General features: G+C 72.5%; 57 protein-coding genes (2 of these 57 running past the window's edge). 14 read left to right on the top strand and 43 right to left on the bottom strand.

Going from position 1 to position 56,038, the window contains the following annotated elements; genetic code table 11:
* Positions 1-852, bottom strand: partial view of a dimethylargininase gene (ddaH, locus tag IMZ35_RS14960; RefSeq protein WP_199441684.1) — the 5' portion only. The gene continues 39 nt to the left of window position 1, outside the view; the window shows 852 of its 891 coding nt (coding positions 1-852); it begins with the start codon at positions 850-852; its stop codon lies beyond the left edge, outside the window.
* A 66-nt stretch (positions 853-918) separates the two neighbouring features.
* Here ddaH and IMZ35_RS14955 point away from each other — a divergent pair, with 66 nt between their 5' ends.
* From IMZ35_RS14955 to IMZ35_RS14940, 4 genes are all read left to right on the top strand, one after another.
* Positions 919-1,368, top strand: a complete 450-nt coding sequence (locus tag IMZ35_RS14955) for an Lrp/AsnC family transcriptional regulator (RefSeq protein WP_229372010.1) — start codon at positions 919-921, stop codon at positions 1,366-1,368.
* A 10-nt stretch (positions 1,369-1,378) separates the two neighbouring features.
* Positions 1,379-2,140 carry an enoyl-CoA hydratase gene (locus IMZ35_RS14950; RefSeq protein ID WP_199441682.1) on the top strand — a complete coding sequence of 254 codons (762 nt, stop codon included), beginning with the start codon at positions 1,379-1,381 and terminating at the stop codon, positions 2,138-2,140.
* A gap of 244 nt (positions 2,141-2,384) precedes the next feature.
* A complete protein-coding gene (locus IMZ35_RS14945) occupies positions 2,385-4,259 on the top strand; it encodes a 2-oxoacid:acceptor oxidoreductase subunit alpha (protein ID WP_199441681.1) in 1,875 nt (624 codons plus the stop codon).
* Positions 4,256-5,314 (top strand): 2-oxoacid:ferredoxin oxidoreductase subunit beta, encoded by a 1,059-nt coding sequence (locus IMZ35_RS14940; protein ID WP_199441680.1) that lies wholly within the window; start codon positions 4,256-4,258, stop codon positions 5,312-5,314. Before IMZ35_RS14945 ends, IMZ35_RS14940 begins: the two co-directional genes overlap by 4 nt.
* Here IMZ35_RS14940 and IMZ35_RS14935 read toward each other — a convergent pair.
* The 25 genes from IMZ35_RS14935 to IMZ35_RS14815 all read right to left on the bottom strand — a co-directional run bounded on the left by IMZ35_RS14935 (position 5,209) and on the right by IMZ35_RS14815 (position 32,305).
* Positions 5,209-7,476, bottom strand: a complete 2,268-nt coding sequence (locus tag IMZ35_RS14935; protein WP_199441679.1) for a hypothetical protein — start codon at positions 7,474-7,476, stop codon at positions 5,209-5,211. The genes IMZ35_RS14940 and IMZ35_RS14935 overlap by 106 nt on opposite strands.
* 292 nt (positions 7,477-7,768) lie before the next feature.
* A complete protein-coding gene (locus IMZ35_RS14930; RefSeq protein ID WP_199441678.1) occupies positions 7,769-8,776 on the bottom strand; it encodes a polyprenyl synthetase family protein in 1,008 nt (335 codons plus the stop codon).
* A gap of 20 nt (positions 8,777-8,796) precedes the next feature.
* A complete protein-coding gene (gene nuoN, locus IMZ35_RS14925) occupies positions 8,797-10,359 on the bottom strand; it encodes an NADH-quinone oxidoreductase subunit NuoN (RefSeq protein ID WP_199441900.1) in 1,563 nt (520 codons plus the stop codon).
* A gap of 7 nt (positions 10,360-10,366) precedes the next feature.
* Positions 10,367-11,944 carry an NADH-quinone oxidoreductase subunit M gene (locus IMZ35_RS14920; RefSeq protein ID WP_199441677.1) on the bottom strand — a complete coding sequence of 526 codons (1,578 nt, stop codon included), beginning with the start codon at positions 11,942-11,944 and terminating at the stop codon, positions 10,367-10,369.
* Positions 11,941-13,896 carry an NADH-quinone oxidoreductase subunit L gene (gene nuoL / locus IMZ35_RS14915; protein ID WP_307868152.1) on the bottom strand — a complete coding sequence of 652 codons (1,956 nt, stop codon included), beginning with the start codon at positions 13,894-13,896 and terminating at the stop codon, positions 11,941-11,943. Before nuoL ends, IMZ35_RS14920 begins: the two co-directional genes overlap by 4 nt.
* Positions 13,897-13,907: 11 nt before the next feature.
* On the bottom strand, positions 13,908-14,207 hold the full coding sequence (gene nuoK / locus IMZ35_RS14910; protein ID WP_199441676.1) for an NADH-quinone oxidoreductase subunit NuoK: 300 nt from the start codon (positions 14,205-14,207) through the stop codon (positions 13,908-13,910).
* The gene (locus IMZ35_RS14905; protein ID WP_199441675.1) at positions 14,204-15,091 is read right to left on the bottom strand and encodes an NADH-quinone oxidoreductase subunit J; all 888 of its coding nucleotides are present in this window, start codon (positions 15,089-15,091) and stop codon (positions 14,204-14,206) included. The genes nuoK and IMZ35_RS14905 overlap by 4 nt, the downstream gene beginning before the upstream one ends.
* Positions 15,088-15,654 carry an NADH-quinone oxidoreductase subunit NuoI gene (gene nuoI, locus IMZ35_RS14900; RefSeq protein WP_199441674.1) on the bottom strand — a complete coding sequence of 189 codons (567 nt, stop codon included), beginning with the start codon at positions 15,652-15,654 and terminating at the stop codon, positions 15,088-15,090. The genes IMZ35_RS14905 and nuoI overlap by 4 nt, the downstream gene beginning before the upstream one ends.
* Positions 15,641-16,969, bottom strand: coding sequence for an NADH-quinone oxidoreductase subunit NuoH (gene nuoH, locus IMZ35_RS14895; protein ID WP_199441673.1), 1,329 nt, complete (start codon positions 16,967-16,969; stop codon positions 15,641-15,643). Before nuoH ends, nuoI begins: the two co-directional genes overlap by 14 nt.
* Positions 16,966-19,482, bottom strand: coding sequence for an NADH-quinone oxidoreductase subunit G (locus tag IMZ35_RS14890; RefSeq protein WP_199441672.1), 2,517 nt, complete (start codon positions 19,480-19,482; stop codon positions 16,966-16,968). The genes nuoH and IMZ35_RS14890 overlap by 4 nt, the downstream gene beginning before the upstream one ends.
* On the bottom strand, positions 19,479-20,783 hold the full coding sequence (gene nuoF, locus IMZ35_RS14885; RefSeq protein ID WP_199441671.1) for an NADH-quinone oxidoreductase subunit NuoF: 1,305 nt from the start codon (positions 20,781-20,783) through the stop codon (positions 19,479-19,481). Before nuoF ends, IMZ35_RS14890 begins: the two co-directional genes overlap by 4 nt.
* Positions 20,784-20,795: 12 nt before the next feature.
* A complete protein-coding gene (gene nuoE / locus IMZ35_RS14880; RefSeq protein WP_229372122.1) occupies positions 20,796-21,536 on the bottom strand; it encodes an NADH-quinone oxidoreductase subunit NuoE in 741 nt (246 codons plus the stop codon).
* 56 nt (positions 21,537-21,592) lie between these two features.
* Positions 21,593-23,086: an NADH-quinone oxidoreductase subunit D gene (locus tag IMZ35_RS14875; protein ID WP_229372009.1), complete on the bottom strand. Its 1,494-nt coding sequence runs from the start codon at positions 23,084-23,086 to the stop codon at positions 21,593-21,595.
* Positions 23,083-23,781 (bottom strand): NADH-quinone oxidoreductase subunit C, encoded by a 699-nt coding sequence (locus tag IMZ35_RS14870; RefSeq protein WP_199441896.1) that lies wholly within the window; start codon positions 23,779-23,781, stop codon positions 23,083-23,085. The genes IMZ35_RS14875 and IMZ35_RS14870 overlap by 4 nt, the downstream gene beginning before the upstream one ends.
* Positions 23,782-23,861: 80 nt before the next feature.
* Positions 23,862-24,413 carry a NuoB/complex I 20 kDa subunit family protein gene (locus IMZ35_RS14865; RefSeq protein ID WP_199441670.1) on the bottom strand — a complete coding sequence of 184 codons (552 nt, stop codon included), beginning with the start codon at positions 24,411-24,413 and terminating at the stop codon, positions 23,862-23,864.
* Positions 24,414-24,446: 33 nt separating this feature from the next.
* Positions 24,447-24,812, bottom strand: a complete 366-nt coding sequence (locus tag IMZ35_RS14860) for an NADH-quinone oxidoreductase subunit A (RefSeq protein ID WP_199441669.1) — start codon at positions 24,810-24,812, stop codon at positions 24,447-24,449.
* A 355-nt stretch (positions 24,813-25,167) separates the two neighbouring features.
* Positions 25,168-26,463 (bottom strand): geranylgeranyl reductase family protein, encoded by a 1,296-nt coding sequence (locus tag IMZ35_RS14855; protein ID WP_199441668.1) that lies wholly within the window; start codon positions 26,461-26,463, stop codon positions 25,168-25,170.
* A 204-nt stretch (positions 26,464-26,667) separates the two neighbouring features.
* Positions 26,668-27,357, bottom strand: coding sequence for a demethylmenaquinone methyltransferase (locus tag IMZ35_RS14850; RefSeq protein WP_199441667.1), 690 nt, complete (start codon positions 27,355-27,357; stop codon positions 26,668-26,670).
* 27 nt (positions 27,358-27,384) lie between these two features.
* Positions 27,385-28,041 (bottom strand): hypothetical protein, encoded by a 657-nt coding sequence (locus IMZ35_RS14845; RefSeq protein WP_199441666.1) that lies wholly within the window; start codon positions 28,039-28,041, stop codon positions 27,385-27,387.
* An 18-nt stretch (positions 28,042-28,059) separates the two neighbouring features.
* Positions 28,060-29,142 carry a 1,2-phenylacetyl-CoA epoxidase subunit PaaE gene (paaE, locus tag IMZ35_RS14840; protein WP_199441665.1) on the bottom strand — a complete coding sequence of 361 codons (1,083 nt, stop codon included), beginning with the start codon at positions 29,140-29,142 and terminating at the stop codon, positions 28,060-28,062.
* Positions 29,143-29,649: a 1,2-phenylacetyl-CoA epoxidase subunit PaaD gene (gene paaD / locus IMZ35_RS14835; RefSeq protein ID WP_199441664.1), complete on the bottom strand. Its 507-nt coding sequence runs from the start codon at positions 29,647-29,649 to the stop codon at positions 29,143-29,145.
* A complete protein-coding gene (paaC, locus tag IMZ35_RS14830; RefSeq protein ID WP_199441663.1) occupies positions 29,643-30,554 on the bottom strand; it encodes a 1,2-phenylacetyl-CoA epoxidase subunit PaaC in 912 nt (303 codons plus the stop codon). The genes paaD and paaC overlap by 7 nt, the downstream gene beginning before the upstream one ends.
* Positions 30,551-30,835, bottom strand: a complete 285-nt coding sequence (paaB, locus tag IMZ35_RS14825) for a 1,2-phenylacetyl-CoA epoxidase subunit PaaB (protein WP_199441662.1) — start codon at positions 30,833-30,835, stop codon at positions 30,551-30,553. Before paaB ends, paaC begins: the two co-directional genes overlap by 4 nt.
* Entirely contained in the window at positions 30,832-31,779 is a 948-nt protein-coding gene (gene paaA / locus IMZ35_RS14820; protein WP_199441661.1) for a 1,2-phenylacetyl-CoA epoxidase subunit PaaA, read from the bottom strand. Before paaA ends, paaB begins: the two co-directional genes overlap by 4 nt.
* Before the next feature lie 67 nt (positions 31,780-31,846).
* Positions 31,847-32,305, bottom strand: coding sequence for a DUF3592 domain-containing protein (locus IMZ35_RS14815; protein ID WP_307868150.1), 459 nt, complete (start codon positions 32,303-32,305; stop codon positions 31,847-31,849).
* A gap of 62 nt (positions 32,306-32,367) precedes the next feature.
* On the opposite strand from IMZ35_RS14815, the gene IMZ35_RS14810 reads away from it, so the two are divergent.
* Positions 32,368-33,600 carry an isochorismate synthase gene (locus IMZ35_RS14810; protein WP_199441660.1) on the top strand — a complete coding sequence of 411 codons (1,233 nt, stop codon included), beginning with the start codon at positions 32,368-32,370 and terminating at the stop codon, positions 33,598-33,600.
* Positions 33,601-33,812: 212 nt separating this feature from the next.
* On the opposite strand, the gene IMZ35_RS14805 is transcribed toward IMZ35_RS14810, so the two are convergent.
* Positions 33,813-35,315: a M1 family metallopeptidase gene (locus IMZ35_RS14805; RefSeq protein WP_199441659.1), complete on the bottom strand. Its 1,503-nt coding sequence runs from the start codon at positions 35,313-35,315 to the stop codon at positions 33,813-33,815.
* 171 nt (positions 35,316-35,486) lie between these two features.
* Positions 35,487-37,133 (bottom strand): 2-succinyl-5-enolpyruvyl-6-hydroxy-3-cyclohexene-1-carboxylic-acid synthase, encoded by a 1,647-nt coding sequence (gene menD / locus IMZ35_RS14800; protein ID WP_199441658.1) that lies wholly within the window; start codon positions 37,131-37,133, stop codon positions 35,487-35,489.
* Between the two features lie 19 nt (positions 37,134-37,152).
* Between menD and IMZ35_RS14795 the strand changes: the two genes are divergently transcribed.
* The 3 genes from IMZ35_RS14795 to IMZ35_RS14785 are packed head-to-tail and all read left to right on the top strand — an operon-like array spanning position 37,153 to position 40,130.
* Positions 37,153-38,064 carry a 1,4-dihydroxy-2-naphthoyl-CoA synthase gene (locus tag IMZ35_RS14795; RefSeq protein WP_199441657.1) on the top strand — a complete coding sequence of 304 codons (912 nt, stop codon included), beginning with the start codon at positions 37,153-37,155 and terminating at the stop codon, positions 38,062-38,064.
* Positions 38,064-39,209 (top strand): o-succinylbenzoate--CoA ligase, encoded by a 1,146-nt coding sequence (gene menE, locus IMZ35_RS14790; protein ID WP_199441656.1) that lies wholly within the window; start codon positions 38,064-38,066, stop codon positions 39,207-39,209. Before IMZ35_RS14795 ends, menE begins: the two co-directional genes overlap by 1 nt.
* Before the next feature lie 48 nt (positions 39,210-39,257).
* Positions 39,258-40,130, top strand: coding sequence for a 1,4-dihydroxy-2-naphthoate polyprenyltransferase (locus IMZ35_RS14785; RefSeq protein WP_199441655.1), 873 nt, complete (start codon positions 39,258-39,260; stop codon positions 40,128-40,130).
* Positions 40,131-40,133: 3 nt separating this feature from the next.
* On the opposite strand, the gene IMZ35_RS14780 is transcribed toward IMZ35_RS14785, so the two are convergent.
* Together IMZ35_RS14780 and cds1 are read right to left on the bottom strand one after the other, a co-directional pair.
* A complete protein-coding gene (locus tag IMZ35_RS14780; RefSeq protein WP_199441654.1) occupies positions 40,134-40,541 on the bottom strand; it encodes a hypothetical protein in 408 nt (135 codons plus the stop codon).
* 118 nt (positions 40,542-40,659) lie between these two features.
* Positions 40,660-41,766: an L-cysteine desulfhydrase Cds1 gene (cds1, locus tag IMZ35_RS14775; RefSeq protein WP_307868148.1), complete on the bottom strand. Its 1,107-nt coding sequence runs from the start codon at positions 41,764-41,766 to the stop codon at positions 40,660-40,662.
* A 33-nt stretch (positions 41,767-41,799) separates the two neighbouring features.
* On the opposite strand from cds1, the gene IMZ35_RS14770 reads away from it, so the two are divergent.
* Positions 41,800-42,795, top strand: coding sequence for an ADP-ribosylglycohydrolase family protein (locus IMZ35_RS14770; RefSeq protein ID WP_199441653.1), 996 nt, complete (start codon positions 41,800-41,802; stop codon positions 42,793-42,795).
* A 6-nt stretch (positions 42,796-42,801) separates the two neighbouring features.
* Here IMZ35_RS14770 and IMZ35_RS14765 read toward each other — a convergent pair whose 3' ends face one another.
* A complete protein-coding gene (locus tag IMZ35_RS14765) occupies positions 42,802-43,077 on the bottom strand; it encodes a DUF4229 domain-containing protein (protein WP_307868147.1) in 276 nt (91 codons plus the stop codon).
* Between the two features lie 11 nt (positions 43,078-43,088).
* On the bottom strand, positions 43,089-43,556 hold the full coding sequence (locus IMZ35_RS14760; protein ID WP_199441652.1) for an Lrp/AsnC family transcriptional regulator: 468 nt from the start codon (positions 43,554-43,556) through the stop codon (positions 43,089-43,091).
* Positions 43,557-43,700: 144 nt separating this feature from the next.
* Here IMZ35_RS14760 and IMZ35_RS14755 point away from each other — a divergent pair, with 144 nt between their 5' ends.
* Both IMZ35_RS14755 and IMZ35_RS14750 read left to right on the top strand, forming a co-directional pair.
* A complete protein-coding gene (locus tag IMZ35_RS14755) occupies positions 43,701-43,931 on the top strand; it encodes a BldC family transcriptional regulator (RefSeq protein WP_199441651.1) in 231 nt (76 codons plus the stop codon).
* Between the two features lie 58 nt (positions 43,932-43,989).
* Positions 43,990-44,172, top strand: coding sequence for a hypothetical protein (locus IMZ35_RS14750; RefSeq protein WP_199441650.1), 183 nt, complete (start codon positions 43,990-43,992; stop codon positions 44,170-44,172).
* A gap of 54 nt (positions 44,173-44,226) precedes the next feature.
* Here the strand turns inward: IMZ35_RS14750 and IMZ35_RS14745 are convergent, their stop codons facing one another.
* Positions 44,227-45,369: an epoxide hydrolase family protein gene (locus IMZ35_RS14745; protein WP_307868145.1), complete on the bottom strand. Its 1,143-nt coding sequence runs from the start codon at positions 45,367-45,369 to the stop codon at positions 44,227-44,229.
* 95 nt (positions 45,370-45,464) lie between these two features.
* Here IMZ35_RS14745 and IMZ35_RS14740 point away from each other — a divergent pair, with 95 nt between their 5' ends.
* On the top strand, positions 45,465-46,130 hold the full coding sequence (locus IMZ35_RS14740; RefSeq protein ID WP_199441649.1) for a TetR/AcrR family transcriptional regulator: 666 nt from the start codon (positions 45,465-45,467) through the stop codon (positions 46,128-46,130).
* The gene (locus tag IMZ35_RS14735; RefSeq protein ID WP_199441648.1) at positions 46,114-46,509 is read left to right on the top strand and encodes a TIGR03618 family F420-dependent PPOX class oxidoreductase; all 396 of its coding nucleotides are present in this window, start codon (positions 46,114-46,116) and stop codon (positions 46,507-46,509) included. Before IMZ35_RS14740 ends, IMZ35_RS14735 begins: the two co-directional genes overlap by 17 nt.
* Before the next feature lie 46 nt (positions 46,510-46,555).
* Here IMZ35_RS14735 and IMZ35_RS14730 read toward each other — a convergent pair whose 3' ends face one another.
* From IMZ35_RS14730 to IMZ35_RS14715, 4 genes are all read right to left on the bottom strand, one after another.
* Positions 46,556-48,040 carry a MinD/ParA family ATP-binding protein gene (locus IMZ35_RS14730; RefSeq protein WP_199441647.1) on the bottom strand — a complete coding sequence of 495 codons (1,485 nt, stop codon included), beginning with the start codon at positions 48,038-48,040 and terminating at the stop codon, positions 46,556-46,558.
* A gap of 156 nt (positions 48,041-48,196) precedes the next feature.
* Positions 48,197-49,180 carry a c-type cytochrome biogenesis protein CcsB gene (ccsB, locus tag IMZ35_RS14725; RefSeq protein WP_199441646.1) on the bottom strand — a complete coding sequence of 328 codons (984 nt, stop codon included), beginning with the start codon at positions 49,178-49,180 and terminating at the stop codon, positions 48,197-48,199.
* Positions 49,180-50,724 carry a cytochrome c biogenesis protein ResB gene (gene resB, locus IMZ35_RS14720; protein WP_199441645.1) on the bottom strand — a complete coding sequence of 515 codons (1,545 nt, stop codon included), beginning with the start codon at positions 50,722-50,724 and terminating at the stop codon, positions 49,180-49,182. The genes ccsB and resB overlap by 1 nt, the downstream gene beginning before the upstream one ends.
* Positions 50,724-51,503 (bottom strand): cytochrome c biogenesis CcdA family protein, encoded by a 780-nt coding sequence (locus tag IMZ35_RS14715; protein ID WP_199441644.1) that lies wholly within the window; start codon positions 51,501-51,503, stop codon positions 50,724-50,726. The genes resB and IMZ35_RS14715 overlap by 1 nt, the downstream gene beginning before the upstream one ends.
* Positions 51,504-51,633: 130 nt before the next feature.
* On the opposite strand from IMZ35_RS14715, the gene IMZ35_RS14710 reads away from it, so the two are divergent.
* Positions 51,634-52,596, top strand: a complete 963-nt coding sequence (locus IMZ35_RS14710) for a M64 family metallopeptidase (RefSeq protein ID WP_199441643.1) — start codon at positions 51,634-51,636, stop codon at positions 52,594-52,596.
* Between the two features lie 45 nt (positions 52,597-52,641).
* Here the strand turns inward: IMZ35_RS14710 and IMZ35_RS14705 are convergent, their stop codons facing one another.
* The 6 genes in view from IMZ35_RS14705 to IMZ35_RS14680 are tightly spaced (at most 49 nt apart) and all read right to left on the bottom strand, a layout consistent with a single transcriptional unit that may run on beyond the window.
* Positions 52,642-53,220, bottom strand: coding sequence for a TlpA family protein disulfide reductase (locus IMZ35_RS14705; RefSeq protein ID WP_199441642.1), 579 nt, complete (start codon positions 53,218-53,220; stop codon positions 52,642-52,644).
* A complete protein-coding gene (locus IMZ35_RS14700; RefSeq protein ID WP_199441892.1) occupies positions 53,217-53,825 on the bottom strand; it encodes a histidine phosphatase family protein in 609 nt (202 codons plus the stop codon). The genes IMZ35_RS14705 and IMZ35_RS14700 overlap by 4 nt, the downstream gene beginning before the upstream one ends.
* 17 nt (positions 53,826-53,842) lie before the next feature.
* Entirely contained in the window at positions 53,843-55,168 is a 1,326-nt protein-coding gene (gene hemL / locus IMZ35_RS14695; RefSeq protein WP_199441641.1) for a glutamate-1-semialdehyde 2,1-aminomutase, read from the bottom strand.
* A gap of 49 nt (positions 55,169-55,217) precedes the next feature.
* Positions 55,218-55,559, bottom strand: coding sequence for a hypothetical protein (locus IMZ35_RS14690; RefSeq protein ID WP_199441640.1), 342 nt, complete (start codon positions 55,557-55,559; stop codon positions 55,218-55,220).
* 13 nt (positions 55,560-55,572) lie between these two features.
* Entirely contained in the window at positions 55,573-56,013 is a 441-nt protein-coding gene (gene mce1N, locus IMZ35_RS14685; RefSeq protein WP_199441639.1) for a transport-regulating membrane protein Mce1N, read from the bottom strand.
* On the bottom strand, positions 56,010-56,038 hold the 3' portion of the coding sequence (locus IMZ35_RS14680) for a hypothetical protein (RefSeq protein ID WP_199441638.1). Its footprint extends 526 nt past the window's final position; the window shows 29 of its 555 coding nt (coding positions 527-555); the start codon falls outside the window, past its right edge; its stop codon occupies positions 56,010-56,012. Before IMZ35_RS14680 ends, mce1N begins: the two co-directional genes overlap by 4 nt.

The raw sequence follows: 56,038 nt of genomic DNA, 5'->3' as shown, positions 1-56,038 counted from the left end.
GCCGGACTTGCGCAGTTCCGAGACGTCCACGAACACCGGTTCGAACCCGCGCAGCGCCACCTGCTCGGCCAGGTGGGTCGCCTCGACCGGGAGCACCACGTGGCGGCCGTCGGAGACGGCGTTCAGGCCCAGGCACGCGGCGTCGTCGGCGTTCGCGACGACCGCGTCGGGGAACAACCGGCGCAGCACCTGCCGCGAACCGGAGGAGAAGGCGTCCGGGTAGTAGGCGATCAGCGGCCTCTCCGAGCGGTCGTCGAGCACGACCAGCGCCACGTCCAGGTGGTAGTAGCGCGGATCGACGAGCTGGAGCGACACCACCGGCACGCCCAGCACCTCCTGCGCCTCGGCGTGCGCGGCCGGGTCCGTGCGGAACCCCGTCCCGGCCAGCATGACGGTGCCGGTCCACGCGAAGTCGCCCTCGGCCTCGTTGGTGCGCTCGGGCATCACCACGGCGCCGTAGCCGTTGTCGACGAACCAGCGGCGGAAGTGCTCGGCCTCGGCGGCGCGCTGAGGAGCGCGGAAGCGCGAGCCCAGGACGCGGCCGTCCACGACGGTGCCGGAGTTGGCGGCGAACACCATGTCGGGCAGGCCGGGCTGCGGGGTGATGGTCTCCACGTGGTGCCCCAGCCGCAGGTAGGTGTCGCGCAGGGCGTTCCACTGCTCGACCGCCAGCTCGGTGCTGATCGGCGCGCCGGGGTCCATCCACGGGTTGATCGCGTACTCGACCGCGAAGTACCGCGGCGGGCACATCAGGTACCGGCGCGCGGTCGGCACGCGCACCGGCGCGGCGGACGCCGCCACGTCGAGAACGACGGGTTCGTTGGCGGAGCCGAGGAGGGAGACCGAATTCATGGATCGAAATCTAGAGTGCGCCCCGACCCTCGAACAACGACGCACCATTGCGCGTTTTGGTGCAGAATGTTGCGTGTGGACTCCATCGACCATCGAATCATTTCGTGCCTGATGGCCAACGCCCGATCGAGCTACGCGGAGATCGGCGACGAGGTCGGCCTGTCGGCCCCCGCGGTGAAGCGCCGGGTCGACAAGCTGCTGGACACGGGCGTGCTGCGCGGCTTCACGGCGGTGGTCGACCCCGAGCAGCTCGGCTGGGGCACGGAGGCGTTCGTCGAGGTGCACTGCCGCGGCAACGTGGCCCCCGGCGAGATCCAGTCGCGGCTGGAACCGCTGCCCGAGGTCATGGCCGCCTACACGGTGTCCGGCGCGGCCGACGCCATCGTGCACCTGCGCGCGGCGAGCATCCACCACCTGGAGACGGCCCTGGAACGGCTGCGCGCCGTGGACATCATCGACCGGACCGTGTCCACGGTCGTGCTCTCCCGCCTTCTGGACCGGCCTCCGGCTCCGTAGAGTGCCCGGCATGGCCGAGGTGCTGCTGGACCGCTCCGACCGCGTCGCCGTGATCACCGTGGACGACCCGGACCGCCGCAACGCGCTCACCCTCGACCTGTCCGACCAGCTCGCCGCCGCCGTGCGGGAGTGCGAGCGCGACGAGGCGGTGCACGCCGTCGTGGTCACCGGCACACCGCCCGCGTTCTGCGCCGGGGCCGACCTCACCCAGCTCGGCGAGGCGCGCGCCGAGGGCCTGCGACACGTCTACCGGGGGTTCCTGGCGGTCGCGGACTGCGCGCTGCCCACGATCGCCGCGGTCGGCGGGGCCGCCGTCGGGGCCGGTCTGAACCTGGCGCTGGCGTGCGACGTGCGGATCGTCGGGCCGCGAGCGCGGTTCGACGCGCGGTTCCTCCAGCTCGGCATCCACCCCGGCGGCGGCATGACGTGGATGCTGCAACGGCTCGCCGGACCCCAGACGGCGACCGCGATGACGCTGTTCGGCCAGGTGCTCGACGCCGAGGCCGCCGTGCGCACCGGGCTGGCGTGGCAGGCCGTCGACGGCGACCACGACGCGCTGCTCGCCGCGGCGCGCGACCTCGCCCGCGCCGCCGCGGACGCCCCGCGCGACCTCGTGCGGACCATCCGGGCCACCCTGCGCGCGACCGGCGCGATGGACGACCACGGCACCGCCGTGGACGCCGAGCTGGGACCGCAGGTGGCGTCCGTCGGGAGCCCGGAGTTCGCGGCGAAGCTGGCCGCGCTGAAGACGCGGATCAGCGGCTCCCGCTGATCCGCGCGGCGGCAGCGCTGTCCGCTGATCGGGTGGCGTCCGCTGTGAGCTGCACCGCGTTGGGCCGCCCGTGGCGAGGAGCGCTGCATACCGTCGAGGTGCGGGGCCCGCCGCAGCCGCGGCGTTGCAGAACTGTGAACGGCACAACAGCGCCCCGGCCGGAGACGGCTAGGCTCGACGGGGTGCACGTGTTGGTCCGGCCTGTCAGCTCTGAGAGAGGGATCGGCGAAGCAGATGAGCACCGATGAGCACCGACGTGGGTAGCGGCACCGAGGTCCGCAAGCTGGACCGGGTGGTCATCCGGTTCGCCGGCGACTCCGGCGACGGTATGCAGCTGACCGGTGACCGGTTCACCTCGGAGGCCGCCGCGTTCGGGAACGACCTGGCGACGCAGCCCAACTTCCCCGCCGAGATCCGGGCGCCCCAGGGCACCCTGCCCGGCGTCTCCTCCTTCCAGCTCCACTTCGCCGACTACGACATCCTGACGCCGGGCGACCGGCCGGACGTCCTCGTCGCGATGAACCCCGCCGCGCTCAAGGCCAACATCGGGGACCTGCCGCAGGGCGGCATCCTCATCGTCAACACCGACGAGTTCTCCAAGCGCAACCTCACGAAGGTCGGCTACGCCGGCAACCCGCTGGAGGACGACTCGCTGGCGGCGTTCCAGGTCCACCGGGTCGCGATGGCCACGCTGACCATCGGCGCGCTGGAGGCCACCGGGCTGGGCAAGAAGGACGCCGAGCGCGCGAAGAACATGTTCGCGCTGGGTCTGCTCTCGTGGATGTACCACCGGCCCGTCGAGGGCACGGAGCGGTTCCTGCGCGAGAAGTTCGCCCGCAAGCCCGAGATCGCCGAGGCCAACGTGCTCGCCTTCCGCGCGGGCTGGAACTACGGCGAGACCACCGAGTCGTTCGCCGTCACCTACGAGGTCGCGCCCGCGAAGCTCGCCGTCGGCACCTACCGGCAGATCACCGGCAACACCGCGCTCGCGTACGGCATCGTCGCCGCGGGCCAGCGCTCCGGCCTGCCGGTCGTGCTCGGCACCTACCCGATCACGCCGGCCTCCGACGTCCTGCACGAGCTGTCGAAGCACAAGAACTTCGACGTCACGACGCTCCAGGCCGAGGACGAGATCGCGGGCATCGGTGCCGCGCTCGGCGCCTCCTACGGCGGCGCGCTGGGCGTCACGTCGACGTCCGGCCCCGGTGTGGCGCTCAAGTCCGAGACCATCGGCCTGGCCGTGATGACGGAGCTGCCGCTGGTCGTGATCGACGTGCAGCGCGGCGGCCCGTCCACCGGCCTGCCCACGAAGACCGAGCAGGCCGACCTGCTCCAGGCGATGTTCGGCCGCAACGGCGAGTCCCCGGTGCCGATCGTCGCCCCGCAGTCCCCCTCGGACTGCTTCGCCGCCGCGCTCGACGCCGTGCGGATCGCGCTGACCTACCGGACGCCGGTGCTGCTGCTGTCCGACGGGGCCATCGCCAACGGCTCCGAGCCGTGGCTGATCCCGGACGTGGAGGACCTGCCCGACCTGTCCGTCACCTTCGCCACCGAGCCCAACGCCACCGACGGCTCCGGCGAGTTCTGGCCGTACCTGCGCGACCAGGAGACGCTGGCCCGCCCGTGGGCCGTGCCCGGCACGCCCGGTCTCCAGCACCGCATCGGCGGCCTGGAGAAGGCCGAGGACACCGGCAACATCTCCTACGACCCGGTCAACCACGACCGCATGGTGCGGCTGCGGCAGGCGAAGGTCGAGGGCGTCGAGGTGCCCGACGTGGAGGTCGACGACCCCTCGGGCCGGGCGCGCGTCCTCGTCGTCGGCTGGGGCTCGTCCTACGGCCCGATCGGCGCGGCGGCACGCCGCGTCCGCAAGGACGGGCTCCAGGTGGCGCACGTGCACCTGCGGCACCTCAACCCGTTCCCGCGCAACCTCGGCGACGTGCTGTCCCGGTACGAGCGGGTGATCGTGCCGGAGATGAACCTCGGCCAGCTCGCGCTGCTGCTCAGGGCGCGCTACCTCGTCGACGCCATCTCCCACACCAAGGTGCAGGGCCTCCCGTTCAAGGCGGAGGAGCTGCAGAACGTGCTCACCGACGTCGTGAAGGGGCTTCCCGCATGACCGCGATCGACCTGGGGCTGCCCGAGCTGGGCGGACTGGCCGGCGTCCCCACCACCGACGACCCGCAGAAGGCCAAGGACTACAAGTCGGACCAGGAGGTCCGCTGGTGTCCCGGCTGCGGAGACTACGTCGTCCTCAACGCCGTCCAGTCGTTCCTGCCGTCGCTCGGCCTGAAGCGCGAGAACATCGTGTTCGTGTCCGGGATCGGCTGCTCCAGCCGCTTCCCGTACTACATGAACACCTACGGGATGCACTCCATCCACGGCCGCGCGCCCGCCATCGCCACGGGGCTCGCCGTGGCGCGGCCGGACCTGTCGGTGTGGGTGGTGACCGGTGACGGCGACGCGCTGTCCATCGGCGGCAACCACCTGATCCACACGCTGCGGCGCAACGTGAACCTCAAGATCCTGCTGTTCAACAACCGGATCTACGGCCTGACGAAGGGGCAGTACTCGCCCACCTCGGAGGCCGGGAAGGTCACGAAGTCGACGCCGGCCGGGTCGCTGGACCACCCGTTCAACCCGGTGTCGCTGGCGCTGGGGGCCGAGGCGTCGTTCGTCGGCCGCGCGATCGACTCCGACCGCAAGGGCCTCACCGACGTGCTGCGCCAGGCCGCGGAGCACCGCGGTTCGGCCCTGGTGGAGATCTACCAGAACTGCCCGATCTTCAACGACGGCGCGTTCGACGTCCTCAAGGAGGCCGACGAGGCCGAGAAGCGGATCATCCCGCTCGTGGACGGCAAGCCGATCACGTTCGGCGCGAGCGGCGAGTTCGCGGTGGTGCGCGAGGGCTTCGGCCTGCGCGTGGCGCCGACGAGCGAGGTCTCCGCGTCCGACGTGGTGGTGCACGACGCGAGCGACGAGCACCTCGCGTTCGCCCTGTCGCGGCTGTCCACCCAGGACCTCTCGCACACCGTGACGGGCGTGTTCCGCAAGGCGTCGCGCCCGACCTACGACGACTCGGCGCGCGCGCAGGTGGAGGAGGCGAAGGCGGCGAAGCAGGCCGACCTGGCCTCGCTCCTGCACGGCAGGGACACCTGGACCGTGGTGGGCTGACCCCCCCCGTCTCGCACGACGGCCCTCGTGCTGCCGAACTTGCTGGACTCCGGCGTGTAGTAGCGGCGGCCCGTGAGCGTCGCCTTCACCGCGAAGTCCGGCGCGGGGGCCAGACCGTCGGACTTCGGCAGGACGGAGCCGGGGCCGAACGGCGAGCGGGGGTTGAAGCCCTCCGGCTGCTGGTACCTGGTGGTGCCGCTGCGGCCACCGGTGCTCGGGCTGAAGCCCACCGGGCGCGGACGCACCGGGATCGCGGGCGCGGGCGGCTTCTGCGGCAGCGGAGGCGGCGACGCGGGCTTCGGCTGCTTGGGCGTGCTCGCGCGCGGCGAACGCTGCGGCAGGCCGCTGCCCTCGGCCGTGAGCAGCTCGGGCGCCAGCTGCGGCACGAACGGCTGACCGGACCCGGCGGGCGCCATCGGCGGGAACGGGGCGAGCGGCTCGTCCGAGTCCTCGTCGATCGGCTCGAACAGCGAGCGCGGCGCCTGCACCTCCGGCTCCGGCGCGGACTCCGGCTCCGGCGCGGGCTCGGGCTCCGGTTCGGGGATCACCTCGGGCACGGCCACCAGCTCGGCGTCCAGCGAGCCGCTCGACGACACGAGGTCCTCGTCCGCGTACACCTGCCGCTCGGCCGTCGCCGCCGGGTCGTGCCCCGGCTGCTCCGCGGCCCGCTCCACCGTCCGCTCCACGGTCGCCGGAGAGACGTCCGCCGCGTCGTGGTCGGCCTCCTCGCGGACGGGTTCCCGCTGCTCGGGCTCCTCCCGCACCGGCTCGTCGAACACCGGCTGCGCGACCGTCACCTCGGAGTCCGACGGTTCGGGCTCCGAGACGCGCTCGGGCTCGGCGAAGACCTCGGCGGACGCCCCGACCGGCTCGGCGGGCGCGGGCTCCGTGCGGTCGACGGGCTCGGTGAAGCCGATCTCCTCGGCCGCGTCGCGCTCGGAGTACCGCTCCACCGGCTCGAACGACTCGTCGTCGGCGGGCACGACCGGCATCAGCGACGTCTGGAACTCGTGCTGGTCGGCCGAGCGCACCGCGCGGACGTCCACCGGGCCGGTCTCGGCGGTCTCGGGCTGCTCCCCGGCCGGCGGCCTGCTGACCACCGCGCGGCCGGGCAGGACGTCGGCGGACAGCTCGTCGGCGCGGTAGTGACCGATGCGCGGCCCGTCGTGCGGGGGCTCGTGGTCGACCGGGACGCCCTCCTCGAACGCCCGCGCCTCGTCCCTGACCTGCTGCGGAGTGCGCTCGTCCGTGTAGGACATGATCGGTTCGAAGTCGTCGTCGTCGAACTCGTCGTCCGCGGGCACGTGCCTGCGCGGAGGCTCCTGGGCCGCCTCGTCGACGAAGATCGGCACGAACGGCTGCTCGACCGGCTCGTCCCCCTCGCGCCACACCTCGCGCGGGCGGAAGGCGTCCTCGTCGGCGGGGACCTCGGGCGGCGCGACCGGCTCCGGCGGACGCGGGGCGGCCTCCGGCGCACCACCGCGGTCACCGACCGACACGTACTGGGTGGCTTCGGACGACCGGCGCACCTCGTCGGCCGTCACGTCCTCGCGCGCCGCGGGGAAGGCGGACCGCGCCTCGGCGGGACGCCGCGGCTCCGGGTCCGGGCGCTCGAACAGGCTGCGCGGCTCGTCCCCCTCGCGGCTCAGCGCGTCGAGGTACTGCTCGTCGCGGGGCGAGGTCGCCCAGCTGCTGTCCCGGACCGGCTCGACCACGCGGGTCGGCTGCTCAGCGGGACGCGGCGGCTCAGCGGGACGCGGCGGCTCGGGCACGCGGGGCTCGGCGGGCCGGGCCACCGGGGGCGGCTCGGGCGCGCGCGGCGGCGACGGGGGCCGCGGCGGCAGCTCCACCCGCGACGACTCCGGAGCGCGCGACGGCTTCGGCGCCTCGACGGGCGGCGGCGGGGAGAACGTCTCCTTGTGCCACTCGTCGAACTCGTCGCGCTCGGGCTCCACCGCCACCGGGTCCGACGAGACGATGCGCAGCGGCTCGACCTTGGTCCGGCGCGCTTCGAAGAGCTGCTCGTCCAGCACCTCGACCTGCTTGCGAGCTGGCCGAGCGAGGACGAGCCAGGTCAGAAAGACTCCGGCCAGGAACGAGAGCAGGCTCCACAGCCAGACCTGCCCGAAGATCGACACCACGGGTAGTTCCTCCACTGCCATGTCCCGGAGGGACACCACCGCCACGCCCTCCGGCACCCCGACACGCATCGCTCCCCCGGTCTCACCCGGTCGTGGGAACGGGTGTCAACCTACCCTGATCGTGTCGCAGAGCACGCTCGGCCGACCCGTGAGGGCGCGCACCCGCCCGTGGTGGGCCTACCCGGCCCGGCCGACCCGGCTCGGCGACCGGTCCCGGCAGACCTCCGTGCCGGACCACGGCGCCGGACCACCGCGCCGGACCACCGCGGGCGGCGACGGTGAACGGCCGGTGCCGCCCACCCCCGCGCGCACCTCAGTTCGAGCGGGCCACGACGTAGTCGGCGAGCGTCTCCAGCGCCTCGCGGGCCGGGCACTCCGGCAGGTTCACCAGTTCGGCACGTGCCCGGTCGGCGTAGGTGTCGAGGGTCTTGCGCGCCCGCTCCAGGCCGGAGGACGTGCGCAGCAGGCCCAGCGCCTCGTCGACCTCGGCGTCCTCGGTGATCGGGCCCGACAGCAGGCTGCCCAGCCTGGTCGACTCCGCGCCCGGCTCGGCCAGCGCGTACAGCATGGGCAGCGTCTTCACGCCCTCGCGCAGGTCCGTTCCCGGCGTCTTGCCCGACTCCTCCGGCGGCGAGGCGATGTCGATGACGTCGTCGGAGATCTGGAACGCCGCGCCGATCACGTCGCCGTAGCGGTGCAGCGACTCGACCTGCTCGGCCGGGACACCGGAGAACATCGCGCCGTAGCGGGCCGCGGTCGCGATGAGCGACCCGGTCTTCTCGTCGATCACCTTCAGGTAGTGCTCGACCGGGTCCTCGCCCTCGCGGGGGCCCAGCGTCTCGCGCATCTGGCCGGTGACCAGCTCGCTGAACGTGCGGGCCATGATCCGCACCGCCTCCACGCCCAGGTCCGCCACCAGCAGCGACGCCTGGGCGAAGAGGTAGTCACCGGTCAGGATCGCGATGCTGTTGTCCCACTTGGCGTTGGCGCTCTCCGCGCCCCGCCGCATGGTCGCCTCGTCCATGACGTCGTCGTGGTACAGCGTGGCCAGGTGCGTCATCTCGACGACCGCCGCGGCCTTGACGACCTCCGGGCTGCCGGGACGGTCCCCGAACTGCGAGGCCAGGAGGGTGAACAGCGGACGGATCCGCTTCCCGCCCGCGTCCACCAGGTGCAGGGAGGTCTCCATGACCGGGTGGAACTCGCTCTGCACGGACTCGTGCACGAGCCGCTCCACGTCGCCGAGGCCGCCCTGCACCACTTCCGCGAGCACGGGGTCCACCAACTCGAACCCCGTCCCCGCCCGCTCGCTACTGGTCACGTTCAGCAGCCTACGTACACCTAGGAGATGAAGGCCCCGGCCCCCGCCCAATCGAGGACGAAGGCGGGCCACAGTCCGAGGACGAGGGTGATCACCGCGCCCAGGGTGATCGCCACCGTGGTGAACGCGCCGGGCACGCTGACGGTCGGACCGTCCGGGGCCGGCTCGCTGAAGTACATCAGGACGATCACCCGCAGGTAGAAGAACGCCGCCACGGCGCTCGCCACCAGCGCCACCACGACCAGCGGCGCCATGCCGTCCTGGACCGCGGCGGAGAACACCACGAACTTGCCGATGAAACCGCTGGTCAGCGGGATGCCGGCCAGGGCGAGCAGCAGGAACGTGAACACGCCGGCCACGACCGGCGACCGCTTGGCGAGCCCCGCCCACTGGGACAGGTGCGTCGCCTCGCCGTCCGCGTCGCGGACCAGGCTCACCACGCCGAACGCGGCGAGCGTCGTGAAGCCGTAGGCGAGCAGGTAGAACAACGTGCCCGAGAGACCCTCCGGCGTCAGCGCGATCGACCCGACGAGCAGGAACCCGGCGTGCGCGACCGACGAGTAGGCGATCATCCGCTTCACGTCGGTCTGGGTCAGGCCCAGCACCGCGCCGATGAGCATCGACGCGATGGCGACGCCCCACAGCACGCCGCGCCACTCCCACTCGGTGGCCTCGAACGCGATGCCCAGCACCCGCAGGATGCCGCCGAACGCGGCGACCTTCGTGCAGGCCGCCATGAACGCGGTGACCGGCGTCGGAGCGCCCTGGTAGACGTCCGGCGTCCAGGCGTGGAACGGACCGACCGACGCCTTGAACAGCAGACCCACGACGAGCAGGCCGAACCCGGCGAACAGCAGCGTGTCCGAGCGGTTGGTGCCCGCGGCGGCGGCGGCGATGTCGGCGAGCTTCACCGAACCCGCGTAGCCGTAGAGCAGGGCCACGCCGTAGAGGAAGAACGCCGAGGCGAACGCGCCGAGCAGGAAGTACTTGACCGCGGCCTCCTGCGACAGCAGGCGGCGACGGCGGGCCAGGCCGCACATCAGGTACAGCGGGAGGCTCAGCACCTCCAGCGCGATGAACATCGTCAGCAGGTCGTTCGCCGCGACGAACACCATCATCCCGCCGAGCGCGAACAGCGTCAGCGGGAAGACCTCGGTCTGCATCCCGCTCTTCGCCGCCTGCGCGCGGTCCTGCACGGTGCCGGGCCGCACACCGGCCTCGGCGACGAACGCGCCGCCGGGCTCGACGGAGCGGTCGGCGATCAGCAGGATCGAGCCGAACGACAGCAGGAGCAGCGTGGCCCACAGGAACAGCACCGGCCGGTCCACGGCGAGCGCCCCGGACAGGGTCAGCGTGCCCTGCTCGGGAGCGTCACCCGCGTAGATCGCCAGTGCGGTGCCGGAGGCCACGAGCGTGATCAGCGCCAGGACGACCTGGCCGATCCAGCGCTGGCTCTTGGACAGGAACGCCTCGAACAGCACGCTCGCGCAGGCCGCGCCCAGGACGATCAGCACCGGGGCGACCGCCCCGTAGTCGACCGCGGGCGCCCGCAGTTCGTCCGCCTGCGCGAGGAACGTCGTCACTCCCACGTCACTTGCCTTCCTGCGCGGTGACCGGGTCGGTCACGCCGACCTCGCTCAGCGTCGCCCCGACCGACGGGGTGATCACGTCCAACACGGGCTTCGGGTAGACGCCGAGCACCAGGATCAGCGCCACGAGCGGCGCGAGCACGGCGATCTCGCGCTTGCCCAGGTCCTTCACCTCGCGGGCGGCCCCGACCTCGGGGGCGGTGGCGGCACCGGGGCCGCCGGCGACGCCGACGAGCGCCGTGCCGCGCAGCGGGCCCTGGAAGACCCGCTGGTAGAGCCACAGCACGTACAGCGCGGCCAGCACCATGCCCAGCGTCGCGAGAACCGTGTGGACCGGCCGCGTCGGGAACGAGCCGATGAGCACGAGGAACTCGCTGATGAAGGAGTTCGTGCCCGGCAGCGCCAGCGACGACAGCCCGGCCACGAAGAACAGGCCGCCCAGCACGGGCGTCAGCTTCGCCATGCCGCCGTAGTCCTGGATCAGGCGCGAACCGCCGCGGGACATCACCATGCCGACGACCAGGAACAGCATGCCGGTGGAGATGCCGTGGTTGACCATGTACAGCACGGCGCCCGTGCTCGCCTGCGTCGTGAACGCGAAGATGCCCAGCGCGATGAAGCCGAAGTGGGCGATCGACGTGTAGGCGACGAAGCGCTTCATGTCGGTCTGGCCCACGGCGAGCAGCGAGCCGTAGAGGATGCCGATCACCGCCAGCACGAGCACCAGCGGCGCGAGCTCCTTGCTGGCCGCGGGGAACAGCGGCAGGCAGTAGCGCAGGAAGCCGAACGTGCCGATCTTGTCGAGCACGCCGACGAGCAGCACGCCCGCGCCCACCGGGGCCTCGGCACCGGCGTCGGGCAGCCACGTGTGCAGCGGCACCAGCGGCGCCTTGATCGCGAAGGCGATGAAGAAGCCGAGGAACAGCCAGATCTGCGTGGTCGTGTCGGCCGTGCGCATCGCCTCGACCAGGGTGGCCCAGTCGAACGTGCCCTTCCCGAGGGTCTCGGCGCTGGTCACGTAGAGGCCGATCACCGAGGCCAGCATGATCAGGCCGCCGAGCAGCGAGTAGAGGAAGAACTTCATCGCCGCGTACTGCCTGCGCGGGCCGCCGAAGCGGCCGATGAGGAAGTACATCGGGACCAGCACGGCCTCGAAGAACACGTAGAACAGGAACACGTCGGTGGCGGCGAAGACGCCGACCATGCCGGTCTGCATCACCAGCAGCAGCGAGAAGAACCCGCCGGCGGTGCGACCCTCCGGCAGCTTGTCCGCCCACGAGCCGCCGATGACGACCGGCACCAGCAGGGCGATCAGCGCGATCATGACGAGCGCGATGCCGTCGACGCCGAACGACAGGTGGACGCCGAAGTTCGGGATCCACTCCACCGAGCTGGTCAGCTGCAACCGGTCCGTGCTGGCCGGGTCGTAGGCGACCCACGTGACACCGGCCAGGACCAGCTCACCGAGCGCGAAGGCGAGCGCCGCGGTCTTCGCGGCGGCGTCGGAGCGCCGCAGCACCGCCACCACCACACTGCCGACCAGCGGCAGCAGGAGCAGCGCGATCAGGGTCCAGCTCACGAGAACCTCACCATCATCAGTGCCGCGAGCAGCAGTATCGAGCCTCCGAGCATGGAGAGCGCGTAGGAGCGCACGAACCCGGTCTGCAACCGGCGCAAGCGGCCGGACGTGCCGCCGAGCAGCGCGGCCGTCCCGTTCACCACGCCGTCGACGCCCTTGTTGTCGACGAACACCAGCGCGCGGGTGAGCCAGGTGCCCGGCCGCGCGAACAGCGCCTCGTTCAGCGCGTTGCCGTACAGGTCGGCGCGGGCGGCCCGCACCGGGAAGGACACCCGCTCCGGGCGGGTCGCGGGCTGCGGCTTGCGGCCGAACAGCGCGAACGCGAGCCCGGCGCCGAGCAGCGAGAGCACCACGGTCAGGATTCCGACGACCGTGTGGGACAGCGCGCCGTGCGCCTCCTCCAGCGGGCCGACCGACGGCTCCAGCCACGCGGCGAGGCGGTCGCCGAGGGCGAAGAACGCGCCCGCGCCGACCGAGCCGACGGCCAGCACGATCATCGGCACCGTCATCGACAGCGGCGACTCGTGCGGGTGGTACTCGCGGCCGTCCTCGCTCCTGAGGTCCTTCCAGCGGGGCTGGCCCAGGAAGACCAGGATCAGCAGCCGCGTCATGTAGAACGCGGTGAGCGCGGCGCCGAGCAGGGCCACGCCGCCGAAGAGCCAGCCGCGCCAGCCCTCGGCGCTGAACGCCGCCGCGATGATGGCGTCCTTGGAGAAGTAGCCGGAGAACGGCGGGATGCCGATCAGCGCCAGGTAGCCCAGGCCCCAGGTGGCGAAGGTGATGGGCATGTACTTGCGCAGCCCGCCCATCCGCCGGATGTTGCCCTCGTCGTTCATGCCGTGCATGACCGAACCGGCGCCGAGGAACAGCCCGGCCTTGAAGAAGCCGTGCGTCAGCAGGTGCATGATGCCCAGCGCGTAGCCGACCGGGCCGAGGCCCACCGCGAGGATCATGTAGCCGATCTGGCTGACCGTCGAGTACGCCAGGACCTTCTTGAAGTCGTCGTAGGCGCAGCCGACGACGCAGCCGATCAGCAGCGTGACCGCGCCGATCGCCATGACGACCAGGCGGCCGTCCTCGGACAGGTCGTAGATCGGGTGCGAGCGGGCGACGAGGTACACGCCCGCGGTCACCATGGTCGCCGCGTGGATCAGGGCGGAGACCGGCGTCGGGCCCGCCATGGCGTCCGGGAGCCACGCCTGGAGCGGGAACTGGCCGGACTTGCCGCACGCGCCGAGCAGGAGCAGCAGCGTGATCGCGAGGACCGTGCCGGAGCCCAGCTCGCCGACGCGGGAGAACACCTCGTCGTACCGGGTGGTGCCCAGCTCGCGGAACATGATGAAGATCGCGATGGCGAGTCCCAGGTCACCGACCCGGTTCATCAGGAACGCCTTCTTCGCCGCGCTGCCCGCCTCCGGCTTGTGCTGCCAGAACGCGATCAGCAGGTAGGACGCGAGACCGACGCCCTCCCAGCCGAGGTACAGCATCACGAAGCTGTTGCCGAGGACGAGGACGAGCATCGCCGCGACGAACAGGTTCAGGTACGCGAAGAACTTGCGCCGGTCGGCGTCGTGCGACATGTAGCCGATCGAGTAGATGTGGATCAGCGAGCCCACACCGGTGATCAGCAGCACGAAGGTCAGCGACAGCGGGTCGATCTGGAGCCCGAAGTCGACCTCCAGCGCGTTGACCGAGATCCAGTCGAACAGGTGCAGGTCCTGCGTCCGCTCCTCCGGATCGAGCGCGGTGCTGGAGATGAACAGCGCCACGCCGTAGGCGAACGCGGCGAGGATCGTCGCGCAGCCCAGCAGGTGGCCCCACGCGTTGGTGCGCCTGCCGCCCAGCAGCAGCACCGCCGCGCCGAGCGCGGGCAGCGCGATCAGCAGCCAGGCGTAGCCGGCCAGGCCGCTCGCGGTGCTTGCCTCCGCGGCGGCAAAGGTTCCCGTCGTCACCGGTGGACCCCTCAGTACTTCAGCAGGTTGGAGTCGTCGACCGAGGCCGAGCGACGCGTCCGGAAGATCGACATGATGATCGTGAGACCGACCACGACCTCCGCGGCGGCCACGACCATCACGAAGAACGCCATGATCTGGCCGTCGAGCTCACCGTTGATCCGGGCGAACGTCACCAGGCTCAGGTTCACCGCGTTGAGCATCAGCTCCACGCACATGAACACGACGATGGCGTTGCGCCGCACCAGCACGCCGACCGCGCCGAGGCTGAACAGCAGCGCCGACAGCAGCAGGTAGTAGGTCGGGGTCATTCCTCCCCCTCCTTCGTGGCGGTGCCCTCGGCCGGGGTGTCGGCGCGCGCGTCGGCGCGAGCGCCGGTCAGCGCGTGCGCGTCGGGCCGCTCGCCGGTGCCCGCGACGTCGCGGACGTCACCGGACAGCCGCTCCTTCGCGGTGGTCTCGACGATCGCCGAGAGCGACTCCTCGGCGATCGAGCCGTCCGGCAGCAGCGCCGGGGTGGCCACGGAGTTCGCCGTGGCGAACACGCCGGGACCGGGCAGCGAGCCGGGGCGGTCGCCGCGGAAGCGCTCCTCGACGAGTTCGCGCTGGGTCTTCTTGGTGCCCCGCGCGTGCCGGTCGGTGAAGGCCAGCACCATCGCGCCGACCGCGGCCGTGATCAGCAGCGCCGAGGTCAGCTCGAACGGGAACAGGTAGTCGGTGAACAGCGCGACACCGATGTTGGCGACGTTGCCGCCGTCCGTGGTGTTCGGCGTGACGAGACCGACCGGCGTCACGTCGTTCAGCGCGCGGGCCAGCGACGCGGCCACCAGGGCCGCGAAGCCGACGCCCAGCAGGGACGCGGCGAGCCGCTGTCCCCGCAGGACCTCCACGACGGAGTCGGAGCTGTCCCGGCCCACCAGCATGAGGACGAAGAGGAACAGCATCATGATCGCGCCGGTGTAGACGATGATCTGCACGAAGCCGAGGAACGGCGCCTGCTGGACCATGTAGAGCACACCGAGGCTGAGCATCGTCAGCACCAGGAACAGCGCAGAGTGCACCGCGTTGCGGGCGAACAGCATGCCGAGGGCGCCGAGGAGGGACAGCGGAGCGAGGACCCAGAACGCCACGGCCTCGCCGGTGCTGACGGTGTCCGCGACCTCGGTGACCTGCTGCGCGAGGAGGAACGCGCTCACTTCAGCGCCTCCTCTGCCCCGGTCTCGACGGTCTGCCCGCTCGGGACGCCCGCCTCGCGGGCGAGCCGGGGCCCGTTCACGTAGTAGTCCTGCTCGTCCTCGCCGAGCCGCATGGGGTGCGGCGGCTGCTCCATGCCGGGCAGCAGCGGGGCGAGCAGGTCCTCCTTGGTGAAGATCAGCCGCTGGCGGCTGTCGTCGGCCAGCTCGTACTCGTTGGTCATGGTGAGCGAGCGGGTCGGGCACGCCTCGATGCACAGGCCGCAGCCGATGCAGCGCAGGTAGTTGATCTGGTAGTCGGCGCCGTAGCGCTCACCGGGGGAGAAGCGCGCCTCCTCGGTGTTGTTCCCGCCCTCGACGAAGATCGCGTCGGCGGGACACGCCCAGGCGCACAGCTCGCAGCCGACGCACTTCTCCAGCCCGTCCGGGTGCCGGTTGAGCTGGTGCCGCCCGTGGTAGCGGGGCGCGGTCACCTTCTTGACCTCGGGGTACTCCTCGGTCACCACCTTCTTGAACATCGTGGAGAAGGTGACGCCGAAGCCCTTGACGGGATCAAACATCCCCATCGCTGGCCTCCTTGCTCGATACCGCGACGGGCTGCTGCCCCTGCGATGTGCTGGTGCCGGAGGGCTGCGCACCCACGGCCTTGCGGCGCGGTGGCGCCTTGGGGACTTCGAGGTCCAGCGGCGGCACCGGGTACCCGCCGCCGGTGACCGGGACCGCGTTCTCGTCCTGCTCGGGCCTGCGGTCGGGCAGCAGCAGCGACAGCAGGACGAGGACGCCCAGCGCGATGCCGAGGACGATCAGGAAGTCCGAGGTCTCGAAGTCGCCGGAGTTCTTGAACGCGCGGACGGTGGCGACCATGACGATCCACACGAGGCTCGCCGGGACGAGGACCTTCCAGCCCAGCCGCATGAACTGGTCGTAGCGCAGGCGGGGGAGCGTGCCGCGCAGCCAGATGAAGAGGAACAGGAAGAACAGCGTCTTGGCGATGAACCACAGCAGCGGCCACCAGCCGGTGTTGAGGACACCGCCGCCGATCGCCGACAGCGGCCACGGAGCCATCGGGCCGCCGAGGAACAGCGTCGTGGCCAGCGCCGACACCGTCACCATGTTCACGTACTCGGCGAGGAAGAACAGCGCGAACTTCAGCGAGCTGTACTCGGTGTGGAAGCCGCCGACCAGCTCCGACTCGGCCTCGGGGAGGTCGAACGGGGCGCGGTTGGTCTCACCGACCATCGCGATGACGTAGATGACGAAGCTGGGCGGCAGGAGCCAGAAGAACCAGCCGGCCGACTGCGCGCTCACGATGTCCGCGGTGGACATGGAGTGCGAGTACATGACGACGGCGACGATCGACAGGCCCATCGCGATCTCGTAGGAGATCACCTGGGCCGCCGAGCGCAGCGCGCCGAGCAGCGGGTACGGCGAGCCGGAGGCCCAGCCGGAGAGCACGATGCCGTAGACGCCGACCGAGGAGCAGGCCAGCACGACGAGCACGCCCACCGGCAGGTCGACCAGCTGGAGCGCCGTGCGCTCGCCGAAGATCGACACCTCGCCGCCGAGCGGGATCACCGAGAACGCGAGGAACGCGGGCACGCAGGAGATGACCGGCGCGAGGAAGTACACCCACTTGTCCGCGAGGACCGGGCGGATGTCCTCCTTGAAGGCGAGCTTCAGGCCGTCCGCGAGCGACTGGAGCCAGCCGTTCGGCCCGACCCGGTTGGGGCCGGGACGCTGCTGCATCCGCGCCACGACCTTGCGCTCCCAGTTGATCATGAACAGGGTCATGACCACGAGGAACGCGAAGATCCCGACGACCTTGACCAGGACCAGCCAGATCGGGTCGTCCGCGAGGAGTTCCGCTGTGTTGCCGTTCATGCCTTCCCTCCAGCAGGAGCGCCGCTCACCGGCACGCCGCTCACGACCGCGTCGACCCCGGTGGCGCCGCTCCGGGAAGCCCGGACCGTCACGAGCGCGCCGTGCCCGGCGGCCAGGGCGCGGCGGACCGCCACCGAACCCGAGTTGGCCGGGAGCCACACCACGCCGTCGGGCAGGTCGGCCGCCTCGACGGGCAGGGTCACCGCACCGCGCTCGGTGGACACGGTGATCTCCCGGCCGAGCACGAGACCGAGGTGGGCGGCCGTCACGGCGGACACCTTCGCCACCACCGGCCGCGCGGTACCGGCGAGGTTGGGCTCGCCGTCCTGCATCGAGCCGTTGTCCAGCAGCCGCCGCCACATCGCGAGCACCACCTGGCCGTCCCTCGGCTGCGGCAGCAGCGGGGCGGCCGCGGTGGGTGCGCTCGCCGCGGAGACCGCGTGGCCGAGCCTGCCCAGGTCGGCCGACGCCGCAGCCGGCGTCTGGGTGAACAGATCGGCGTCCATCTCCACCGCGAGGGTGTCCAGCACGCGGCAGTCGGGCAGCGCGCTCGTCCCCTCCAGCGTGAGACCGAAGTCGCGGCGGCGGCCCTCCCAGTTGAGGTAGCTGCCGGACTTCTGCACCGCCGGGGCGATCGGCAGCACCACGTCGGCGTGCGCCGTCGCCGCGCTGGGCCGCATCTCCAGGCTCACCACGAAGCCCACCGCCGACAGGGCGCGCTCGGCGAGCGCGGTGTCGGGCAGGTCGTACGGGTCGACGCCGCCCACGACCAGCGCGTCCAGCTCGCCGTTCGCGGCCGCCGCGAGGATGCCGTTGGTGTCGCGGCCCGGCGTCGCGGGCAGCGCGCCGGCGTCCAGGCCCCACGCCCGCTCGACCTCGGCGCGCGCGGCGTCGTCACCGACGAGCCGGCCACCGGGCAGGAGCGTCGGCAGCACGCCGGCCTCCAGCGCGCCGCGCTCGCCGGCGCGGCGCGGGATCCACGCGACGCGGGCCCCGGTGCGCTCGGCGAGCCGGGCCACCGCGGAGAACAGGCCCGGCACCTCGGCGGCGCGCTCGCCGACGAGGATCACCGCGCCCGACGCGCTCAGCGCCTCGGTCACGTCCGCGGCGTGCTCCGGCAGCGCGTTCAGCGCGGCCGGCTCCCCGCCGGGGACGCAGGCCAGCAGCGTGCCGGACGTCTTCTCCACCGCGGGGGTGGTGAACTGGCCGAGGTGGAAGACCTTCGTCCTCCCCCTGCGGGCCGCCTTGCGCAGCCGCAGGAAGACGATCGGCGACTCCTCCTCCGGCTCGAACGCCACGCACAGCACGGCCGGCGCGGCCTCGATGCCCTTGTAGCTGACCCCGCCGTTGTCGGGCGTCGTGCCCACGATCGTGCTCGTGAGGAACTCCAGCTCCTCGTTCGAGTGCGGGCGGGCGCGGAAGTCGACGTCGTTGGTGCGCAGCGCGATCCGGGCGAACTTCGAGTACGCGTAGGCGTCCTCGACGGTCAGCCGCCCACCGGCGAGCACACCCGCGCCGCGGCCCTCGCGGGCCCGCAGCAGGCCCTCGGCCGCGACCTGGAGGGCCTCGGTCCACGCGGCCTCGCGCAGCTCACCGGTCTTGGCGTCGCGGACCTGCGGGCGCAGGATCCGGTCGTCGGCCGTGGCGTAGCGGAAGCCGAAGCGGCCCTTGTCGCACAGCCACTCCTCGTTGACCTCGGGGTCGTCACCGGCGAGGACGCGCTGCACCTTGCCGCGCCGCCAGTCGACCCGCTCCGCGCAGCCCGAGGCGCAGTGCTCGCACGTGCTCGGCGTCGACACCAGGTCGAACGGCCGGGCGCGGAAGCGGTAGGCGGCGCTGGTGAGCGCGCCGACCGGGCAGATCTGGATGGTGTTGCCGGAGAAGTACGACTGGAACGGCTTCTCCTCCGCCACGCCGATCTGCTGCTGCGAACCGCGCTCCAGCAGCTCGATGAACGGGTCACCGGCGATCTGCGAGGAGAAGCGGGTGCAGCGCTGGCACAGCACGCAGCGCTCGCGGTCCAGCAGCACCTGCGTGGAGATCGCCAGCGGCTTCGGGAACGTGCGCTTGTGCTCGTGGAAGCGGGAGTCGGCGCGGCCGTGCTTGAGCGCCTGGTTCTGCAACGGGCACTCGCCGCCCTTGTCGCAGATCGGGCAGTCCAGCGGGTGGTTGATGAGCAGCAGCTCCATCACGCCCTGCTGCGCCTTGTCCGCCACCGGGGAGGTGAGCTGCGTCTTCACGACCATGCCGTCGGCGACGGTCATCGTGCAGGACGCCTGCGGCTTGGGCATCGGCCGCCCGCCCATCTCCACCTCGACGAGGCACTGGCGGCACGCGCCAGCCGGGTCGAGGAGGGGGTGGTCGCAGAAGCGCGGCACGATGATGCCGAGCCGTTCGGCGGTGCGGATCAGCAGTTCGCCCTTGGGGGCCACGACCTCGCGGCCGTCGATCACGAGCTTGACGTGGCCCTCCGGGACCACGACCTCGCTCGACTTCTCAGGTGCCAGGGTCATCGGGCAGCTCCCGCCAGGGCTGGTGCGGTGTTCGACGCGGCGTTGGCCTCGCACAGCGCGAGGAACTCGTCCTTGAAGTACTTGATGCCGCTGGTGATCGGGCTGACCGCGCCGTCGCCGAGCGCGCAGAACGAACGGCCGAGGATGTTGTCGCAGACGTCGAGCAGGGTGTCGATGTCGCTCGGGGTGCCCTCGCCGCGCACCATCCGCTGGAGGATCTGGACGAGCCAGTAGGTCCCCTCGCGGCACGGGGTGCACTTGCCGCACGACTCGTGCTTGTAGAACTCGGTCCACTTCATGACCGCCCACGGCACCGAGACGGTCTCGTTGAAGACCTGGAGCGCCGTGGTGCCGAGCATGGACCCCGCCTCGGCCGCGCCCTCGAAGTCCAGCGGGACGTCGAGGTGGTCGGCCGTGAACAGCGGGGTGGACGAGCCGCCCGGCGTCCAGAACTTCAGCGGGATCCCGTCCTTCATGCCACCGGCCAGCTCCAGGAGCTGACGCAGCGTCGTGCCCATCGGGGCCTCGTACTGGCCGGGCCGCTCGACGTGGCCGGACAGCGAGTAGATCTTCGGGCCGGGCGAGCGCTCGCGGCCCATGCTGCGGAACCAGTCCGAGCCGCCGTTGACGATGTAGGGAACGCTCGCGATGGTCTCGACGTTGTTCACCACGGTGGGCGAGGCGTAGAGACCTGCCGTCGCGGGGAACGGCGGCTTCAGCCTCGGCTGGCCGCGCTTGCCCTCCAGCGAGTCGAGCAGCGCCGTCTCCTCGCCGCAGATGTAGGCGCCCGCGCCGGCGTGCACGACGACGTCGAGGTCGAACCCGCTGCCGAGGACGTTCTTGCCCAGGTACCCGGCGGCGTACGCCTCCTGCACGGCCGCGTTGAGGCGGCGGATGCAGTGCAGGACCTCACCGCGCACGTAGATCGCGGCGAAGTTCGCCCGGATCGCGTACGAGGTGATGATGATGCCCTCGATGAGCGAGTGCGGGTCCGCCATCATCAGCGGGATGTCCTTGCAGGTGCCCGGCTCGCCCTCGTCGGCGTTGATGACGAGGTAGTGCGGCTTGCCGTCGCCCTGCGGGATGAAGCCCCACTTCATGCCGGTGGGGAACCCGGCGCCGCCGCGTCCGCGCAGGCCGGAGTCCTTGCACTGCGCGATGATCTGGTCCGGGTGCGCCGCGAGCGCCTTGCGCAGCGCGGTGTAGCCCTCCAGCTGCTCGTAGGTCTTCAGCGTCCACGAGCGCGGGGACAGCCAGCGCTTCGTGAGCACCGGCGTGAGGGTGTCAGCGACCTTGTCCACGACCCGCCTCCTCTACTTCTTCTCCGGAACGGGCGGGAACTCCGCCTCGTCCGGCATCGACGGCGCGGTCCACCCGCGGTCGGCGGCGATCGACGCCCCCCGCAGGGTCTCCGGCGCGGCGGACGGGCCGTCGAGGTCGGCCTCGCGGCCCTCGAAGAACCCGGCGAGCTGGAGCTCCGCCTGGCGGAAGTCGGTCAGCGGCGCGCCCCTGGTCGGCGCGGGCCGCTCCCCCGCCTGGAGCGCCTTGACCAGTTCCAGCGCCTTCTCCGGCGTCTGGTTGTCGTAGAACTCGTAGTTGACCTGGAGCACCGGGCCGAGGTCGCACGCGGCGAGGCACTCGGCGTGCTCCAGCGTGATCGAACCCGGCGCGCCCGGCTCGCCCGAGGTCTCCTCGTGGCCGAGCGGCTTGCCGTCGGAACCGAGGTGCTCGCGCACCGTCCGGTAGATCTCGTCCCCGCCCAGCGCCGCGCACAGCGTGTTCGTGCAGATGCTGACGAGGTGCTCGCCGCAGGGACGGCGCTTGTACATCGTGTAGAACGTCGCGACCGCGCTGACCTCGGCGGCCGTCAGGTCGAGCTGGGCGGCGCAGAACGCGATGCCCGCCTGGCTCACGTGGCCCTGCACCGACTGCACGAGGTGCAGCATCGGCAGCAGGGACGACCGCGGCTGCGGGTAGCGGGCGATGATCGCCCGCGCCCTCGCGACGACGTCCTCGCCGAACACGCTGGTGTCGACGACGGACTCGTTCGCCAGCCGCTCGGTCTCGGCGGGGTCCAGCACCGAGGCCGCGAGGACTTCTTCGGACGTGCTCACCGGTCACACCCACCCATCACCGGGTCGATCGAGGCCACGGAGGCGATGACGTCGGCGACCATGCCGCCCTCGCACATCGCGGGCATCGACTGGAGGTTCACGAAACTGGGTTCCCGCACGTGCACGCGCATCGGCCGCGTGCCGCCGTCGGACACCACGTGGTAGCCGAGCTCGCCGCGCGGCGACTCGATCGGCACGTACACCTGGCCCGCGGGAACGTCGAAGCCCTCGGTCACCAGCTTGAAGTGGTGGATGAGGGACTCCATGGACTGCCCCATGATCTTGCGGACGTGCTCCAGGGAGTTGCCCATGCCGTCCGGGCCGATCGTGAGCTGCGCGGGCCAGGCGATCTTGGCGTCCTGCACCATGACCGGGCCCGGCGCGAGGCGGTCCACGGCCTGGCGCACGATCCGCAGCGACTGGTGGATCTCCTCCACCCGCATCAGGTAGCGCGCGTAGCTGTCGGCCTGGTTCGACGTGGGGACGTCGAACTCGTAGTTCTCGTAGCCGCAGTACGGCTCGATCTTGCGCAGGTCCCACGGCAGTCCGGCGGAGCGCAGGATCGGCCCGGTGATGCCGAGCGCGAGGCAGGCGTCCACCGGCAGGTAGCCGACCCCGGCGAGCCGGTTCTTCCAGATCGGCTGACCGGTGAGCAGCTTGTCGTACTGCGGCAGCCGGGAGTCCATGACCTTGAGGAAGTCGAGGATCTTCTGCTCGGCGCCCTCGGGGAGGTCCTGCGCGACGCCGCCGGGCCGGATGAACGCGTGGTTCATCCGCAGGCCGGTGAGGAACTCCAGCAGGTGGAGCACCTCCTCGCGCTCGCGGAAGCCCGCGGTCATGCCGGTCAGCGCGCCCAGCTCCATGCCACCGGTCGCGAGGGCGACCAGGTGGGAGCTGACGCGGTTGAGCTCCATCAGCAGGACGCGGATGACCTGCGCGCGCTCCGGCACGGTCACGCCGAGCAGCTTCTCCACGGCGAGGCAGTAGGCGGCCTCGTTGTGCAGCGGCGCCAGGTAGTCCATGCGCGTGACGAAGGTGACGCCCTGCGTCCAGTTGCGGTACTCGACGTTCTTCTCGATGCCCGTGTGCAGGTAGCCGATGACGGACCTGGCCTGCGTGACGGTCTCGCCCTCCAGCTCCAGGACGAGGCGGAGCACGCCGTGCGTGGACGGGTGCTGCGGGCCGAGGTTCATGACGATGCGCTCGTCGCCCTCGACGTCGGACAGCACCTCGTCCCAGTCGCCGCCGGTGACGGTGTAGACGCGCCCCTCGGTGGTGTCGCGCGAGTCCGCCGCGTACGGGTCGGGACCGGTCGTGGCCGACTCGTGCAGCTCGGCCTCGTTCGGGTCAGCGGCCTTCGGGTCCTGCGCGAGGTCCTCGCGCCCGGCCGCCTTGCGCGACTCCGCGCCGCTGGTCGCGGAGTGGCTGTCGCTGCCGGCCGCCGTGGTGTCGGTGCCGCCGGTGACGTCGGCAATGCTCTCGTTGCTCATGAATACGACCGCCTCTGGTCGGGCGGGGGGATCTCCGCGCCCTTGTACTCCACCGGGATTCCGCCGAGCGGGTAGTCCTTGCGCTGGGGGTGCCCGTCCCAGTCGTCCGGCATGAGGATGCGGGTCAGGCCGGGGTGTCCGTCGTAGACGATGCCGAACATGTCCCACGCCTCCCGCTCCTGCCAGTCCGCGGTCGGGTAGACCGACACGACGGAGGGGACGTGCGCGTCGTCGACGTCGACCGCGACCTCCAGCCGGATGCGGCGGCGGTAGGTCATCGACGTCAGGTGGTAGACCGAGTGCAGCCGCTGGGCGACGTCAGCGCCGTAGTCCACACCGGACACCGAGCTGCACAGCTCGAAGCGCAGCGCCGGGTCGTCGCGCAGCACCCGGCACACGTCGAGCAGGTGCTCGCGGCGCAGGTAGAAGGTGATCTCGCCGCGGTCGACCGTGATCTGCTGGACCGCGTCGGCCGGCACTCCGGCCTCGCCGAGCGCGACCGCCAGCTCGTCGACGACCTCGTCGAACCAGCCGCCGTAGGGCCGCTCGGCCGGGGCGGGCGCGTACGCCGGGAGCCGCAGACCGCCGAAGCCGGAGGTGTCGCCGCTGCCCCTGACGTTGAACATGCCCTGGCGGTTGCGGCCCGCGACCAGGCCGCCGCGGGCGAGGTGCTCCTCGTGGTCCGCCTCGGACATCTGGGCGGAGCTGTGCGCGGCCCCGATCTCCGAGCCGGGCGTCTTGTCGTCGTTCACGTTCTTCTCGTCGGCCACGTCGCTCACCCCTTCTTCGCGAAGCGCTGCGAAGACGGGATCAGGTCGGTGCGGTGGCCGCTCTCCAGGAGCGCGGCGGCGCGGGCGGCGCCCAGCGGCTCGTCCATGATCTTCGCGTGGATCTTGAGGATCGCGTCCATCAGCATCTCCGGGCGCGGGGGGCAGCCGGGCAGGTACATGTCGACCGGCACCACGTGGTCGACGCCCTGCACGACGGCGTAGTTGTTGAACATGCCGCCGCTGGAGGCGCACACGCCCATGGCGAGCACCCACCTCGGCTCGGGCATCTGGTCGTAGATCTGCCGCAGCACCGGGGCCATCTTGTTGGTGACCCGGCCCGCCACGATCATCAGGTCGGCCTGCCGCGGCGAGGCCCGGAAGACCTCCATGCCGAAGCGCGCCAGGTCGTAGCGCGGCGCGCCCGTGGTCATCATCTCGATGGCACAGCAGGCCAGACCGAACGTGGCCGGCCAGAGCGAGGACTTGCGGGTCCAGTTGACCAGCTTCTCCACGTTGGCCAGCAGGATCCCGTTGGGGAGCTTCTCCTCAAGACCCATGACTGTCGCCTTCCCCGCACCGGTACCCGGTGCTTAGTTCCAGTCCAGGCCGCCGCGCCGCCACACGTACGCGTAGGCGAATCCGACGGTCGCGACGAACAGGGCGATCTCCACCAGGCCGAACAGGCCGAGCCTGTCCGCGGACACCGCGAACGGGTAGAGAAACACCATTTCGATGTCGAACAGGATGAACAGCATCGCCGTCAGGTAGTAGGCGACCGGCATCCGGCCACCGCCCACGACGGGCTGCGGCGACGGCTCGATGCCGCACTCGTAGGCGTCGAGCTTGGCCCGGTTGTAGCGGCGCGGCCCGATGTAGGGCGCGGCCGTCACCGAGAACAGCGCGAACGCCCCGGCGAGGGCGAACATGAACACGAGGGGGAGGTAGGGGTCCAGCACTCTCCGTCGTCCTTTCCTCGCTGTCGCAGCCTGTCCGGTCCGCACCCTAAGGGGGCTTGACGAGCCCCTTTCGAGTTAGGCGGACCTAACATTCGGCACGTCGCTTGTGAAATGGTTCACAAGCCTGACCGAGGCGTTGTGAACTGATTCACAAGCCCTGCGGGTCAGTGTAAGACGTCACAGAGTGGCGTGTCTCCCACCCCCCACAGTGCGCCTGACCTGCGGCGGGAAGCAGCCCGTTCACACGATCGGAACAGGAGTGAACGAGGTCGCGACGGGCACGAAAAACGCCGCCCCGGGGGACGGCGCTCTCCTGATTCTTAGGTAAACCTAAGTTTTACTCTGTTCGAGTGAATTACGCGGAGGGTGCGAGCTTCGTAGCTGCGGTGATGATGCGGTCGAACGCGTCGCCGTCCTTCGGGTCGTAGAGACCCGCGAGGAGCTTGAGCACCAGCTTCATCAGGGTCTTGCGGGGCATCCCGTACTTGGTCGCCGTCCGCATGATCACCGGGTTGCCGATCAGCTTGCTGAAGACGTTGCCCAGCCGGTAGTAGCTGCCGAGGGCCTGCTCGATGCGCACCGGGTAACCGGCCAGCGCGTGCTCCCGCGAGTACCCGGCCGGGCGGGCGAGCGCCTGCACGACCGTCTCGGCGGCGATGCGGGCGGACTCCATGGCGTAGCCGATGCCCTCGCCGTTGAACGGGTTGACCATGCCCCCCGCGTCGCCGACGAGCAGCAGTCCGTTGCTGTAGTGCGGCTTGCGGTTGAAGCCCATCGGCAGCGCGGCGCCGCCGATCTTGCTCGTGGCGTTCTCCTCGCGGAAGCCCCACTCCTCCGGCGTGCCGTCGAGCCACGACTTCAGCAGCGCGCGGTAGTCCGTGGTGCCGTAGGCCTTGGAGGTCGACAGGATGCCCAGGCCGACGTTGACGCTGCCGTCGCCCATGCCGAAGATCCAGCCGTAGCCGGGCAGCAGCACCGGGTTCGCCGGGTCGCTGCGGTCCCACAGCTCCAGGTGCGACTCCAGGTAGTCGTCCTTCGTGCGCGGGCTCGCGTAGTAGCGGCGCACGGCGACGCCCATCGGCTTGGCGTCGCTCTTCTCGATGCCGACGCTCAGCGCGAGCCGGGCGCTGACGCCGTCGCAGGCCAGCACCAGCGGCGCCCGGTAGGTGACGGGCGTCTTGTCCGGGCCGGTCTTCGCCGTGACGCCGACCACCCGGCCGGTGCGCTCGTCGGTGATCGCGCCGGTGACGGTGGTCTGCTCCAGCAGGCGGGCCCCGGCGCGCTGCGCCGTGCGGGCCAGCAGCTCGTCGAAGTCCTGGCGCGGGCGGACCACGCCGTAGGGCGGGAAGCTGGCCAGCTCGGGCCAGTCCAGCTCCATCGTCACGCCACCGCCGACGACGCGCAGGCCGCGGTTGTGCAGCCAGCCCGCCTCCTCGCGGGTGTCGATGCCGAGGTCGATGAGCTGCTTCACACCGCGCGGGGTGAGGCCGTCGCCGCAGACCTTCTCGCGCGGGAAGGTGCTCTTCTCCAGCAAGATCACGTCCAGCCCCGCCCGCGCGAGGTAGGTGGCCGCGGTCGAACCCGCGGGCCCCGCCCCGACGACGATCACCTCGGCGTCGTCACCGGCCTGCCGACGGCTGGGAGTAGTCATCCCGCGCTCCTTGTGCATCGCTTCACAATCTCCCCACCACTCTAACCGCGCACGAGTTGAGCACTCGGGCACAGCGAGATGAGCACTCGGACACACCGGCTTGAGCGTTCGGGCACCGGGCCGTCGCGACTCGGTGCCCGAACGCTCGACTCACCGTGCTGGAAAGCTCAACTCGGGGTGCTCGAACGCTCAACTCGCGATCGGTCAGGCGGGCTTCGTCGCCTTGTGCAGGGCCACCACGCCGCCGGTCAGGTTCAGCCAGGCCACGTCCTCCCAGCCCGCCTCGGCGATCTTCTCGGCCAGTTGGCGCTGGGCGGGCCAGGTGCGCATCGACTCGGCCAGGTACTCGTAGGCCACGGGGTTGGACGACACGCGGCGGGCGACGAGCGGGAGGACGCGCAGCAGGTGGCGCATGTAGACGACGCGGAACGGCGCGAACACCGGCGTCGACACCTCGCAGATCACCAGGCGGCCGCCGGGACGGACGACGCGCGCCATCTCGCGCAGCGCCGCGACGGTGTCGTTGAAGTTGCGCAGGCCGAAGGAGACGGTGGCCGCGTCGAACACGCCGTCGGCGAACGGCAGGTGCAGGGCGTCCGCCGCCACCCTGGGCACGGCGCGACCGCGCGCGTTCTGGAGCATCCCCAGGGAGAAGTCCGCCGCCACGCACCACGCGCCGCTGCGGGCGTACTCCACCGTGGACACCGCCGTCCCGGCGGCGAGGTCCAGCACGCGCTCGCCGGGCCGGGCGTCGAGCACCCGGCGGCTCCACTCGCGCCAGCGGCGGTCGAACCCGAGCGTCATGACGGAGTTCGTGCGGTCGTAGCCCCTCGCCACGCCGTCGAACATCTCGGCGACCTCGCGCGGGTTCTTGTCCAGACCGGCTCGCGACATGCCAGAAGGGTACGAGACGCCGGGGAGTCAGGTCGTCAGGTGGGGCAACTGCTGCTCCAGGTACTCCAGGTCCGTCCGCGCCCGCGCCAGGTCGGGGCCGTCGAACATCGTCAGTGCGATCCGGCCCACCTCCGCCTCGAACGCGGCGAAGTCGCGACGGGCGGCGACCAGGCGCTGACGGACCGGGTTGTTCTCGTCGGAGCCGCCCAGCGCGCGCCCGAGCCGGGCCACGCCGCGCACCCGTTCCAGCTCCGGCTCCAGGCGGCCGGTGATCTGCACCATCCAGTCCTTGGCCGGTGACGGCGGCACGGCCGCGACGGCCTCGGCCACGCGCCGCGCCGACTGCTCGCAGGACGCCACCAGCACCGCCCACACGTCGTCGTGCGTCACCGGGGGCCGGTACGACGGCAGCGGCTGGAACGGGGGCGACGGCGGCCGGGGCGCGGGCGGGGCGGCGAGCGCGGCGGCGCGCGACCGGCGCACGACGCCCACGACCGCCCCGCCGATCAGGCCGGGCGGTCCGCCGAGGACCACCGACACCACCAGGGCCGCGATCGAGCTGGTCACCGGGTTGGGCTGGAAGTAGTCCCCCGGCGCGTTGAACAGCACCAGCAGGACGAGAGCGAGCGCGGCACCGGTCCCGATCAGCGCTCCGGCTGCGACCGACCTGCCCACGTGACCCACGCGGCCGATGATGCCACGTCAGGAGTCGTAGTCGACCGTGATCGACGAAGTCAGCGGCACGGACTGGCAGGTCAGGACGAAACCGGCGGCCACGTCGTGCGGCTCCAGGGCGTAGTTGCGGCGCATCTCCACCTCGCCGTCGGTGACCAGCGCGCGGCAGGTGCCGCACACGCCTCCCCGGCACGCGAACGGCAGGTCAGAGCGCACCCGCTGCGCCGCGTCCAGGACCGGCGTGCCGGGCGGGACGGCGAGCGTCGTGCTCCTGCCGTCGAGGACCACGGTCACCGACGACGCCGTGCCGAGCACCTCCTCGGCGCGGCGCGGGGACGGCGGGGGCTCGTCCACGTAGAACAGCTCGTGGTGGACGCGCTCGGGCGGCACGCCGCGCTCGGCGAGCACCGCGCGGGCGTCGACGACCAGGCCGTGCGGGCCGCACAGCCACCAGTGGTCCACCGAGTCGGCCTGCACCACGGCGGCGAGCAGGGCGCGCAGCTTGTCCGCGTCGAGCCGGCCGGTGAACAGGTCGACGTCGCGGGCCTCGCGGGACAGCACGTGCACGAGGTGCAGCCGCGTGCGGTGGCGGTCCTTCAGGTCGGCCAGGTCCTCGCCGAACATGACGGTGTCGGTGCGGCGGTTGCCGTAGAGCAGGGTCGCGCGGGCACCGGCGCCGAGCACGGTCGCGGCGATCGACAGGGCGGGGGTGATGCCCGATCCGGCGACGACGAAGGCGTGGTGCTCGCCGTCGGCCCGGTCGGTCGGCACGGGGGTGAACTCGCCCCGCGGCGGCAGCACGTCCAGCACGTCGCCCGGCCGGACCTCGTCCACGAGGTGGCGGGAGAACAGCCCGCCGTCGACCCGGCGCACGCCGATGCGCGGCGCGCTGCCGACCGGCGCGCAGATCGAGTACGAGCGGCGCTCCTCGCGGCCGTCGACCTCGCGGCGCAGTGTGAGGTGCTGCCCGGCGCGGAACGCGAACTCGTCGGCCAGCGCGTCCGGCACGGCGAAGGTGACGGCCACGGCGTCGTCGCACAGCCGCTCGACCGCCGCGACGGCGAGGGGGTGGAACGTCGTCCGGCGACGGGTCGGCGCGGGTGCGGCCACCTACAGCTCCTTGACGTGCTCGAAGGGCTCCGCGCAGTCCTCGCAGCGGCGCAGCGCCTTGCAGGGGGTGGAGCCGAAGCGGGACAGCTCCGCGGTGCGGGACGAGCCGCAGCGGGGGCACGGCACGCGCTGCGGCGGCGGGGTCAGGGTGAGCGGGATCGGCCCGGCGGCGCGCGGTCCGACCCGCTGCGGCGGGGCGATGCCCGCCTCGGCGAGCTTGCGCCGGCCGTCGTCGGTGATCCAGTCGGTCGTCCACGCGGGGTGCAGCGACGTGCGGACCTCCACGTCGGCGTACCCGGCCGCGGTGAGCGCGCGGCGCAGGTCGGCGCCCATCTCGTCGATCGCGGGGCAGCCCGAGTAGGTGGGGGTGATCGTGACGAGCACCCTCTCCCCCGTCACGGTCACGTCGCGCAGCACGCCGAGGTCGGCGAGCGTGAGCACCGGCAGCTCCGGGTCGCGGACCCGTTCGGCCACGGCACGCGCGGCGGGGCGCGCGGCGGTCACCACACGGCTCCGGGCAGCGAGCGGTGCAGGTGCTGCATCTCGGCCAGCAGGAAGCCCATGGCCTCGGTGTGCACGCCGTCGCGCCCGGCCCTCCCCGCCACGGTGGCCACCGGCACGGGGGCGGGACGCTCCAGACCGGCGGCGGCGAACACCTCGTCGAGCACACCGTCCACCTCGGACCGCAGCTCGGCGGGGTCGACGGCGACCCCGGCGGCGGCCAGCCGCGTCTCCACCGGGTGCGCGGTGAACAGCTCGTCGACGAACGGCCACACCCGCTCGATCCCGGCTCGCATCCGCCGGTGGGACTCGTCGGTGCCGTCGCCCAGGCGCACGGTCCACCTGGCGGCGTGGTCGCGGTGGTAGGTCAGCTCCTTGACCGCCTTGGCGGCGACCGCGGCGAGCACCGGGTCGGCGCTGTCGCGCAGCCGCGCGAACAGGGCGAGCTTCCACGACGAGAACACCAGCAGGCGCGCGGTGGTGGCGGCGAAGTCGCGGCCGGGGGCGGACGGCCCCATCCGGGACGGTCCGCAGTCGATCTCGGCGAGGTGCACGTTGCGGAACTCGTGCTCGGCGCGCAGGTGGGCGAGGGCGTCCTCGTCGCGGCCTCGGCCCTCGACCTCTCCCGCCCTGGTCAGCAGCAGCCTGGCCTGGCCGAGCAGGTCGAGCGCGATGTTCGCGAGGGCGACGTCCTCCTCCAGCTCCGGCGCGCGGGAGGTCCACGCGGCGAGGAGCTGGGACGCGACGAGCGCGTCGTCGCCGAGCATGAGGGCGTAGGCGGTGAGGTCGGCGCGGTCCACGCCGGACGGCACGTCCCGGTCGATCCCGGCGAGGGGTTCGGTGAACCCCGTGCCGAACGCCCAGTGCGCGTCGCCGGAGTCGCCGGCCGTCAGTCCGTCGTAGACGTTCACAGGTGCGGCACGTCCTCGGAGATCGCGTAGAACGTGGGGTGCCGGTAGACCTTGTCGCCGCTGGGCGCGAAGAACGGGTCCTTCTCGTCCGGGCTGGAGGCGGTGATCGCCTCGGCGGGCACGACCCAGACGGACACGCCCTCGTTGCGCCGGGTGTAGACGTCGCGGGCGTTGCGCACGGCCATCTCCGCGTCGGGGGCGTGCAGCGAGCCGACGTGCACGTGGTTCAGGCCGCGCTTGCCGCGGACGAACACCTCCCACAGGGGCCAGGACGCGCTCACGCCACCGCCTCCCGCCCGGCCCGGCGAGCCCGCTTCGCGGCGTGCGCGGTGGCGGCCTCGCGGACCCACGCGCCGTCCTCGTGGGCCGCCCTGCGGTGGGCGACACGCTGCGCGTTGCACGGTCCGTCCCCCTGCACGACGCGCCAGAACTCGTCCCAGTCGGGCGTGCCGAAGTCGTGGTGGCCGCGCTCGGGGTTCCAGCGCAGCTCCGGGTCGGGGAACGTCACGCCGAGCCGCTCCGCCTGGGGCACGGACATGTCGACGAACTTCTGCCGCAGCTCGTCGTTGGTGTTGCGCTTGATGCGCCAGGCCATCGACCGCTCGGTGTTGGAGCTCTCCGAGTCGGGCGGGCCGAACATCATCAGCGCCGGCCACCACCAGCGGTTCACCGCGTCCTGCACCATCTCCCGCTGCGCGGGCGTGCCGCTCATCATGGTCGCGAGCAGCTCGTAGCCCTGCCGCTGGTGGAAGGACTCCTCCTTGCAGACGCGGATCATGGCGCGCGCGTACGGGCCGTAGGAGGTGCGGCACAGCGGCACCTGGTTGCAGATGGCCGCGCCGTCGACGAGCCAGCCGATGACGCCGACGTCGGCGAACGTCAGCGTGGGGTAGTTGAAGATCGACGAGTACTTCTGGCGACCGGCGATCAGCTTCTCGGTGAGGTCGCCGCGCTCGGCGCCGAGCGTCTCCGCCGCGGAGTAGAGGTACAGGCCGTGCCCGGCCTCGTCCTGGACCTTGGCCAGCAGGACGGCCTTGCGGCGCAGGCTGGGGGCGCGGCTGATCCAGTTGCCCTCCGGCTGCATCCCGATGATCTCGGAGTGCGCGTGCTGGGCGATCTGCCTGATCAGGGTCTTGCGGTAGCCGTCGGGCATCCAGTCGCGCGGTTCGATCCGCGACTCGGACCGCACCGCCGCCTCGAACCGGGACTCCAGGTCTTCGGACATGCCCACCTCCACCGGCCGTGCACTCCCGACCGATGTTACACCTGTGACCGCATTCCGGCGTTGACTGTCACAAAGTCTGCCGGGCCCTGCGGCGCAGCCACCAGATCAGCGGAGCCAGCACGGCCCACACCGCGAGCAGGTAAGTGCCGACCGGCAGGAACGACAGCACCGCGGTCCGCCCGGCCACCCTGGTCGTCTCGGGGTTCGCGGTGTCGTACTCGACCCGCACGACCTGCCCGACCTCCAGCCCCTCCGGGTACAGCACGCCCTGGGAGGGGATGAACACCCGCCCGTCGGACGTGCCGAAGCGCACGACCGTGCGGTTGAAGGCCACCGACACCACCTCGGCGTTCGCCCGACCGGTGCGAGCCTCGACGGCCGCGTCGTCCCGCCAGCAGGCCAGGACCAGGATCACGCAGACGACGGTCACGACGCAGCCGAGCGTCAGCAACGCCCTGATCAGGCCCGTGCGCACCCGGCGCAGGAGCGGCGTTCGCCAGCTGGTCACCACTGCGTCGTCCGTCACGCCAGAGGAGTCTAGAGCCGCGTCGGAGAGGAATCTCAGCTACGAGTCCATACCCTCGAAGGGTGACATCTGCACCTGCGTCAAGGACTCGGCAACGGCTGCGCGTGCACACCGCGGACACGGGAGCGCGCGACCTGCTGCGCGCGCTCCCCCGGCCGGCGAACGCCCTGGCGTGGGTGCGGGACGGCTCCGGCCTGGTGGGCTGGGGCGAGGCCGCGCGGTTCGAGGTCTCCGGTCCCGACCGGTTCGCCGAGGCCGACCGGTTGTGGAGGGAGTTCACCTCCGACCTGGAGGTCACCGGCGAGTCCGGCGTCTCCGGCACCGGCCCCGTGGCGTTCGCGTCCCTGGCCTTCGCCGACGAACCCGGCCGCTCGGTGCTGATCGTCCCCGAGGTCGTCCTGGGCAGCCGCAACGGCCAGCACTGGATCACGACCGTCGGCGGCGCGACGACCACCCCGCGCGTCCAGCCCGTCCGCCGCCCGTCGTCGGTTCGCTACTCCGACGGGCAGCTCCCCGTTGCGCGCTACCGCGAGGCCGTGCGCGAGGCCGTGCGGCTGATGCGCACCGGCGACCTGCGCAAGGTGGTCCTCGCCCACGACCTGCTGGCCGTCACCGACGTGCCGATCGACCACCGGTTCGTGCTCGACGGCCTGGCCCGCCGCTACCCCGAGTGCTGGGTGTACGCGGTGGACGGCCTGCTCGGCGCGACCCCCGAGCTGCTGCTGCGCCGCGCCGGGTCCGTCGTGGACTCCCGCGTGCTGGCCGGCACGACGTGGCCGCACGACGGCGTGTCCGACGACGACCTGGCCACCGCCCTGCTGGGCTCGCCGAAGGACCGCGACGAGCACGGGTACGCGGTCACGTCGCTGGCCGACGTGCTGCGCCCGTTCTGCTCCACGATGTCCGTGGACGGCCCGTCGGTGCTGCGGCTGCCCAACGTGTCGCACCTGTCCAGCGACGTCATCGGCACGCTGCGCTCGCCGGTGTCGCTGCTGCGCCTCGGCGAGGCCCTGCACCCCACCGCCGCCGTGGGCGGGACGCCGCGCGGCGACGCCGTGGAGGTGATCAGCCGCCTGGAGGGCCTGGACCGGGGCCGCTACGCCGGTCCGGTGGGCTGGATCGACGGCGACGGCGACGGCGAGCTGGGCATCGCGCTGCGCTGCGCCGAGGTGCGGGGCCGCACGGCCCGGCTGTTCGCCGGGTGCGGCCTGGTCGCGGAGTCCGATCCGGACACCGAGGTCCGCGAGGCCCACGCGAAGATGCGGCCGATCCGCGAGGCCCTCGAAGGGGTGTGACCTCCGGCTGAGCGGCCGACCACCGGTGCGACCGGAGCGGCCGGACGCGGGGCCGCCCCTCCCGACCTGACGGGCGCGCACGCCCGCCCGGCTGCGCGAGCACTCGCGGACGCTCGGCCCGACACCCTGCCGCTCACCTCCCGGACCGACCCCGTCCCGGGTGGCCACGGGAACGGGCCGGGTGCTGCGCGCACCCGGCCCGTTCGCGCGTGTCAGTGCCCGCGCGCGGCGAGCAGTTCGTGCGTCTCGCGGATCTTCTGGTGGGACTTCGGCTCCGCCGGGACGGCCGCCGTGCGGGCCTGCGCCGCCGACGCGCCGGGAGCCGCCGCGGGCTTGCCCGGCGTGAACAGCCAGGTCTGGAACAGCTCGTCGAGCTGCTGACCGGAGATCTGCTCCGCGAGCGCGACGAACTCGGCGGTGTCGCCGTCGGAGTAGCGCTTCTGCGCCAGCCAGGTCTTCAGGATCTCGAAGAACGCCTCGTCGCCGACCGCCACGCGCAGGGCGTGCACGGTCAGCGCGCCGCGGTCGTAGACGGCGTTGTCGAACTGGTTGTCCGGGCCGGGGTCGCCGGGCAGCACGGTCCAGAACGGGTCGTCCGCCGGGTACAGCGCGTAGACGAAGTCGACGTTCTCCTGGACGGTGCCCTCACCGACGTGCTCGGACCAGAGGTACTCCGCGTAGCTCGCGAAGCCCTCGTTGAGCCAGATGTCCTTCCAGCCGCTCACGGACACCGAGTCGCCGAACCACTGGTGGGCGATCTCGTGGGTGACGACGTAGGTGTTGGTGCCGCGGCGGAAGAACGCGGTGTCGTAGGTGGGGCGGGTCTGGTTCTCCAGGGCGAAGCCGATGCCGCTCGTCGCCACACCGCCCTGCGCCTCGAACGGGTAAGGCCCGAAGGAGCCCTCCAGGAACTCCGTGATCTCGGGTGTGCGCTCGATGCTGGCCCTGGCGGCGTCGGCGTTCTCACCGAGGTCGTCGGAGTAGGCGTTGAGCACGGGCTGGCCGTTGGGCGCGGTCGACTGCACGATCTCGAACTGGCCGATGGCGACGAACGTCAGGTACGTGGCCTGCGGCTTCAGCGAGCGCCAGTTCCACCTGGTCCAGCCGTTGATCTGCTTGGTCGTGCCCTTGAACAGGCCGTTGGAGATCACCTCGGTGCCGTCCGGGACGGCGACGGAGACGTCGAAGGTCGCCTTGTCGGTCGGGTGGTTGTTGCTCGGGTACCACCACGGCGCGATGTCCGGCTCGTCGATCGCCAGCGCGCCGGTCGCGGTGCGCTTCCAGGCGGTGAACTCGTTCACCACGTGGGTCGACGGCACGTCGTCGTAGGTGACGACCACGGTGAGGGGCGTGCCGCTCGCGATCTTGGTCCGCGGGTCGACGACGAGTTCGCCGCCGGCCTGCGTGAACGACGCCACGCGGTTGTTGACCCGCACGGACGAGACCTTCAGCAGGAAGTCCAGGTCGAACGTGGTCAGGTCCTGCGTCGCCTTCGCGAGGACCGTCGTCGTGCCGGACAGCCGGTCGGTCGCCGGCTGGTAGTTCAGACGGAGGTCGTAGTGCGCGACGTCGTAGCCCCCGTTCCCCGCGTTCGGGTAGTAGGGGTCGCCGGCACCCGGTGCGCCGGGGCCGGCCGCGGCGCTGGCCGGGCCCGCGAGCAGCAGCATCGCTGACGTGGTCGCGACGGCGGCCACGAGCGTGGATCGGATCGACATGGGGCGAAGGTAGCCACGCGGGCACCCCGGCAGTACCTCCGTACGTCGGTTCCCACACGCTAGGAGCATCCGGGCCGGGCCCGGACGCGAACGGGCGTTCGGGCGTCGCGAACGCTCCACTCGCGGTGTTCGAACGCTCCACTCGCGGTGCTCGAACGCTCAACTCGCGGGTCAGGTGGGGAGGGACGTCGACACGGCTTCCTTCAGGCGGGCGTGCAGGGCGCGGAGGGGGGCTCGGTCGGCTCGGACCTCGACGACCCGCAGGCCGGGGGCGGGGGCCAGGGCGGCTCGGAACTCCTCTGCCGTGGTGACCCTCGTGTGGGGGACCCGGTAGCCCGCGCAGAGCAGGCCCAGGTCGGCGCCGTGGGGGGTGCCGAAGACCCGCTCGAAGCCCGCCTCGTGCTCCGGGGCGCCCTGCTCCAGCAGCGCGAAGATGCCGCCGCCGTCGTCGTTGAGCACCACGACCGCCAGGTCGGGGCGCTGCTCCAGCGGGCCGAGGAGCAGCCCGTTCAGGTCGTGCAGGAACGTCAGGTCGCCCATCAGCGCGTAGCCGGGCCCCGAGGTCAGCGCGACGCCCACGGCCGTGGACACGGTGCCGTCGATCCCCGCCACGCCGCGGTTGGCGTGCACGGCCACGTCAGCGCGCGAGCGCGCCGCGAAGTCCACGTCGCGCACCGGGTTGGACGAGCCGAGGACCAGCGACGCGCCCGGCGGCAGGGCCTCCAGCAGGTCGCGCGCCACGTGCAGGCCCGTGGGCCACGGCTGCCCGGCCAGCACCTCCTGCACGGCGACCGCCGCCGCCTTCGACGCGTGCTCCCACGCGGCCTCCCAGGCGGCGTCCGGCTCGTCGTCGGGCTCCCCCAGCTCGGCCGAGGCGTGGGTGGCGGCGAACTGCGGGTCGGCCCAGTCCTCCTCGTCGCCCACGACGTGCACCACCGGGGTGACCGCGAGCAGGCGTCCCACCCCGCGCGACAGGGTCGCCCTGCCCACGACGACGACGGCGTCCGGTCTCAGCGCCGCGGGCAGCTCGCCCGCGTTGAGCAGCAGCGCCCCGTGCGCCAGCCCGGCCGACGCGGTGGGCTCGGCGATCACCGGCCAGCCCGCGCGCCGCGCCGCGGCGCGCACGGCGTCCACCCGCTCCGGACGGTCGTCGCCGATCACGACGAGCGTGCGAGCGCCCAGGTGGCCCACCGGCTCGGCGGCCGACCGCTCGACCCGCTCGACGCGGGTCCAGGGCTGGTCGAACGGCCGCCCGCCGAGGTCCTCCGGCCACTCCGGGTCGCCGTCCGGCACCAGCGGCTCGCGCAGCGGCAGGTTCACGTGCACCGGCTGCCCGCGCCGCGCCGTGGCGACCGCGCGGCAGGTCAGCGAGCGCCACACCCCGTTCTGTCCGCCCCGCCGCTCGGCGATCGGCAGCTCCAGCGTGGTGGCGGCGTCGCCGAACACGCCGTGCTGCACGACGGTCTGGCTCGCGCCCGCCCGGTGCAGCTCGACCGGGCGGTCCGCGGTCAGCGCCAGCAGCGGCACCCGCGAGTGCCGCGCCTCCAGCACGGCGGGGTGCAGGTTCGCCACGGCGGTGCCCGACGTGCACACGACGGCCGTCACGTCACCTCCGCCGCGGGCCAGGCCGAGGGCGAGGAACCCGGCGCTGCGCTCGTCGATCCGGACGTGCAGCGTCAGCCGTCCCTCCGCCGCGGCGGAGTGCAGGGCGAGCGCCAGTGGCGCGTTGCGGGAGCCGGGGCACAGCACGACGTGCCGCACTCCGTTGCGGATCAGCTCGTCGACGAGCACGTGCGCCTGCGCGGTGGACGGGTTCACGAGGCATATTGTCCCTCGCGTGGCAGACCAGGAAGTCTCAGAGCTGTTCGACCCCGCCGCGTGGCGTCCCGTCGAGGGCTTCGAGTTCACCGACATCACCTACCACCGCGCCGTCTCGCAGGGGACCGTGCGGATCGCCTTCGACCGGCCGGACGTGCGCAACGCCTTCCGGCCGCACACGGTCGACGAGCTGTACCGGGCGCTGGACCACGCCCGGATGAGCTCCGACGTGGGCTGCGTCCTGCTCACCGGCAACGGGCCGTCGCCCCGCGACGGGGGCTGGGCGTTCTGCTCCGGCGGCGACCAGCGCATCCGGGGCCGCACCGGCTACCAGTACGCCTCCGGCGACACCTCCGAGACCGTCGACCCGGCACGCGCCGGGCGGCTGCACATCCTGGAGTGCCAGCGGCTCATCCGGTTCATGCCGAAGGTCGTCATCGCCGTCGTCCCCGGCTGGGCGGCCGGTGGCGGGCACAGCCTGCACGTGACGTGCGACCTGACGCTCGCCAGCGCCGAGCACGCGAAGTTCAAGCAGACCGACGCCGACGTGGGCAGCTTCGACGGCGGCTACGGCTCGGCCTACCTCGCCCGGCAGGTCGGGCAGAAGTTCGCTCGGGAGATCTTCTTCCTCGGCCGCACCTACGGCGCGCAGGAGATGAAGGAGATGGGCGCGGTCAACGCCGTCGTCCCGCACGCGGAGCTGGAGTCCACCGCCCTGGAGTGGGCCGCCGAGATCAACGGCAAGTCGCCCACGGCGCAGCGGATGCTCAAGTACGCGTTCAACCTCGTCGACGACGGGCTGGTGGGCCAGCAGATCTTCGCGGGGGAGACCACGCGCCTGGCGTACATGACCGACGAGGCCGTCGAGGGGCGCGACGCGTTCCTGGAGAAGCGGGAGCCGGACTGGTCCCGCTTCCCGTACCACTTCTGATGGCCAGCCACGTGGAGGCGTTCCCGGTCCCGCTGGGACCGGGGGTGCTCGACCTCGTCGAACCGCTGCGCCGCGCCCTGGACGGCGAGGGCCCCGCGCTGCTGCCCGTGCCCGCCGGCCAGCCGGTCCCGCCCGGCGCGGCCGGGCCGCTGCGGGACTGGGAGAGCGCCGCCGCGCTCGTCGTCGCCACGTCCGGGTCGACCGGTGCTCCCAGGGGCGTGCTGCTGTCCGCCGCGGCGCTGCGCGCGTCGGCGACGGCGACGCACGAGCGGCTGGGCGGGCCGGGCCGGTGGCTGCTGGCGCTGCCCGCGACGCACGTCGCGGGCGTGCAGGTGGTGGTGCGGTCGCTGCTCGCCGGCGTCGCGCCCGGCGTGCTCGACCTGACGCCGGGGTTCCGGCCGTCCGCGTTCGCGGTCGCGGCGGCCCCCGTGCTGGAGTCGCCGGGCAGGCACTACACGGCCCTGGTGCCCACGCAGCTCGCCCGGCTGCTCGCCGGTGAGGGGCCGGGGCTCGCGGCGCTGCGGCGCTTCGACGCGGTCCTGCTGGGCGGGGCGGCCGCCCCGCCCGCGCTGCTCGGCCGCGCGGCCGACGCGGGCGTGCGGGTCGTCACGACCTACGGCATGAGCGAGACCGCCGGGGGCTGCGTCTACGACGGGGTCCCGCTGGACGGGGTGCGGGTGCGGCTCGCCGACGAGCGGATCGAACTGGCCGGGCCCGTGCTCGCGCTGGGCCACCGGGGCGGGGAGCCGATCGGCGACTGGTTCCGCACCGGCGACCTGGGGATGACGCTGCCCGACGGCCGCCTGGAGGTCGTGGGCCGGGCCGACGACGTGATCGTCACCGGCGGGGAGAAGGTGCCGCCCGCCCTGGTGGAGCGGGTGCTCGTGGAACAGCCGGGGGTGCTGGAGGCGTGCGTGGTGGGCGTGCCGGACGACGAGTGGGGCCAGGTGGTCGCCGCCGTCGTCGTGCCCGTCGACCGGGCCGCCCTCCCGGCCGGGGAGGCGCTGCGCGAGGCCGTGCGGGTCGCGGCCGGACGGGCGAGCGCGCCGAAGCTCCTCCGGTTCGTGCCGGAACTGCCGCTGCGCGGACCGGGCAAGGTCGACCGCACCGCCGTCGCCTCCCTCTTCCGGTCGCCGACGGGCTGACCCGCCACCGGGGCACGTGCGGCCGCGGGCATGGACGAGGATGAGCGCATGGCCACCATCGCCCAGTGGATCGAGGGAACGCGCCCTCGCACCCTGCCCAACTCCATCGCCCCCGTGCTGGTGGGGGCGGGCGCAGCGCACGAGATCGGCGGGTTCAGCGTCCCGCGGTCCGTGCTCGCGCTGCTCGTGTCGGTGGCGCTCCAGGTCGGGGTGAACTTCGCGAACGACTACTCCGACGGCATCCGCGGCACGGACGCCGACCGGGTCGGCCCGTTCCGGCTCGTCGGCTCCGGCGCGGCGGCCCCGGCTGCCGTGCGCGCGGCGGCGTTCGCCTGCCTCGGCGCCGGCGCGCTCGCCGGGCTGGTGCTGGTGGCGCTGTCCGGGCACTGGTGGCTGCTCGCGTTCGGCGCGGTCTGCATCGCGGGCGCGTGGTTCTACACCGGCGGCACGAAGCCCTACGGCTACGCGGGCCTCGGCGAGATCGCCGTGTTCCTGTTCTTCGGTCCGGCCGCCGTGCTGGGCACCCAGTACGTGCAGGCCGGACAGGTCAGCAGCTTCGGCATCGGCTCGGCCGTCGCCGTCGGCTGCTTCTCGGCGGCCGTGCTGGTGGCGAACAACCTGCGCGACATCCCCACCGACCGGGTGTCGGGCAAGCGGACCCTCGCGGTGCTGCTGGGCGACCGCGACACCCGCCTCCTCTACGCGGCGCTGGTGGTCGTGCCGTTCCTGATCACCGTGATGATCGGCTTCCGGGTGCCGGCCGCGCTGCTCGGCTTCCTCGCGCTGCCGGTGGCCGCGCTGGGACTGCGCCGGGTGCTGCGCGGCCTGACCGGCCGCGAGCTGATCCCCGTCCTGCGCGACACCGGCCTCGCGATGCTGCTGTGGTCGGTCGTCACCACCGCGGCGCTGTTCCTGGCCTGAGCCTCACCAGGCGTCCTCGGTGACAGTGGGGGCCTCGCCCTCCTCGTCGTCGTCGCGGACGACCGGGCGGGGACGCGGCGCGGGCCGCTCGCCCCGCATCAGCTCGGTGATGCGGTCGCGGTCGGCGGCCAGCGCCGCTCGCACCACGGCGTCGCCGCCCGCCTCGCCCATCAGCACCTGCCGCCAGCTCAGCACGCCCGCGGCGATCCGCCGCTGCAACGCCCGCAGCTCCGGCGACGCCTCGCCCGACTTCGCGAACGCGATGATCCGCCGGACGTCCTCGGCGGAGGGCTCCACGGCCGGCACGCGCAGCCGCTCCGCCTCCGCGACGGCCCGCTCGGCCTCCGCGACGGCCCTGTTCAGCACGTCCTCGGCGGCCACCACCTCGGCCGTCCTCCACGACGCGGTCACCCGCACCCCCGCCTCTCGACGAGCGGACCCCGGCGTGGGCCCGCGCCACCCACCGGCACCACCGCGGCACGGGTGATCCGGTCCCCGTGCGACGCCGGGCGAGACCGCGCGGTTCCGTTCAGGCGTCGACCGGCGCGGTCCAGCGGCCGGAGCGGTGGAACTCCCGCAGCACCTCCAGGTGCTCGTCCAGGCGCAGTCCCTGCGCCGCCACCCACTCGTCGTCGTAGTAGGTGTGGGCGTACCGCTCGCCACCGTCGCACAGCAGCGTGACGACGCTGCCGCGGCGCCCGGCGGCCACCATGTCCGCGACGAGCTGGAACGCGCCCCACAGGTTCGTGCCCGTCGACCCGCCCACCCGGCGGCCCAGCACGTCGTGGGCGAACCTGACCGCGGCGATCGACGCGGCGTCCGGCACCTTGATCATCCGGTCGATGACCTGACCGACGAACGACGGCTCCACCCGCGGCCGGCCGATGCCCTCGATGCGGGAGCCGCGCGTGCCCACCAGGCCGGGGTCGCCGTCGCGCCACGCGTCGTAGAACACCGAGTGCTCCGGGTCCACGACGGCCAGCCGCGTGCGCAGCCTGCGGTAGCGCACGAAGCGGCCGATGGTGGCGCTGGTGCCGCCGGTGCCCGCTCCCACGACGACCCACTCCGGCTCCGGCGAGGTCTCCAGCGCCATCTGCTCGAAGATCGACTCGGCGATGTTGTTGTTGCCCCGCCAGTCGGTGGCCCGCTCGGCGTGGGTGAACTGGTCCATGAAGTGCCCGCCCAGCTCGGCGGCCAGGCGGCGCGACTCGTCGTAGATCGCGCCCGGCGAGTCCACGAAGTGGCACCGGCCGCCCTCGCGCTCGATCAGCACGACCTTCTCCGCGCTGGTCGAGCGGGGCATCACGGCGATGAACGGCAGACCGAGCAGTCGCGCGAAGTACGCCTCGGACACCGCCGTCGAGCCCGACGACGCCTCGATCACCGGCGTGCCCTCGGTGATCCACCCGTTGCAGATCGCGTAGAGGAACAGCGACCGCGCCAGGCGGTGCTTGAGGGAGCCGGTCGGGTGGGTCGACTCGTCCTTGAGGTAGAGGTCGACGCCCCAGCCGGGCGGTAGCGGGAAGCGCAGGAGGTGGGTGTCGGCGCTGCGGTTGGCGTCCGCCTCGATGATCCGCACCGCCTCGCAGACCCAGTCGCGCGTCGTGTCACAGCACCTGTCCACAGAAGAGCTCACGCCGCACCCTAACTTCGACCAGACTGACCAGCCGTGACGAACCTCCACGACAGGGTCTCGGGCTTCCTCCTCGCCGGTGCCGTCGGCGACGCGCTGGGAGCCCCGATCGAGTTCGACCGCATCGACGCGATCCGCGCCGCGCACGGCCCGGCCGGTCTCACCGACCTCGTTCCCGCCTTCGGTCGCGCGGGCGCCATCACCGACGACACCCAGATGACGCTGTTCACCCTGGAGGGTCTCGTGCTGGCCCGTCGCCACGGCGTCGACCCGCTGCTCGCGGTGCGCGCCGCGTACGGCCGCTGGTTGCAGACCCAGGGCGGCCCCGAGGTGACGCCGGACGGCTGGCTGATCCACGAGCGGGAGCTGCACTCGCTGCGCGCGCCGGGCAACACCTGCCTCACCGCGCTGCGCCGCCCGACGTTCGGCACGGTGACGAACCGGCTCAACACCTCCAAGGGCTGCGGCGGTGTGATGCGCGCGGCACCGGCCGCGCTGTGGTCCACCGACGTGCGCGAGGTCTTCGCGCTGGGCGCGGGTGTGGCGGCGCTGACCCACGGCCACCCCAGCGGCTACCTGTCGGCCGGGGTGCTCGCCGTGCTGGTCCGGCGGCTGCTCGACGGCGACGACCTGCCGAACGCCACGGCCGTGGCGCGGGCCGAGCTGGTGCGGTGGGAGGGCCACCAGGAGCAGCTCGTCCTGCTGGACCGCGCGGTCGAGATGACGCGTGACGGACGTCCCACTCCCGAGGTGATCGCCGACCGGCTCGGCGGGGGGTGGGTGGGCGAGGAGGCCCTCGCCATCTCCTTGCACGCGGCGCTCGTCGCGGACGACGTCGCGGACGGTCTGGTGCTGGCCGTCAACCACAGCGGGGACAGCGACTCGACCGGGGCGATCTGCGGGAACCTGCTGGGCGCGCGGGACGGGGCCGGAACCGTGCCGCAGCACTGGCTGGACCGCCTGGAGCTGCGCGACGCGGTGGAGCGGCTGGCTCGCGAGGCGCTGGACGTGCTGGCTCCCGCGGCGTTCTGAGCGGGGTCAGCCGGTGGCGTCGCCCCTGCCGCGGTCGCCGCGGAGCTGCGCCCGCAGCTCCTCCCGCTGGGCGCGGCGCTGGGCCCCGCGCTCGTTCAGGCCGATCGCGACGCGGGCGCGCAGTCCCCTGAACAGGAACAGCGACAGCGGCAGGGCGACCACCACGCCGACTGCGAGGGCGACCAGCAGCGGCACGTTGACCAGCACGAGGAGCGCCGTCACGAGGGCGACGAGGCCCAGCCGCGCCAGGACGTACAGGGTGAGATCTCGACCCGGGTGCACGATCGCCCAGGTTACGCCTCCGCGACGGCGTCCTCGTCCAGCGTGTTGGGCCTGCCCTCGAACCGCGTGGACAGCACGACCGTGGTCCTGGTGCGCGCGACACCGGTGATGCGCCGCAGCCTGCCCAGAGCGCGCTCCAGGTCGTCCACGGTGGTCACCCGCACCTTCACGATGAACGACTCGTCACCGGCGACGCGGTAGCACGACTCGACCTCGTGCAGCTCGGCCAGCGCGGTCGCCACGTCGTCGTCGTCCGCGGTGTCCGTGGGGTGGATGCCGATGAGCGCGGTCACCCCGAGTCCGACGGCGCTGGGGTCCACGACGGCGTGGTAGCCGACGATCACCCCGGCGGATTCGAGCTTGCCCACGCGCTCGTGCACGGCGGAGGCCGACAGGCCGACCTGCCTGCCGAGATCGGCGTAGGTGGCACGGCCGTTGACCCGGAGTGCGGCGATGATCCGCCGGTCGAGTGCGTCCACCGGGTCAGCCTAGTGGGATCACCCCGCATGTCCGAAGCGCGTGTTTCGTCCCTTACTCCCTCTTTACCATCACCCAAGCGTTCGAGTACCCGACGGGTGAGATGCCACGATGCGACCGGTACGTCGGATCTGAGGAGGACGATCGTGACCGCGTCCGTGCAGGCAACCCGTCAGAACACCGGAGAGAGACTGCTCACGCCGGGGGAGGTGGCCAGCCTCTTCCGCGTGGACCCCAAGACCGTCACCCGCTGGGCGACGGCGGGCCGGATCGGCTCCATCCGCACCCCGGGCGGGCACCGCCGGTTCAGGGAGTCCGAGGTGCAGGCGCTGCTGTCGGAGTTGACGACCGAGGCGACCGAACCGGTTCGCCACTGAACCTCTGAACCCGTCACGGGCTGTCGCGCGTAATCTCGTGACAGAGGAGGTGGCCACATTGCTGTACTTGCTCGCGGCGATCGGCGCGCTCACCGTGGCGTTCCTGCTGTGGCGCGCGTTCGGACCGCAGCGACTCGAACTCGCACCCCGCCGACCGGTGATCGCGCCGGACGACGACCCCGAGTTCCTCCGCTCCCTCGGGGAGCCCAAGCCCGAGTCCGAGGAGGGCAAGGGCTCCTGACGCGCGTCCGGCCCCGCGGCGCTCTCGTCGAGAGCACCGCGGGGCCGGACGGGGTCAGCGCAGGGAGCGGAAGGTCTCCCGGATCTCCTCCGTCAGGACGGCGGGCTGTTCGAGCGCGGCGAAGTGCCCGCCCCGGTCCAGCTGCCGGTAGTGCCGGACGTCGGTGTACCGCCGCTCGATCCACCGGCGTGACGCCTGCACGGCCTCGCCGGGGAAGACGCTGAACCCGGCGGGCGTGGGGTTCGGCCCGGACGGCGCCTGCGACTCGCGGCTCGCCTCCCAGTACAGCCGCGCCGACGAGGCCCCCGCGTTGGGCAGCCAGTACATCATCACGTCGTCGAGGATCTCGTCGCGGCCGACGACCACTTCGGGGTCGCCGTCGGCGACGTCCTGGAAGAGCGTGTAGATCCAGGCGGCCAGCCCGGCGGGCGAGTCGGCGAGGGAGTAGCCGATCGTCTGCGGTCGCGTGGACTGCTCCCGCGCGTAGCCGTCCAGGACGGACCGGTAGCGCTGCGCCCTCTCGATCATGCGCTGCTCGTCGGGCGTCGCCTCGGCCACCTCGCGCTCGGTGGGGAACACGAGCGGCAGGTTGACGTGCATGCCGCGGAATCCCGCCGGAGCCGTGCGACTGATCGCCTCCACGACGGCGGAGCCCCAGTCCCCGCCCTGCGCTCCCCACTCCTCGTAGCCCAGGCGGCGCATCAGCTCGATCCACGCGGCGGCGATCCGGGAGGTCCCCCAGCCGGTCGTGACCGGCTTGTCGGAGAAGCCGAACCCCGGCATCGAGGGCACGACGACGTGGAACGCGTCCTGCGCTCGTCCGCCGTGCGCGACGGGGTCCGTCAGCGGGCCGATCAGGTCCCGGAACTCCAGCACCGAGCCGGGCCAGCCGTGGCAGAGCAGGAGGGGCAGCGCCGTCGGCTCGGGCGAGCGGGCGTGCAGGAAGTGGACGCCCACGCCGTCCAGGACGGTGCGGAACGAGCCGATGTCGTTCATCTCCCGCTCGCAGCGCCGCCAGTCGTAGCCGGTGGCCCAGTACTCGCACAGCGCGCGCACCCGGTCCAGCTCGGGCCCCTGGTCCGCGGCGGTCTCCCGATCGGGCCAGCGCGTGTCGGCGAGGCGACGGGCGAGCCGGTCGAGCTCCCCGTCGTCGACCGCGACGCGGAACGGCTCGACGGTCGTGGGCAGTGGTGGCACGAGGCCCTCCGGAGGTGGTCGGTCAGCACATCGCAACAGAAAGTGGAATCTTCTGTCAACTTGAGAAGGACTCGTCCACTTGTTAGGTTCGGCGCGTGGAAGAACGTCCTCTGCGCCGCGACGCTGAGCGCAACCGGCAACTCCTGCTGCGCACGGCTCGCGAGCTGATGGCCCGTGAGGGGCTGGACGTGTCCTACGAGGAGATCGCTCGCGCGGCCGGGACCGGCACGGGCACCGTGTACCGCCGGTTCCCCGAGCGGTCGGACCTCGTGGACGCCCTGTTCGCCGAGCACGTCGACACCGTGGTCGAACTCGCCCGGCAGGCGTGCCGGGCCGAGGACCCGTGGGAGGGCATCACCCGGTTCATGACGCGGCAGTTCGAACTGGAGGTCGACGACCGCGCGCTCGGCGAACTGCTGCGCAGGGGGAACCAGTCCTCGGAGCTCGTGCAGCGGGGACGCGCCCGGATAACACCGCTCGTGGCGGAACTGGTCGAGCGGGCCGTTCGCGCCGGTCGACTGCCCGCCGGGGTGGTACCGGGCGACCTGGTCGCCGTGCACCTCATGGTCGGCGCGGTGATGGACGCCGCCCGGAAGATCGACCCGAACCTGTGGCGACGGGCCCTGGCCGTGGCGCTCGCCGGGCTCCGCCACGCCGAACTCGCCGGTGAGCAACCGGACGAGGACGTCATCGACCGCCTCTACGGCGTTCCGTCAGCAACACCCGAGGAAGAGGTCGTCCCCCGTGGCACTACCCGATGATCTGCTCGACGTCCTGCGCTCGCCCGCCCTCTGCTTCCTGACGACCCTCATGCCCGACGGATCGCCCCAGATCACCGAGACCTGGGTCGACACGGACGGGGAGAACGTCGTCGTCAACACGGTGCTCACCCACCAGAAGGTCCGCAACGTCGAACGCGACCCGCGGGTCGCCGCGGCCATCGCGGACCCGACCTCGCCCGCGCGCTACTGGGCGGTCCGCGGCCGGGTCGTCTCGTCCACGACCGACGGTGCCGACAAGCACGTCGACGAGCTGGCCCACAAGTACCTGGGGCGCCCCTACCCGTGGTTCGGCGGCCGGGAGCAGCAGCGCGTCGTGCTGGTCATCAGCGTCGACAAGCTGCACACCCCGCGCGGCTGAACCGGTCGCGCCCGCCCGCCGCGACATCGCGGCGGGCGGCCGGGACCTAGCTGGGGAAGTCGTCCGCGACGGTGGCGGCGAGCTCCAGCAGCGCGAGCCTGGTGTCCGGCGCGAGCTTGTCGAGCTCGATCTCCGCGCCCTCCTCCAGGTGCGGGTCGAACGGGATCTTGACCACGGCGCGGCAGCGCGAGGCGAAGTGCGCCGCGAGCTTGTCGAGGTCGACCTTGCCCGAGCCGGGACGCACCGAGTTGATGACCGCCACGGACTTCGCCACGAGGTCGCGGTAGCCGTGGGCGTCCAGCCAGTCCAGGGTGGCCGCCGACGTCTGCGCGCCGTCCACCGAGCCCGACGACACGAGCACCAGCGAGTCCGCCTGGTCCAGCACGCCCTTCATGGCCGAGTGCATGAGCCCGGTGCCGCAGTCGGTGAGCACGATGTTGTAGAAGTGCTCCAGCAGCGCCACCGTGCGCAGGTAGTCCTGGTCGCTGAACGCCTCGGACACCGCCGGGTCCTGCTCGCTGGCGAGGATCTCCAGCCGGCTGGGGCTCTGCGAGGTGTACGCGCGGACGTCGCTGTACTTGGTGACCCGCGAGACGTCGCGCAGCAGGTGCCGCACGGTCGCCGTGGTCTCCCTGGGCACCTTCAGCGCCAGCGTGCCGCGGTCCGGGTTCGCGTCGACCGCGATGACCCGGTCACCGCGCAGCGACGAGAACGTGGAGCCGAGCGTGATCGTGGTCGTCGTCTTGCCGACGCCGCCCTTCAGGCTCAGCATCGCGATCTTGTAGCACCCGCGCAGCGGCTGGTTGATCCGCCCGATCAGCTCGCGGCGGCGCACGTCCGCCGGGCTCTCGCCGAGGTTGATCAGGCCACCGGTCAGGGCGTGCAGGGTCTTGCGCCAGCCCGACGACGGCGGTCGCTTGTCCTGCTTGATCAGACGCTGCGAGGACATGTCCTGCGCCGACGCCTGCTCGGGGCGCTGCTGCGGCAGCTTCGGCGGCTGTCCCGGCGACGTCTGCGGGAAGTTGTTGGGGAACGGGCCCTGGAACTGGTGCGCCGCACCCTGGTAGCCGGTCTGGTACGGCCCGGACTGACCGCCACCGACCTGGTGGGCCCCGGACGGACCGCCGCTCACCTGGTAGGCGCCGGACTGACCGCCACCGACCTGGTAGGCCCCCGACTGGCCACCGCTCACCTGGTAGGCGCCGGACTGGCCGCCGGAGACCTGGTGGGCCCCCGACTGGTTGCCCGGGACCGGGTGCGGGCCCGACTGGTTGCCGGGCACCTGGTACGGCCCCGACTGCGCGCCCGGCACCGGGTGCGGACCCGACGCGCCGCCGCTCACCGGGTGCGGGCCGGACGGCCCACCGCCGACCGGAAGCGGACCCGAGCTGACCGGGTCGATGAACACCGTCTCCGGCTCGACGTACTGCTGCTGTCCCGATTCCGCCCCGGCGTTCTGGGTGTCCGCCCCGGCGGGTTGCTGCCATGACACGTTGTGCCGCGGCTCAGGCTCCTCGTAGCGACCAGTCACCGCTGGAGACCTCCCTGAGCATGCGGATCGAGACCGCCCCGACCCCCGGTGTTCGACGGTAGTCGGCGCTGCCGGGTTCCTCGCACCGGGGTCTTCTCGCCCGGAAGGGGGAAAACGCAGATCATCCGTGGTGCGGGGCCTCCGGAAGAGCGGAAGTCAGCTCACGTTGGCGTAGGAGTGCAACCCCGCCACCACCAGATTGATGAAGAACAGGTTGAACACGGTCAGGACGAAGCCGAAGGCGTTGATCCACGCGGCCGGTGCGCCGCGCCACCCGGCGGTGGCCCGCGCGTGCAGGTAGGCCGCGTAGACGACCCACGACACGAACGCCACGGTCTCCTTGGGGTCCCAGCCCCAGAAGCGGCCCCACGCGGCCTCGGCCCAGATCGCGCCGCAGATGATGCCGATGGTGAACAGCGGGAAGGCGAAGACCGTGGTGCGGTAGGCGAGGCGGTCGAGGACCGCCGCCTCCGGCAGCTTCGGGCCGAACCTCGCGAACGATCCCGGCTCGCGGTCGTGCGCGGACCGCACCAGGTAGAGCAGGCTCGCGACGCCGGGCACCAGCAGGATGCCGCTGGCCGCGGAGATCACCGAGACGTGGATGACCAGCCAGTACGACTGGAGCGCGGGCTGCACCGGGGCCGCGGTCGAGTAGAGCACCGTCCCGGCGAGGAACATGAGGATCACGACCGGCGTGAGCACGAACGCGCCGAGCCTGCGGACCGGGAACTGCCGCATCAGCACGACCCACGTCACCACCGCGAACAGGCACAGCAGCGACGCGTACTCGTACATGTTGCCCCAGGGCGCGCGGCCGGTCGCGACACCGCGCAGCACCAGCGAGGCCAGGTGCAGCAGCACTCCGAGGATCGTCAGCGCGGCGCCCATGCGGCCCAGCCGCTCGGCGCGCGTCCGCTCGGCGGGCGGCGTCGCGGCGGGCGGCGCGCTCCCGGCCGAACCGGTCGACGCGGACGAGCCGGTCGCTCCGGCGGCGACGAGTTCGCGCTCCCGCGCCCGCGGTCCCCTCACCCGGCCGAACGCCTGCTCCGACAGGTACAGCACGGTGGCGACGACGTAGACGACGACGGCGCTGGAGTAGGTCCAGTCGCTGTAGGTCGCCAGGCTCTCGTTGACCGGCATCAGCTCTCCTCTTTCCCGCTGAGCACGCTTCGGGCCAAGCCCGTGAACTCCTCGCCGTACCCCGCCTGGTCGGTGCGGGCGAGGCCACCGACCTCGACCACGGTACGCCCGTCCTCACCTCGGCGAGCCCGGACCCAGACCCGTCGGCGCTTCACGACCAGCGACGTCACGAGCCCCAGGACGATCAGCACGGCGAACACCAGGACCCACACCTGGGTGGGGTCGTGGGAGACCTGGAGGGAGACCCAGTCGGTGACGCCGTCGAAGCGGACCACGGTGCCGTCGTCCAGCGTCGTGGACTCCCCCGCCATCAGGTTGACCCGCGCGACCTTCACCAGCCGCCCGTCCTCGACGAGGGACTCGTCGATGGAGAAGATCGACTGCGCGCGGCCGGAGTCGGTGCCGAGGTCGCCGCGGTAGACGTCCACGGCCACGGCCGGATCGCGCGCCTCGGGGAAGTCCGAGCCCAGCAGGTCGCCGGTGAACACGGCGCTCGGGGCGAGCAGGCCGGTGATCGCGAGCTGGTGCTGCCGCCGCTGCGCCGCGTCGGTGTAGCCGGGCGGGTCGAACTTCGTCGCGCCCTCCGACAGCAGCGTCAGCGGGTCGGCGGGCCGCCACTGGACCGCGCTGCTGCGCGTCTCGCCGCCGGGGAACGTCACGGTGAACGTCGGCGTGTAGCCGTGGCCCAGCAGGTACAGCCGGTCGCCCGCGGTGCGCAGCGGGTCGTTGACGCGCAGGTCGTAGGGCCGCCACGTCCCGGTCTCCAGGTCGGCTCCGCTCTGGTGGCCGACGCGGGCGAGGAAGCTCTCCGCCTGGCCGTTGTCCAGGTAGCTGGCCTCGAACCCGTCGACCTTCACGCAGAACGGCGACAGCTCGGTGCCGTCGACGCGCAGCCCCGCGCGGAACGAGTCGTAGTTGAAGATGCCGGAGTTGCAGAACTGGCCGCCGTTGGCCTGGACGATGACCTGGCCCTCGTAGCCGAACATCTTGCCCAGCGCGAACGCCACGAGCAGGCCCAGCAGCGCGAAGTGGAAGACGAGGTTGCCGGTCTCGCGCAGGTAGCCGCGCTCGGCGCTGAGGCTGCGCGCGCCGTCGGCCTCCTCGCGCTCGACGAGCCGCCAGCCGCGCAGGGCGGCGCGGCCCCGGCCGATCGCCTCCTCGACGCTCGCGTCCACCTCGGCCCGCTCGTGGTGCGGCATCCGGGCCAGGTTGCGGGGCGCGAGCACCGGCTTGGCGCGCATCTGCGCGAAGTACTCCCAGGTGCGCGGGAGCAGGCAGCCGACCAGCGAGACGAACAGCAGCACGTAGACGGCGGAGAACCAGACGCTGCCGTAGACGTCGAAGAACTGCATCCGGTCGAGCAGGCGGCCCCACCAGCCGTGCTCGGCGACGTACTCCTCGGTCTTGGCGGGGTTGAGCGACCGCTGCGGCAGCAGCGCGCCGGGCATGGCGCCGAGCGCCAGCAGGAACAGCAGCGTGAGGGCGGTGCGCATGGCCGTGAGGCCGCGCCAGGTGTTGCGCAGGTGCGCGAGGACGTCCCTCATCAGAGCGGCAGTTCCACGTCGTTGACCACGCCGTCGCGCAGCTGGGCGACCAGGTCGCCCCACAGGCCGGTCACCAGGGCGACGCCGACCAGGATCAGCAGGACGCCGCCGAAGACCTGCACGCCGCGGGTGTGCGTGCGCAGCCAGCCGGTGACCCGCACCGCCCAGCGCGCGCCGATCGCGATCAGCACGAACGGCAGCCCGAGGCCGAGGCAGTAGGCGAGCACGAGGACCGCGCCGCGCGCCGTGGCCGAGCCGACCTCGGTGCCGCGGGCGAGGGCGAGGACGCCGGCGAGCGTCGGACCGACGCACGGGGTCCAGCCCAGCGCGAAGACCCCGCCGAGCAGCGGAGCGCCCAGCAGGCCGCCCCGCCTGCCGCCGCCGTGCATCCGCACGTCGCGCTGGAGCGCGGGGACGAGCCCCACGAAGACCAGGCCCATGCCGATGGTGACGACCCCGCCGATGCGCTGGAGCAGGTCCTCGTTGAGCCAGAGGACCTGCGTGAGGCCGAGCACGGCGAACGAGGTGAGCACGAAGACGACCGTGAACCCGAGGACGAAGAGGCCGGCGGCACCGGCGACCCGCCAGCGACCGGCCTTCGCGCCCTCGCCGTCGCCCACGGCGGGCGCCTCGGCGCCGACCAGGCCCGCGAGGTACGCGAGGTAGCCCGGCACCAGCGGCACCACGCACGGCGAGGCGAAGGAGACGATCCCGGCGAGCAGCGCGACCCCGGTGGCGAGCAGCAGCGGCCCCGAGGTCGCGAGGTCGGTGGGGTTCACGTCGTCCAGCGTAGGTAGTGGCACCGACGACGGCGGACCGGGTACCCCTTGGCGCGTCGTGGCTCACACGGCGCAACTGACGACGAATGCACCTTGTGGGGGTACCGCGGTCTTCGTACCGTCGTGAGCCGTGCGACCACTGCGGCTCGTCCTCCCGGTGCTGGCCCTCGCCCTCGTCGCCGCGGCGCCCACCGCGAGCACGGCCGCCCCCGTTCCCGAGCGGGCGCTGGAGTGGCGCGAGGTCTTCTCCCCGGACGGCGCGATCACGCGGGTGCGGGTGCCCGTCGCGCGGGACCGGCCGCTGTCCGCGTCGGCGGTGCACGCCGAGGTGGTGCCCGTGCAGGAGACCGGTGCGCCGGAGGCGCGGTTCGACCTGGTCTTCGTCGGCGACGGGTACACCGGTGCGGAACTGGCCGCGTACTCGGAGCACGTGGCGAGCAAGTGGGCCGAGCTGTCGGCGGTCGAGCCCTTCACCTCCCACGCGCGGTACTTCAACGTGTGGCAGGTCAACGTCGTCTCGCCCCAGTCCGGGGTGGATCACGACCCGGCGCTGGGCGAGCTCCGCGACACCGCGCTGGACATGGGCTTCTTCTGCCGGGGCGATGACCCGGCCACCGAGCGCCTGCTGTGCGTGGACCAGGCCAAGGCGCGTCAGTTCGGCGCGCTCGCGCCGCAGGCCGACCAGGTGATCGCGCTGGGCAACACCGCGAAGTACGGCGGCGCGGGCGGCGGTGTCGCGTCGGCGGCGGGGGCGAACCGGCAGGCGGGGCAGATCGCCGTGCACGAGCTGGGCCACTCGATCGGCCACCTCGCGGACGAGTACGACTACCCCTACGACACCCACACCGGTGTCGAACCGTCCGAGGTGAACGTGACGAAGGACCCGACCGGCGCGAAGTGGAGCGAGTACCTGGGCCAGCCGTCGCCGGACGGCGGCGTGGTCGGCGCGTACGAGGGCGCCAGGTACCACCTGCACGGGCTCTACCGCCCGACGCAGGACTCGATCATGCGCACCCTGGGCCGCGAGTTCAACTCGATCGGCCGCGACGCGATGATCGCCGCCTTCCGGACCAGGATTCCCGAGCTGAACTGACCCGCGACCGGCACCGGCGGCGGACCGCCGGTGCCGGTCGCGGGATCAGGCGGTCTCGGCGGCCAGCTCCGCCAGGAGGGGGCGCAGGTCGTCGGCCAGCACCGGCTCCAGGTGGACGGCCGCCACCCGGTGCGCGCGGTCGAGCACGATCGTCGACGGCACCACGTTGGGCGGGTAGCCCCTGAACGCCAGCAGCGTGCGGCCCGACTCGTCGTAGATCGACGGGTAGGTCAGCTGGCGGTCGCGCACGAAGTCCTGCGGCGCCTGGCGCGAGGTCTCCCGCACGTCCAGCCCCAGCACCCGCACGCCCGACTCGCCCAGCTCGTCGTGCAGGGTCTCCATCTCGGCCGCCTCGGTGCGGCACGGCGGGCACCACTGGCCCCAGACGTTGACCACGACGACGTCCCCGGCGAAGTCGGCCAGCGACAGCTCCCGGCCCTCGTTCATCAGGTCGGGGCCGCTCAGCCCGGCGATCGGCTTGCGGTCCGCGCCGGAGTAGGTGATCCGGGTCTGCCCGGCCGGCGCGACGAACTCGTACTGCGACCCCGTCACGACGGCGTCGGTGCCGGTGGAGCAGCCCGCGGCGAACAGCAGCGCGACCACGGCGACGAGGCGCGCTCTCATGCCCCGGTCACCCGCGGGTTCGTCGCCCCGACCGGCTCGGTGTAGACGATCCGGTCCAGCTTCTCGCCCTCGAACACCAGCGACGTCAGGGACGCGAGCGAGCACTGCCTGCGGCGCGGGTCGTGCCACAGCCGCTTGCCCTCCAGGAAGCGCCGCAGCGTCCAGATCGGCAGCTGGTGCGACACGCACACCGCCTCGTGGCCCTCCGCGGCGGCGCGGGCGCGCTGCGCCGCGCCCAGCATCCGGTGCGCCAGGTCGATGTAGGGCTCGCCCCAGGACGGCCGGAACGGGTTGACGAGCTTCGGCCAGTGCTGCGGCTCGCGCAGCGCGCCGTCGCCCACGGCGACCTTCAGGCCCTCGAACTGGTTGATCGACTCCAGCAGCCGCTCGTCGGTGTCCAGCTCCAGCTGGTGCGCGTCGGCGATGGGCGTCGCCGTCTGCTGCGCACGCTCCAGCGGGGACGCCACGACGTGCACGACGTCGTGGTCCGCGAGGTGCTCGGCCACGGTCAGCGCCTGCTTCTCCCCCAGCTCCGACAACCGGAAGCCGGGCATCCGGCCGTAGAGCACTCCGGTCGGGTTGTGCACCTCACCGTGCCGCAGCATGTGCACGACGGTCCGCGTCACTTCGTTCCCTCCTGGGCGGCGGCCGCGGCGGCGGCCGCGTGGGGCAGCGCGTCCGCGACGACCTGGAAGTCGTCGTCGGACAGCGCGGCGTTGACGAACCACGCCTCGAACGCGCTGGGCGGCGCGTACACGCCGCGCTCCAGCAGGGCGTGGAAGAACGGCGGGAAGCGCCACGTCTGCGCGGCCCGCGCACCGGCGTAGTCCACGACCTCGTCGGCGGTGAAGAACACGCTGACCAGGTTCCCGGCGAACTGCACCCGGTGCTCCACGCCGGCCTGCGACAGCGCGCCGGTGAACAGCTCGCCGAGACGGGCGGCGTTGCGGTCGAGCGCCGCGTACACGTCGTCGGTGGCCGCGCGCAGCGTGGCGAGGCCGGAGGCGACGGCCACGGGGTTCCCGGACAGCGTCCCGGCCTGGTAGACGGGGCCGACGGGGGCGAGCTTCGACATCACGTCGGCGCGACCGCCGAACGCGGCGGCGGGCAGGCCGCCGGACATCACCTTGCCGAACGTGTAGAGGTCGCCGGCCACGCCCTCCAGGCCGAACCACCCGGCGCGGGACACCCGGAAACCGGTCATGACCTCGTCGACGACCAGCAGCGCGCCGTTCTCCCGGCACAGGTCGCGCAGCGCGGCGTTGAAGCCCGGCCGCGGCGCGACGGCCCCCATGTTGCCCGCGGCGGCCTCGGTGATCACGCAGGCGATCTCGCCGGGGTTGGCGGCGAAGGCGGCCCGCACGGCGTCCACGTCGTTGTAGGGCAGCACCAGCGTGTCGGCGGCCTGCGCGCCGGTCACGCCGGGAGAGGTGGGCAGGCCGAGCGTCGCCACGCCGGAGCCCGCCTGGGCGAGCAGCGCGTCGACGTGGCCGTGGTAGCACCCGGCGAACTTGACGACCTTGCGGCGCTCGGTGAAGCCGCGGGCGAGCCGCACGGCGCTCATCGTGGCCTCGGTGCCCGAGTTGACCAGGCGCACCTGCTCCACGGGGGCGACCCGGCCGACGATCTCCTCGGCCAGCTCGATCTCGCCCTCGGTGGGCGTGCCGAAGGACAGGCCGTGCACGGCGGCCGACCGGACGGCGTCGACGACCTCGGGGTGCGCGTGGCCGAGGATCATCGGCCCCCACGACGACACGAGGTCCACGTACCGGTTGCCGTCGGCGTCCCACAGGTGCGAACCGGCGCCGCGCACCATGAAACGGGGTGTGCCGCCCACCGAGTGGAACGCCCTGACCGGCGAGTTCACCCCGCCGGGGGTCACGGTCGCCGCTCGCTCGAACAGCGCCTGGGATCGGGTGGTCTCCGCTGTCGTGCTCCTAGCTGTCACGACACCCAGTCTCACACGAGCCGCGCAGTGGCCAGGGCCACGTCCCTCCTCAGCGAGAACGGCGGCGGACGCGGGAGGCCAGCACGAACTGGCGGACGGCGTCGAGCGCGAACACGGCGGCGAGCGTCGCGAGGCCGACGGCCGCGCCGAGCCAGTTGCCCCGGTACCTGCTGCCGGGCAGCGGCTCGGGACGGCCCTCGATCGGGTACTCCAGCGGCACGACGCCCCGGTTCCAGCACCACACCGCCGCCACCGCGAGCAGCAGCACGAGGACCACCTCGGCGGCGGCGACCAGCGCGCGCCGCGGCTGGTGCAGCGCCGACGCGAAGACCGGCGGCCCGGCGTCGTCCCGCGCGGTGTCGTCGTCCAGCTTGACCGGTGGTGCCGTCACGGGCGCTAGCCTCTCACGCCGGGAGCACCTCGCGCAGGCCCCTGCGCAAGGCGTCGGGGTCGCGGGCCCAGGCGATCACCACGGTGCCGTCGGCGAGCCGGACGGGTAGCTCGGTGGTGCCGCGCGGAACGTTCCAGCCGCCGCCGAGCACCCGCGCGCCCACGGGCCGTCCCACGTCGTCGACCTCGGCGAGGTCGGAGACGCGCAGCGTCTCGCGGCCCTGGCGCAGGACGCCGCGGGTGAGGCGGACCGAGCCGATGGCGCGCCGGCCCTGCACCCACACGGCGGCGGGCAGGGCCAGGGCGGTACCGGCGGCGAGCCACGGCAGCACGAGCACGGGCCCGGTGAGCGCCTCCACGCCGATGGCGACGAGCGCGAACAGCGGCCCCCAGAGCACCGGCCACCACGTCGCGCCCCGCTCGGCGTGCAGCACGGGGCCGTCGTCGTCCGTCACGACCCGCTCGCGGCGAAGTACCCGC

It is taken from the genome of Umezawaea beigongshangensis (assembly GCF_016464305.1).
Taxonomy (GTDB): Bacteria; Actinomycetota; Actinomycetes; order Mycobacteriales; family Pseudonocardiaceae; genus Umezawaea_A; species Umezawaea_A beigongshangensis.
The sequence above is the reverse complement of the archived record's forward strand: the minus strand, read 5'-3'. Positions and strand labels throughout refer to the sequence as shown.

Excerpts from the sequence above, each read along its gene's own strand:
- IMZ35_RS14955 (WP_229372010.1), top strand. The coding sequence starts at position 919 with ATGTTGCGTGTGGACTCCATCGACCATCGAATCATTTCGTGCCTGATG.
- IMZ35_RS14950 (WP_199441682.1), top strand. The coding sequence starts at position 1,379 with ATGGCCGAGGTGCTGCTGGACCGCTCCGACCGCGTCGCCGTGATCACC.
- IMZ35_RS14945 (WP_199441681.1), top strand. The coding sequence starts at position 2,385 with ATGAGCACCGACGTGGGTAGCGGCACCGAGGTCCGCAAGCTGGACCGG.
- IMZ35_RS14940 (WP_199441680.1), top strand. The coding sequence starts at position 4,256 with ATGACCGCGATCGACCTGGGGCTGCCCGAGCTGGGCGGACTGGCCGGC.
- IMZ35_RS14935 (WP_199441679.1), bottom strand. The coding sequence starts at position 7,476 with ATGGCAGTGGAGGAACTACCCGTGGTGTCGATCTTCGGGCAGGTCTGG.
- nuoK (WP_199441676.1), bottom strand. The coding sequence starts at position 14,207 with ATGACCCCGACCTACTACCTGCTGCTGTCGGCGCTGCTGTTCAGCCTC.
- nuoI (WP_199441674.1), bottom strand. The coding sequence starts at position 15,654 with ATGGGGATGTTTGATCCCGTCAAGGGCTTCGGCGTCACCTTCTCCACG.
- nuoH (WP_199441673.1), bottom strand. The coding sequence starts at position 16,969 with ATGAACGGCAACACAGCGGAACTCCTCGCGGACGACCCGATCTGGCTG.
- IMZ35_RS14890 (WP_199441672.1), bottom strand. The coding sequence starts at position 19,482 with ATGACCCTGGCACCTGAGAAGTCGAGCGAGGTCGTGGTCCCGGAGGGC.
- IMZ35_RS14875 (WP_229372009.1), bottom strand. The coding sequence starts at position 23,086 with ATGAGCAACGAGAGCATTGCCGACGTCACCGGCGGCACCGACACCACG.
- IMZ35_RS14870 (WP_199441896.1), bottom strand. The coding sequence starts at position 23,781 with ATGTCCGAGGCGGACCACGAGGAGCACCTCGCCCGCGGCGGCCTGGTC.
- IMZ35_RS14865 (WP_199441670.1), bottom strand. The coding sequence starts at position 24,413 with ATGGGTCTTGAGGAGAAGCTCCCCAACGGGATCCTGCTGGCCAACGTG.
- IMZ35_RS14855 (WP_199441668.1), bottom strand. The coding sequence starts at position 26,463 with ATGACTACTCCCAGCCGTCGGCAGGCCGGTGACGACGCCGAGGTGATC.
- IMZ35_RS14850 (WP_199441667.1), bottom strand. The coding sequence starts at position 27,357 with ATGTCGCGAGCCGGTCTGGACAAGAACCCGCGCGAGGTCGCCGAGATG.
- paaA (WP_199441661.1), bottom strand. The coding sequence starts at position 31,779 with ATGTCCGAAGACCTGGAGTCCCGGTTCGAGGCGGCGGTGCGGTCCGAG.
- IMZ35_RS14805 (WP_199441659.1), bottom strand. The coding sequence starts at position 35,315 with ATGTCGATCCGATCCACGCTCGTGGCCGCCGTCGCGACCACGTCAGCG.
- menE (WP_199441656.1), top strand. The coding sequence starts at position 38,064 with ATGGCCAGCCACGTGGAGGCGTTCCCGGTCCCGCTGGGACCGGGGGTG.
- IMZ35_RS14785 (WP_199441655.1), top strand. The coding sequence starts at position 39,258 with ATGGCCACCATCGCCCAGTGGATCGAGGGAACGCGCCCTCGCACCCTG.
- ccsB (WP_199441646.1), bottom strand. The coding sequence starts at position 49,180 with ATGCCGGTCAACGAGAGCCTGGCGACCTACAGCGACTGGACCTACTCC.
- resB (WP_199441645.1), bottom strand. The coding sequence starts at position 50,724 with ATGAGGGACGTCCTCGCGCACCTGCGCAACACCTGGCGCGGCCTCACG.
- IMZ35_RS14705 (WP_199441642.1), bottom strand. The coding sequence starts at position 53,220 with ATGAGAGCGCGCCTCGTCGCCGTGGTCGCGCTGCTGTTCGCCGCGGGC.
- IMZ35_RS14700 (WP_199441892.1), bottom strand. The coding sequence starts at position 53,825 with ATGCTGCGGCACGGTGAGGTGCACAACCCGACCGGAGTGCTCTACGGC.